This window comes from Bacteroides sp. f07 (assembly GCF_042854785.1).
In the GTDB taxonomy this organism is placed as follows: domain Bacteria; phylum Bacteroidota; class Bacteroidia; order Bacteroidales; family Bacteroidaceae; genus Bacteroides.
In genome coordinates, this window is sequence record NZ_BAABXI010000001.1 from 1,845,487 (window position 1) to 1,903,157 (window position 57,671).

The window sequence follows — 57,671 nt, forward strand, 5'->3', positions numbered from 1 at the left end:
TCCCCCAACAAGTCCAAGTACTTTACAACAGAACTTGGGAATATCAAAATTAAAGCCGAAAAGTGCACTGAGTAAATTAAATTCCGGTAACACTGTCAGTAACAACAGCAGCATGCAAAATTGTAGCTGCAAGAATTTATTAATACGTTTCATGTCTATATATTTTTATATTATCGTTTATATTCTATTTCCACTCGTAAAAGTCCCACGCATCCTATGATACCATTCTGCAAATAACAGTCATTTATGTCGGGACATTCACTTTCTAATTTTATCATCTTCGCTTGAGTAACCTTATATTCTGTTTTTTGAGGATTATATACCAAAACTGCTGTATAAACATTCCCCGTTCTGCCGCACTTGTATTTTATTCTGATATTTTTCTTATCAACACCGTATATGTCAGGATGAGCTTCCAAAATAATATCTTCATCCGTGCGCCTTCCCATATTAAAGGAAGTAAATACCATTCCATAACATAATACTCCTTCACCTTCTCTGTTATTATAGTGTCCCTTCTGATAAAAGTCTAAAGGGAAATTTTTCACTTCTTTTCCTGTTGAACACATGGGAATAAAATGCGGCAACGGCGGCATACAATATATCGATACCGGAGTAGGTGCCGGACGCCCCATTACATTTTTTGCCGAAGTTGCCGAAGTCGGAAAAAATAGTATATTTTTCAGATAACCAGCTACAACGGAATAATGAATATCAGATACATCTGTATTTAAAGAACGAGTGTATAGTCCATACATAGCATCTCCTATTTTCTGAACAGCAACTACACCTTCCTCTATGAAAGTCGGTCCATCCATTCTAATAAGACCATAGTATTTATGTCCATAATAGCTAATACTTTTAGCAGCAGAATTCAATTTGATGGAAATAACGCTTCCATCGGCAAGTTTTCCTACCCATATACCTTTAATATAGCCCGAATTCGTTGCCGGAACTTTTATAGTTGGCGGAACGGAAGGTTTATACTTCCGTAATACTTCAGGTACATTATCGGGTATTTGAGAAGATGGCTTGGAAGAATTAGAAGCCTCAAGGGGATTAGAGGAATTACCGGATTCTTCCTCCTTTTGAGGACGAGGTTTGCGAGTGAGATATGGCTGCTTATCAGCTACCGAAGTCCTCTCTTTATTGAGAGCAAACAGTAAACTGTCAGGACCTATCGACTTACTAAATGAACCTAATCCAATAAACAACAACGTAGAATCAGTAGGAGCATATAAAGTACATTTTCCTTTTTGTCCCATTTCGTTTTCCCAATCCAATGTCCAACAGTTATCACCTTCAGAAGGATTACTTAATTTACAAATCTCAGTATTGACAAGTAACATTCTATTCTGAAATTTTACAAACCCTGTAGCCTTTTGCCCTTTGAAATGAGTAGAAGGCTTTTTTTGAAAATTATCAGGAAGAAGCATGAACTTATGATTCTGCCCTTTCACAAATTGTTGTGAAAAGTCTGGTACTAAAAGTTCATCAAGATTAATCTCAAGATATCCCAAGCGAGTCATTCCTGACACTTTATCTTTCCCTTCATAGACCCCTATGGGAGAAATACCTTGCGCTTGTACTTTCATCATAGTAAGTATTACCAGAGATAGAAAGAATATTTTCTTCATATCATTCAGTTTTTTATTTTTCACTTTTTCTCTTTAGGAGCTTTCCAAGACGGCCATTTTGCTTGCCATACCCCATCAATCTTTTCTACTCTCTCCTCCATTTTTTTGTCACATACATCACCGGGCTTTACTCCTTTTAGAATTTTTCCAAAAGGAGTAACTTTGTCATATACAGTAGAATAACTACATTTCCCTTTGCCATATTCTTCCATAAATTCCTTTTCTAAAATTTTTCCTACTTTGCAAGTGTATAAAGTTACTATATACACGTTGTCATCTGTTTTATCTGCATACTTTAATCCTTCTTCCGTCATCTTTACATCCACCTCATGGATTGAACCTTGGTTTTCTAAAACAGTATATGTTATAAGTCCTTCATCCTGTAATTGCCCCAATAGTTCAATTGTAATCTTACCAAAACCCGCATCTATGACATTCTCATCAAAAACAAATTTCCCGGTAGGGAAAAGCTGGTGTGTGCTTACATTGACATATTCATTTAAACTTTCTCGCAGCTTCGTGTCCGAACTACAACTGACAGTAAGAAAAACTGCTAATAGCAGCATCGCATTACATAAAATCTTTTTCATTGTTTTTCTTTTTAATATTATTAATTTATGCCTTTAAAATTCCCCGGTATAGTTGTCACTCTTTTCTTTTTTATCATAAACCAATACAACAGGGTTGGAACCACCGTTGGTTATTTTAAAACATTCCTCTGAATGTTCAAGAACCTTATATTCAAACGGTTTGGATTCTTGTGATATTTCACCATCATTATAGAAGAATTGCATTGTAACGATTGAACCATCTTCATTTACTTTATACGTACCCGTTGAATGGAAATCAATATAATCAATTAGAGTACCGTCCTTTTTAAACACAATTTCAATTTTGTTCTGTGGGTCGGATTCAGCATAGTAGTCCCATATACCTACCATATCTTCTGCAGAAAACTTAGACTCTTCTTCTCCGTAATAGCTATACTTACGAGACACTACTTCTTGTTTTCTTCCCTTATATTTTGTCTCGCGTGAAGTCCAGTTACCATGTTTATCGTATGTATACACATAAGTCGTAATTGCTGGAGCCCCGGGTTCCTGCTCTTTTCCATCTCTATATCCATACGTGAGGCACGACATTTCTACAACATTATCTTGTTCGTCGTACTTGTATGTATAAGATTGCTTTTGGCTGATTTCATTTTCTTTTTTTCCGCTATTATACCGATAAGTGATATTATTGCGCTCCAACACACGGCTATCATTATCGTATTTATACTCTTCAACATAATTAAGCATGCCATCTTTTGTTCCCGGATCATCTTTCCTTTCCCGATAATATATCTCATGTTTTGTTATATTTCCACGATTATCGTATTCATAGCCTGTTTTACAAGTTTCGTACACTTTATCCATTGAATAACCAATAAGTTTTGTAATATTTCCTGCCCCATCACATTCATACTCCGCACGATTTTGCTCATTTTGGTCTGTCCAGCTTTTAGTGAGTAAACCATCTTTGTCATAAGCATAATATTTTATACTGCTAAGTTTACTTTCCGGATAAGCGGCAGCATATTTTTGCTCTTCTGCAAGTACCCCATCTTTGTAGATCTGTTTACTCTGTAAATCACCGGATATGTTGCTAAAGAAACTAATGCAAGAAAGTTTGCCATCAGCATCATACTCATACCGTTCTGTTATTATAGTTTTATTGGTCGGCCAACTTGAGATTTGTCCCTTCTCTTTAAAGTAGCCTTTTTCATTAAAAGTATAAAGCAAAGAAATATCAGAAGGTGATTTCTTTACTACCATTTTTTTTACCCGACCTTTCAACTCCATTGTTACCCAGTCATTACCTTTTTCCTTTTTAATCATTCCTCCACCACAAGAAGTAATTAATAAGGTTCCACACGCAACTCCCAAAAGAAGCCTTGCTTTCTTAAAACAGATTCTGTTCTTAATAGACAGTTCGTTCAATGTTTTCATTATTATTATTTTTTAGTGCAACATTTAGTTTATTGCTCATCATATATCATTGCTCATGTCAAAGATCTCCTTCAGTTTTTCATTTTCCACTTTTATTAATAAGCGATCAATTCCAATCTGATGCTTTTCCCCTCGTTTTCCCGTGATACAATATATTTCCATCAATACTTCGGGAACAACCATTGAAAGGCTTCGACGAATAATGGAGCATGTCTCGTAGATTCTATTATTGACAGGTTCCACCAAATTTTCAAGACTGCGCCTTATCTTACTGGCTTCCGTATTTTTCTCCAGCGCTACAATTTGATATATTTCATACAACTCATGCATATAGTTGTACATACTTTTAAATTCAACACCTTCTTTATGTATTAAGAAAAAAAGGAATACTGTTTTCGGTAGATATGGCATTTTCACTTCCATAGGAGAGTAATCAGGCAAAAATATGCGACCGTTCTTGTCTATAATAATCCGGCTCATTTCTTCCTTATCATTGTTTGTTTCATTATTAATCTCTTTTTGTATAACTGAACCTAAAATCTTCAAAATATCCTCATCTGTTGAAAAATCATTGTTTTCCAATAGCTCCAATAAAATTCTTTTTGCTGTATGATAAGATATACTTAGTTTATCATTCATGTTTTATGTACTTATGTTGGACAAAAATAAGTTAAATAACAGTTGTTCGCTATCCGGCACAAGGTTGTTGGCGAAAATCAATGAACCTTGTTTTGGAACATCGTCACAACTATTAATTACGCACCCCGTCAAAACAAGGTTTGTTCTTTTCTCTTTATACAAGAAAAAGGGAAAAGGTAACAGGCAGGAATTAAAAAAAATAGTCTATTTTTGCATAGATATTGCAAAAAAACATGAAATATAGACTGCTTTTATATTGTTTGACTATATCTGCCTTCGCATTGGCACAAACAAACAGAGCATTGATAATAAGTATAGGAACATATCCGATTATCAGTGGTTGGGAGAAAATACACGCTGGCAATGACATGAAGTTAGTGACTGAACTGCTATCGAATAATCAATATCAATCCCATAATATTAAAGTATTATCAGACGCACAAGCTACCAAGAAAGCTGTAACCGCTGCTTTTCAACAATGCTGGGAGCAGACTGCTTACGGCGACTTTATTTATTTGCACTTTTCTTGCCATGGACAACAAATGATGGATGATAACGGAGATGAAGAAGATGGATTAGACGAATCACTCGTTTTATATGATGCCGGTTATTGGTATATTCCGGGAAAATATGAAGGAGAGAATCACCTGCGAGACGACGAATTGGGTATGTGGATAAACAAACTAAGAAAAAAAGCAGGCAGCAAAGGACAGGTAACAGTTGTACTGGATGCCTGCCACAGCGGAACGGGGAACCGTGACAACGGAGTAAATGATTATATCCGTGGAGCATCCGCAATTTTTGCCCCCGAAGGATATATCCCCAAGCCCGGCATTCATCAGGAATTGAGCCTGAAACTAAAACCGGTTAAAGATCTTTCTCCCGCTTTTGTTTTTAGTGCTTGTCTGGCAAATGAAATAAATTACGAATATTATAGCCAAACAAAAAAGCAGTTTTACGGTATGCTGACATATGCTTTCTATACCTTACTCCATTCTTCCGAAAACTTTAATTCTGTTGCAAGATTTATGGAAGCGTTACAAAAGGAAGTGAATCAACTGACCGGATTCCGTAAAAGCAGAAAACAAACCATATATATGGAGTGTAGCGATGAAAATATTCCGTTTCAAATATACCGATAAAATAGAAGGCGAAAAATGAAGAAAATATATTGGCTAACCGGACTATTCAAACATAACAAGGAGATAGATTACCTATATAATTTATATAAGCCGTCTTTCATCTCATTTGCTTTGAAGAATTATCCTATTGAAGAAGAAACGGTTGCTGATATATATCAGGAAAGTTTCATGAGCATGTGCCAAAATGTTCAAGATGGAAAATATGTGGAGAAAGGAAGTTCTTTAAAAACTTATCTATTCGAAATCGGAAAACATCAAATATGCAAATATCTGAATAAGCACCACATTGAATATATGCCTATCGAAAATCTATCTTCCGAGTGGTTCGAGCAAAATGATTATATGGAAGAGTGGACAGAAGCACAAGATGTAGTCAGTCAACTGATTGAAAAAGCGGAAGATGACTGTGGACAAGTATTAAAACTTTATTATTGGGAACGACTGAAAATGGTGGATATCGCCAAACAAATGAACTATAAAACCGAACAGGTTGCCAAGAATAAGAAAAGCTCTTGTTTGCGTCGATTCGCTTTTGAACTTAAAAGAAGATTAGCGGAAAAAGGAATTAATTGGAAACGTTAAAAGAAAAAGTAATGGACAGAACAATATCAGAACAACAGATAGACCGTTTCGTACAGAATGAAATGACACCTGACGAACGGGAACAATTCGTCCTTTCCATGAGAAATGACAAAGAATTGAAAGAACAAGTTGCCATCCGGTACTTGTTGTTAGAAGGCACATTAATGAAAAATGAAGAAAAAGCCCGGATGGCGCTTACAAACACTGTGCATGCAGACAGTAGAAAAAGAATTCGTTGGGTTGCGGCAGCCTGTATCATTCTTTTGTTGGGAACAGTGGGATGGTTTGGTAACCAGCCTTTGCATAATCCGCAAGAACTATACCCGATCTATCATTCTATACCGGTAATCGAACGTGCACGTGGTGGACATGACTTGGCCGAAAAGTATGCTGTCGTGAATGCCCAGTTGGCAGAATGGTATGAACAAGGTAAATATAAAGATATAGTCGACTGGTATAATCGTAACCGACAAGAAAATACTATTGACGCGCTACCCGATTACACCTCATTATTTATAGCCGTTTCCTTGTTGGAACAAGAGAAAGCAGGGGACGCAACGACCATTCTTCTGCGGACAGAAAGCACCGATTATCGAGAAGAAACGGAATGGTTATTACTTTGCTGTTATTTGAAAACCAATCAACGGGAAGAAGCTGAGGAACTTGCAAATAAAATACAAACAGAAAAAGGCATATTTGCCAATGCAGCCGGGCAAATAAAAACTGACTTGAAAAAGAAGAGATGGTTTTAATCAAACGTTTTGTCGGAAGCTTATGCTTCCTGGCAATTGCTTACAATGCAACTGCTCAAAAGTCTATATGGAGCGAACCTCTAATACAAGAAGGACTGGAATGTATCCAACGATTGGAAAAATCATCCAATGACAGCTTATTGTATGCGCGCGAGTTATTCTCGCTTGCTCAATATTGTCAACGTAGAAATATGTATAAGCAAGGAGAAGAGTTATCTCAATTATCCATTCAGATATTAGAAGCTAAATTGGCAACAACACAACAGGAAACTGAGGACATACATTTATATAAAGATTTAATAAATATATATACATTTGTAGGAAATAACAAACTAGGGCATAAGGGAAGTGTAATCCCCAGTGGAATGATTGAATCAATTTCAGCAGTGAACTATACTCAATCAATAGTCATAAGAGCCTTAGAATTAACACAAAAAGGTATCCAGACCGGAAACAAGGCTTTTCTAAAAGAAGCTGAAGATTTGTATGCAGATATATCTGATAACTGGGACAGGGCAAGTATCTACTGCTGGGAAGCCGGGAATTTCAAGGAAGCCATTTATTATCTAACCCAGGCACTGAAATCTAAAAGAAACGAAAAAGAGCGTACTTTGATTGAAAACAGGTTAAAAGCGTTGACCTTATTAACAGATTCTTCTTCCACAGGAGATCAGTATCTGAAAGTTGCCGAGCAAATGTATCACCCGATATCTCTTGCTGAAATCTTATATAGCCAAAGGTTACCGGATTATTTTAAGATGTTCAGGAGTTCTGCACGGAAATATGAAATGGAAGGAAATCTCCAGAAAACGTCTGATGTTTATCATCGAATACTGGAATTGCTTACATCGAATATAGAAAAGGATTTGCCCTATTTACTGCCGGCTGAACGTAGTAATTTATGGGATATTTTAAACCCCTGCTACGAAGAAATGGAATTCTTTATGTGTGACAATATGATATGCGGGACATGGGAAGAAATATCGGAACTGCTTTATGAAAGCCAACTATTGAAAAAGGAACTATTTACAACCGTATCCTATAAGCTTCAAGAAACAATATCCACAGCACAGGATAGTTATGCGTTTCAACTGCAACAGCAGATAGAAAAATTACGTTTCAGTGAAAAGGCTTTCAGAAATCCTTCGCAGAGCAATTATATTCAAAAATTAGAAAACGAAATCACGGTGCGTAATATGGAATATGTATTAACTGATTATCTGAAAAAGAAATATCCGGCTAAATATTCATGGCACCACGAATGGAAAGAAATAGCAGCTTCACTTTCACCAAAAGAAGCGGTAGTCGACATTGTCAGTTTACCTGTATCCTATAATTTTATTGATAGAATATATATAGCTATTGCATTTACCGCCAAAGATACACTGCCTCAGTTAATCCCTCTGACCACAAAATCAAGTTTGCACCAATTGTTTGTTCATAATAAACTGTATTCCCGATTATGGCAACCGATTGAAAAAGTAATATCAGGATGCGAACATATTTATCTGTCATTAGATGGTGATTTAAGTCAAATACCTTTTGCAGACTTACATAATGGGCTACAGTATATCTCCGAAAAATACATTCTTCATCATTTATTATACACCGGAGATATTCCTTTCATAAAATCGCAGAGAGATAATTCGGGGCATACACACAGAGATATTTTCTTTTTTGGAGGAGCAAAATTCAATATACAGCCCGAAGATGATAACCAGGAAAAACTGCGTGGACAAGGATTTGCCTATTTGCCAGGTACAGTAGAAGAAATCAATAGTATAAGCCAACTTCTTTCCAACCAATGGAGAATCCACAAATATATTGGAGAAAAGGCCAATGAATCTTCATTCAAGCAACTCTCCAATCAATCTTTGTCGGGAGCCGTCCTACATGTGGCAACTCATGGTTTCCACCTAGAATATAATGATTCGATACAAAGTACTGCCATACATCATAATGGAAAAAGCGGATATGAAGATCCTCTTATGCGCACAGGCTTTATTTTAACCGGTGCTAATAAGAACTGGATTGAAGAGCTTCCCTTAAATGACGAAAATGACGGAATACTTACAGCACTGGAAATCTCATCTATGAATCTGACAGGTATTGATCTTGCTGTTCTCTCTACTTGCCATTCCGCACAAGGAGAAATTCGCGATGGAGAGGGGACTTTTGGGTTGCAACGCGCTTTCCGCTTGGCAGGGGTACGTTCTATGATTATTAGTCTGTCAGAAATACCGGATAAAGAAACAGTAGAGTTTATGACCGGATTTTATCGGTATTGGCAGCAAGGGATGAGCAAATCAAAGGCTTTCACGAAAATACAACGAGAAATGATTAGCAAATACAGGTATGAACCCCAAAAATGGGCTGGCTTTATACTAGTTGAATAAGACTAATATTAAAAAAGCCCTTTTATCGATGATGATATCAAGGACTATTTAAATACTTATAGATTTTTATCTATATCTGTCGAGCAGTAGAGCAGAATATGTCACCTCATTATGCCATACACCATCTACATATTCTCTAATACCACTTATCGGACTGCATGAAGAATAGTAAAAATTTACCGAATTTCAGGGAAAACAGTGAGAATGCTCTTGTTTATCATTGCACACGCTGCCTTTTTAATTCTGACTTTGCCGCATTATCATTTCCGATACTATCTGTCTGTTGCTTGATCTTTTCTTCCCGTTTCCGTTTATTGCGCAACTTCCACTTATTCCAAAAGAACAAGTCACTCCATTTATTGAAATCTTTCTTATACATAATACCTACGCCTTGCGTAGTCAAGTTAGTTTTCGTATAATAACGGTCATTCGTTTCATTATACGCTTTTAAACGAATATCCCCCGAGCGGTTTATCAGCCATTCTGCTTCAAAGTCCCCTACAAAGTTCGTATTCGCCATTGGATTGTCCCGGTAGCCGAAGTTTCCATTAATCAACAATCTGTTATTCAATAGTTGACCGGACAAAATACCTTCCACTTCCATATCCGTCCAACCTTTATCTCCAGTACTCAGATTTGTTCCGATATTCCAGTTATTCGTTTCAAAAACCTGTGATAAGGCATTGTTTAACTGACCGGACAGAGTAGAAGAGAGCACCGATGACATCACATTGGAATTCTGATTATTATTCCGGGCATCTTCTGTATAGAACTTGCCGATACCCAACAAATAAAGAATCTGCATATTCATTTGCTCTTCCGTACTGATATAGTTGCGTACCAATGTCTGCACTTCATCTCTTTCATTCGGAAGCTCGATACCCAGTTTTATAGTCGGGCGTACCAGCATTCCACTCAAATTCATGATACAATTCACCCGCACATTAGGTTGCTGTATAATGGTCGAAGCATCAGGTATCAAATCATTCAAAGAAGCAGAATTCACAGTATATGAAGCCTGTATGTCCATATTAGCATCTAAAGGAGCGCCGTTGAAAGTTATCGTACTTCCATCTTTAATTACGAAATCCTTGCGAATGACTTCCTGCAAACTGAACTTATACACCCCCTGAGTGATTCTATAATTGCCGAACATCTTCACATCGCCTTTATTATAGAACTCCGTCCTGATATTTCCCGTACCTTTTCCGCTGATATAATCTCCGGCAACCGGATCCATGATAATCCGCATCGTAGCATCCGGTGTTGCATCCACCAGAATATTCAGGCGGATATCTGTCTTTTGCTCCTCTGTCTCTGCCTGGCGCTTCTGTTGCATCTGGTCATAGTAAGAAATGATTTGAACAGAATCCTGAATAGTGCGACGGGGTGTCTTATCCACAAACTTAATAAACTGATTACTGGTAGCTGACGCCACACTACCATTAATATAGGTAAAGGTAGTATTCCGATTCGTCGTCATAGCAGCATTTACTTCCAATCCTTGAGCTGCGTTCCCGGAAAGCAGCACATTTCCGGTGCCATATACCGTACCATAGAAAGGCATATCTGCCGACTCCTTCGTATTCATAACAAGCATATTATCAGCTTGTATCTCAAAACGATAATTCAAGTTCTTAAAATGCAGGAAATGCAAATATCCGTTTATTCTTCCGGAATGCCCTTCCATATCGGAAATATACATATTATTGAATGTCAATCCGGTAGGAGCAAGGTGAATCGTATCCTTAACGGCAAAATGGGTATTCAATATATCAAATTTCATGGAAGCATCTGTCATAACTGCACCATCCAAGTTCAACCCCTTGAATTTTCCATAAAAATGGACTTTACCTGTTCCTCGTCCTTTTATATCAGTGGCAATAGACTTCATATAATGCTCAAGGAATTTCAGATTCAGTTCGTTTGCTTCGATATTCAAGTCAAGTCCACTTTCAGGTTTTAATGGGTAGATAATACCGGTGACACGTGATGGAGCAGGAGTTATATCCTGAATAGATGCATCCAGGCGGATACCTCTGTTTTCATTATCCCATTCACCATATATATCCAAGTCACCCAGACGTCCTTCGTTAAGAGAGAAATTCTTTACAAATAAGCGAGTATTCATTACAGGCTTCTTTAGCACACCGCTTGCGTAAGCTGTTCCCGTAGCGTCACCTTCAAAGTTTACGTCATCAGAGATACTTGCAATATCGAATACATATCCCATATTAATATCCTTCAAATCGACTTTAACCGTGTCTTCGGGATTGTCGGAGAGGCGTCCGTTAATACGTACATAACGATCCTGGTGACTAAAGTAGAAATTATTCACATCTACCTTACCCGAATCCACCACTACTTGCGAAGGATGTATCTTCCAAAGAGTATCATTCAAAATAATATCCGTTGGATTCACATCTACCATTGCCTTCAACAAAGGCTTTTCTCCCTCAGTTCGTAAAAACTTGGCTACGGCTGCCAGTTGTCCGCTATATGTTACTGCTGCGCTATTTCCCCAGTTCAAAGTCGTACTGACATTATCGTCTTTCGCTTGTGCGTCCAATGAAAGATTAACCGCGCCTTTTTTCTTCAAATTAGTCAAACGAATCCGTGCACGAATATGATCCGCCGGATTCTCACACAGAATCATGCCGGACTCTATATAGTTATTCTTATACTGCAAACGAGGGAAATAGCCTTCCACACGCAAACGCTGCATAGGATCATTAAAATATCCCTTTAAAGTAGAATGAGTATATACAGCCAGCGGAATATCAAAAACCGTAGATAAGATATCCGTATTATATATATGTATATCAAACAGAAAGTTATTGTGCGTTTCAACCGGCTTTTTAGGCGGCAATATTAGAGAGGGAACATACTTTCTCATGATATTTAGAATACTGGCAGGCAACGTGTGATACTGGAATTTTCCCTCTATGCTTGCTGTCAAGAACTCGGAAGTCAGTCTCAGTTGATTCTCGTCATTTTGCTTTGTTGCCCGGATATTCATGTTTTTCATAAAATACTCTTTATCCGGAGCTGCAAACTTCAAACTATCTACATTGATTTCTCCAATCATCTCGTCCACAGAACCGCCCGTAAAGTTGGCTTTCAGTTTCAAAGAAAACTCCGAATCCGGATACTTGGCAGTGAGATTCAAATCATTTGGCCGTACTTTATCCACTACTGCAAGAAAATTAAAAGTCGGAACCTTGGAAGTGACATTGACATCCCCATTCAAATAGATGGAACCATTTGGATCGTCCAAGGCGACCTTGCCATTAAAGCCCCCCCGTTTATATTCCCCGTCCAACGTAATATTCTCATATCTATATCTGCTATAATCTATGGAGGCAATCAAGCCTTTTAGTTCAACAACAGGAAGCTGGTTTGCCATGTGCCGGCCATGCACATCGAGATTGAAAGTAATTTCTCCCAGCTTTTCATTAGCCAATAGGTCACCGAGCCTAAAATCTTCTGTTTTCACTGCACCGGAATAAGCAAATAGTCCCTTACTCTTATCCGAACTTAACTTCAAGTCAGTCTTTACGCTACCCAGACTGGTACGTAATTGCCCATAAGTAACCAGATCTGTGAAATACCCGGAGATTTCTCCCCGGAAGCTAACATCACCCAAACGTTCAAGGACAGGAGGAACCCCATTATAATTGTGATTCAGATTACGTACTAAAAAGCCGACGCCGCGAGTATTTGCCGAAAGTTCGGAAAGAGTGCCATATACATATGCATCTTGCGGGCGCGACAAATCCTGTAGCGACACATCTCCTCTGAGACGGAACTGCCGGTCGTCCGCTGTAATCTCCAAATGCGAACAAGTCAATTGATCGACCGTACCTTTTATTTCCATATCCAACGTGACCGGTTCCTTAAAATGCGACAAAACAGGTACAAAAGGTGAAATGTCTTTTAATGTAACTTGCGACGGTAGCGTACGGAAAGAAAAACGAACTTGTTCTGTAAAATGATTGAAAGATTCCAGGCTATCATATAGCAGATGTATGGTATCCATTTTCAAGGAAGTTTCAGGAAGTTCGATAGCAAAGTTATCAATATTCGTCTGTTTACTATTAGCAATCAATTTCAGGCTCAACTTCTTTAAAGAAAATCCCGATGCCTTTTCATCAAGACTTAATCGTTTGATTCCTAGATTCACAGAGTCCTTGCTCAATGCTTTCAAGGAGATGTTAGCAATGATATTCTGGAGCTGGACATGCTTTGCATTAAACTTTCCTGGTGTTTCTTCTTCCGAAAGCACATGATAGGTCATCCGCCCACGACGAATCAAAATGGAATTGATACGCAAATCAAGCGAACTCTCTTTTTTCACCGTATCCTTAGAGGCGAAAGCATCCAGGACAAACTTAAAATTAGGCGGAGAAGCCGGCGTCTCTTTCTGAAGATTGATATTGAAACCAAAAAGCTGCACACTGCTAATGGAAATCTTTCCTTTGAAGAAAGGCATTATGTCAAATTTGGCAGACAGACGGGTTACTTTGAGCATTTCCTGCCCGCTTTGATCGTCAAGTAATACATCGTCAATAATAATACGGTTCAACAATCCGATATTAATTCTGCCGATCACGACTTTTGTTCTCAATACTTCGGAAAGTTCTTCAGCCACAAATGAACTCATAGCTTGCTGAACATTTGGTATATTCAGCAAGATAATAGCCCCTATATATACTCCCAGTACAATACCGACTACCCAGCGTACAGTCTTTTTCAGCGTTCTGATAAGCGATTACTTTTATTTTGCGAACAAAAGTAATATAAAAAAGTGAGATAGAGAAAAAGAAAGCAATCAGATAAGCCCATGTTTCCGACAAGACCTATTACTTGAAACTCTCTTTTTTATATTCTACAAACAAAAATATAAAATAGTTCGTATGAATCGTAGTTTTATGATTACTTTTGCACCGTTTAATATAAATACTTATGAGTGCAATAATATTAGGAATTGAATCCTCTTGTGATGATACATCGGCAGCCGTTATCAAGGATGGTTATCTGCTGTCAAATGTGGTATCAAGTCAAGCCGTACACGAAGCATACGGTGGAGTAGTACCTGAACTCGCTTCACGGGCACACCAGCAAAATATCGTACCAGTAGTACATGAAGCATTAAAACGTGCCGGTGTCACTAAAGAAGAATTGAGTGCAATAGCTTTCACTCGTGGTCCGGGCTTGATGGGCTCCTTGCTTGTCGGTGTTTCTTTCGCCAAAGGATTCGCTCGTTCTTTAAATATTCCTATGATTGATGTTAATCATCTAACAGGACACGTTTTAGCGCATTTTATTAAAGTGGAAGGAGAAGAGAGTAAACAACCTCAATTCCCGTTCCTTTGCTTGCTTGTGTCCGGAGGAAATTCACAAATTATATTGGTGAAAGCATATAATGACATGGAAATTCTCGGTCAGACGATTGATGATGCCGCAGGCGAGGCAATAGATAAATGTTCAAAAGTTATGGGATTAGGTTATCCTGGCGGTCCGATTATTGACAAACTGGCACGCCAGGGAAATCCGAAAGCATTCACGTTCAGTAAACCGCATATTCCAGGCTTGGATTACAGTTTTAGCGGGCTGAAAACCTCATTTCTGTATTCATTGCGCGATTGGATGAAAGAAGATCCTGATTTTATCGAACATCATAAAGTGGATCTGGCGGCATCGCTGGAAGCGACGGTTGTAGACATACTGATGGATAAATTGCGGAAAGCAGCCAAAGAATATAAAATTAAAGAAGTGGCCGTAGCAGGTGGGGTTTCTGCAAATAACGGGTTGCGTAATTCGTTCCGGGAACATGCGGAGAAATATGGCTGGAACATATTTATTCCTAAATTTAGCTACACGACTGACAATGCGGCTATGATTGCCATTACCGGATATTTTAAATATTTGGATAAAGACTTCTGCTCCATTGATCTTCCGGCCTATTCGCGCGTCACATTATAAGTCGTTTTTGCATACCTATATAATATTAGGAGTATATATAATTAAAATAGGAAAATATGTTTGCCGAGATTATAACCATTGGCGATGAATTGCTGATAGGGCAGGTCGTTGATACTAATTCCGCCTGGATGGGGCAGGAGTTAAACAAAATAGGTATTGAAGTCCTTCGTATTATTTCAATTCGCGACCGGGAAGAAGAGATCCTGGAAGCGATTGATAATGCGATGAAAAGGGTGAATATTGTTTTAGTAACCGGAGGACTTGGTCCTACTAAAGATGACATAACCAAACAAACTCTTTGTAAGTACTTCCATACGGAACTGATATTCAGCGAGGAAGTATTTGAAAATGTAAAGCGGGTGTTGGCGGGAAAAATCCCAATGAATGCACTCAATAAAAGCCAAGCGATGGTTCCTAAGGATTGTACGGTAATCAATAATCCGGTAGGAAGTGCTTCTGTCAGTTGGTTTGAAAAAGATGGAAAGGTACTTGTTTCTATGCCCGGAGTTCCGCAGGAAATGACTGCCGTAATGACCGAAAGCGTATTGCCGAGGTTGCAAGAAAGGTTTCAAACGGATGTAATCATTCACCAGACCTTCCTCGTGCAGCATTATCCGGAATCGGTACTGGCAGAAAAATTGGAGTCTTGGGAAAATGCTTTGCCGGAATGTATCAAATTGGCATATCTGCCTAAACTCGGAATAATTCGCCTGAGACTAACCGGGCGCGGACAAAAAAAGGAAAAGGTAAAAGCCCTTCTTGACCGCGAAAAAGTAAAACTGGAGGAAATATTAGGTGAAGACATTTTTAGTGAGGAAGATACGCCACTGGAAATTATCGTGGGCGAACTATTGAAAAAGAAGAAATTAACCGTTTCCACCGCAGAAAGTTGTACCGGTGGAAGTATTGCCGCACGATTGACATCCATCGCCGGGAGCTCGGAATATTTTAATGGCAGTGTAGTAGCTTATTCTAATGACGTAAAAATGAGACTCTTGGGTGTTTCCTCCGAGACTCTGGAATGCTATGGCGCTGTAAGCGAGGAAACTGTAATTGAAATGGTGAAAGGTGCGATGAAAGCATTAAAAACTGACTGCGCCGTTGCGACATCAGGAATAGCCGGTCCGGGGGGCGGCACTCCGGAGAAACCTGTGGGAACTGTTTGGATAGCTGCTGGTTATAAAAACGAAATTCGTACTTACAGACAGGAAACGAATCGTGGAAGAGCCATGAACATCGAAAGAGCAGGCAATAATGCACTACTAATGCTCCGGGATTTACTCAAATAAAGAAAAATAGCCGCCTATAAGTGAATTATTTTAAGAAATCCTTGTTTTATACGGATAAAAGTGCTTACTTTGCGTCCTGTTTGAAATAAGTATAGATATAAAACTATAAAAATAAGATAGAAATGTCGAAGATTTGTCAAATTACCGGAAAGAAAGCCATGATTGGCAACAATGTTTCACACTCAAAGAGAAGAACTAAAAGAACCTTTGATTTGAACTTGTTTAACAAAAAGTTCTATTATGTAGAACAGGATTGTTGGATCAGCCTTAGTATTTGTGCTAACGGGCTGCGTATTATCAACAAAAAAGGACTGGACGCTGCGCTGACTGAAGCTGTGGCTAAAGGTTTTTGTGATTGGAAAAGCATTAAAGTAATCGGCTAAACGTAGAGGAGAAAACTTACAATGGCAAAGAAAGCAAAAGGTAACAGAGTACAGGTGATTCTGGAATGTACAGAACACAAAGACAGTGGAATGCCGGGAACATCTCGTTATATCACAACTAAGAACAGAAAGAATACTACAGAAAGACTTGAGTTGAAAAAATACAACCCGATTCTAAAGAGAGTAACAGTACACAAGGAAATTAAATAATAAAAGAAGTATAACCCATGGCAAAGAAAACAGTAGCAAGTTTGCACGATGGCACCAAAGAAGGTCGTGCTTATACCAAGGTTATCAAAATGGTAAAATCTCCGAAAACCGGAGCATACGTTTTTGATGAACAAATGGTTCCGAACGAAAAAGTACAAGACTTTTTCAAAAAGTAATTGAAATAGCATACACGCTATAAAGCCAAAATCCTCTCATTGTTTATCAGTGAGAGGATTTTTTATTGCTTCTTTTTTTACTTTTTCAATCCTTTGTTATATCTTTGTAGCATAATGTATTATACAAACAACCGTAAATATGGGATTTTTCAGTTTTTTTTCAAAGGAGAAGAAGGAAACTTTAGATAAAGGATTATCTAAAACCAAAGAGAGCGTATTTAGTAAAATAGCTCGTGCTGTGGCTGGTAAGTCAAAGGTAGATGATGAAGTATTGGATAATCTGGAAGAAGTGCTGATCACATCCGATGTGGGTGTGGAAACCACTTTGAATATTATCAAGCGCATAGAAAAACGTGCTGCTGCAGATAAATATGTCAATACCCAGGAACTGAATCATATATTGCGTGACGAAATAGCCGCCCTGTTAACCGAAAATAATTCGGATGATGTAGCTGATTTTGACGTGCCTATCGAAAGAAAGCCTTATGTGATTATGGTGGTGGGAGTAAATGGGGTAGGCAAGACTACGACTATCGGAAAACTGGCTTATCAGTTTAAAAAGGCGGGCAAATCCGTTTATTTGGGAGCTGCCGATACATTCCGTGCTGCCGCTGTGGAACAGCTCATGATTTGGGGAGAACGGGTAGGGGTACCGGTTATCAAACAGAAAATGGGAGCTGACCCGGCATCTGTTGCATACGACACCCTCAGTTCCGCTGTTGCTAACAATGCTGATGTTGTCATCATTGACACGGCCGGACGTCTTCACAATAAAGTCGGCTTGATGAATGAGCTGACGAAGATAAAGAACGTTATGAAAAAAGTGGTGCCTGATGCACCGGATGAAGTTTTGCTGGTATTGGATGGTTCAACCGGACAAAATGCTTTCGAACAGGCAAAGCAATTCACTTTGGCAACTGAAGTGACTGCTATGGCTATCACAAAACTGGATGGTACGGCTAAAGGCGGTGTTGTAATTGGCATTTCCGATCAGTTCAAGATTCCTGTAAAATACATCGGATTAGGCGAAGGTATGGAGGACTTACAAGTATTCCGTAAAAACGAATTTGTAGATTCCTTGTTTGGAGAGAATGCATGAAAAGAAAAAGAATTGATATAATTACCTTAGGGTGCTCCAAAAATCTGGTAGATTCAGAGCAATTGATGCGTCAATTGGAGGAGGCGGGATACAGCGTAACCCATGATACGGAAAATCCCCAAGGAGAAATAGCCGTTATCAACACATGTGGTTTTATCGGCGATGCCAAAGAGGAGTCTATCAATATGATTCTAGAATTTGCCGAAAGGAAGGAAGAAGGTGATTTAAAGAAGCTTTTCGTAATGGGATGCCTTTCCGAACGCTACCTTAAGGAACTGGCGGTTGAAATACCTCAAGTGGATAAATTTTATGGGAAATTCAACTGGAAAGAATTATTGCAGGATTTAGGGAAGGCTTATCATGACGAATTGTATATTGAGCGAACGTTGACTACTCCCAAGCATTATGCTTATCTGAAAATATCAGAAGGATGTGACCGTAAATGCTCTTATTGCGCTATTCCGATTATTACAGGACGCCATATTTCCAAATCCATAGAAGAAATACTGGACGAAGTTCGATATTTGGTTTCACAAGGTGTGAAAGAGTTTCAAGTTATTGCTCAGGAATTGACTTATTATGGTATTGACCGATATAAGAAGCAGATGCTTCCTGAACTAATAGAACGCATTTCGGATATACCAGGAGTGGAATGGATTCGCTTGCATTACGCATATCCAGCACACTTTCCCACTGATTTATTCCGGGTTATGCGTGAACGCGATAATGTATGCAAATATATGGATATCGCTCTTCAACATATCAGTGATAATATGTTGAAACTGATGCGTCGACAGGTTACTAAGGAAGATACTTACAGACTGATTGAACAATTTCGTAAAGAAGTGCCGGGTATTCACCTACGGACGACTTTAATGGTAGGACATCCTGGGGAAACAGAGGAAGACTTTGAAGAATTAAAGGAGTTTGTGCGCAAGGTACGCTTCGATAGAATGGGGGCTTTTGCTTATTCCGAAGAGGAGGGTACATATGCCGCAGAAGCCTATGAGGATATTATTCCGCAAGAAGTGAAACAAGCCCGGCTTGATGAATTAATGGATATACAACAGGGAATTTCGGCTGAGTTGAGCGCCGGAAAAATCGGTAAACAGATGAAAATTATCATCGATCGGCTGGAAGGGGATTTTTATATCGGAAGAACAGAATTTGATTCACCGGAAGTGGATCCGGAGGTGTTGATTAATCATGCTGAAAAGGAGCTTGAAATCGGAAAGTTTTATCAGGTAGAAGTGATAGACGCAGACGATTTTGATTTATATGCAAAGATAATAAATGACTATGAATAATAAGGAGTTTACATCTGAACTGGCTGAAAGATTGGGGTACACCATCAAGGATACTTCTGAATTGATAGCATCTTTGTTGTCTGAAATGACAAAGGAACTGGAGGAAGGTAATATGATTGGAATACAAGGATTCGGTTCTTTTGAAGTAAAAAAGAAAGCGGAACGTATTTCAATCAATCCAGCAAGTAAACAGCGTATGCTGGTGCCTCCCAAGCTGGTGCTGTCTTACAAACCCAGTAATACACTGAAAGATAAGTTTAAATAAATATTTCCCGTTATGAATGAAAGACTAACAATTCAAGACCTTACCGACTTATTGGCCGCTAAACATAGCATGACCAAGAAGGATGCCGAGGCGTTCGTAAAAGAGTTTTTCCTCCTGATAGAGCAAGCCTTGGAGAGCGAGAAGACTGTAAAAATCAAAGGATTGGGAACTTTCAAACTTATTGATGTAGATAGCCGGGAAAGTGTCAATGTCAACACAGGTGAACGTTTTCAGATAAAGGGACATACGAAGGTGTCGTTTTCTCCGGACGCGAATCTGAGGGATACGATAAACAAACCTTTTGCGCATTTCGAGACTGTTTTGTTGAACGAAAACACAATATTGGAGGATACCCCGATAGAGGAACCGGAAGAGGAAGAGGTAAATATAGTTCAGGAAGAACAAATAACCGAACAACCGATTGAAACAGAGACAGTGGTTGAAGAGCCGATTGTTGTTGAAGCTATAAACATAGAAGTAATGGTTGAACAGCAGCCGGAAGAATTGCCATTAACTGAAGCCGATAGCGAAAAAGGAGTAGAACAAGAACCGATTGAAGAAGAAATTCCTATTGTTGAACAGCGTCAACTGCCGGAACAGCCGATAAAAGAGACAGAAAGGATTACAGCTGAGCAAATTATCGAGCAGGAACTTCTGAAAGCAAATCTAAAACCTGAAACTCCTGTAGTATTGCCTGAAAAGGAGAATGTAAATCTTTCAGAGTCAGCACAGACTACTACCGCTCCAGACTCTAAGAAAAAGACTCCTGCGAAGGAAAAATCACCGGTCCCTTACTTAATTACTATCATCATTCTTGTTTTGTTGCTATGTGGAGGTGTTATTCTATTCATTTATTATCCGGATATGTTCTCTTCTTCACCCGATAAAAATATGCTTGAGATGCCACCTGTAACAACCCAACCAGTTCATCCGGAAGCACAACCCGCTGACACAATCGAGCATAAAGATACAATTAAAGAAGCTACGCCCGATATGTCTAAAACTGTTGTTACTCCACAACCGGTCGCTAAAAAGGAAGAAATGGCAGCCCCTGCAAAAACAGGAAATAAGGTTGCGCAACAACAACCTGCCGCTTATTTGGATTCGGCGTCATATAAGATTACAGGAACCAAAACTAAGTATACAATCAAAGAGGGGGAAACTTTAACAAGGGTTTCTTTGCGGTTTTATGGCACAAAAGCAATGTGGCCGTACATTGTGAAGCACAATCCGAAGGTTATTAAGAACCCTGACAATGTACCTTATGGTACAACAATTGAAATACCGGAACTTACGAAAGAATAAACAGTAATAATCCATATTCACCCGGCCATACAAATCTTGTATTGACCGGGTGATATGTTATGGATGTGCAAAAGCGTATGAAAGTACCTTAATCTAAAGATTTCGCATTGTTTTTTAATAAAAATTAGTTGCAATCGTTAATTATATGGCGTACTTTTGGGGGCTGAATAATAAGCCTTATGACACAGGCAAGGCTTACATTAAATAATGGGATATAAATAATAAAATATTAAGTATTTATGGCTGAATCAATAGATATCCGCGAGCTAAATGAGCGGATTGAAAGACAAAGTGCTTTCGTTACCAATCTTACGACAGGTATGGACCAAATTATTGTTGGTCAGAAACATTTGGTTGAATCACTGCTTATCGGATTACTCTCCGATGGTCACGTTCTGTTGGAAGGTGTACCCGGTCTGGCAAAAACTTTGGCTATTAAGACACTCGCGTCTCTGATTGATGCGAAATATAGCCGTATCCAGTTCACACCGGACTTACTGCCTGCCGATGTTATCGGTACAATGGTTTACAGTCAGAAAGATGAATCTTTTAAAGTGCAAAGAGGACCGGTTTTCGCTAACTTTGTATTAGCTGATGAAATAAACCGTGCTCCGGCCAAAGTACAGAGTGCTTTGCTGGAAGCAATGCAGGAACGGCAGGTTACTATTGGTAAGGAAACATTTGTTTTACCGGAACCTTTTCTTGTATTGGCTACTCAAAACCCTATTGAACAAGAAGGTACTTATCCGCTTCCTGAAGCACAGGTCGACCGTTTCATGCTGAAGGTTGTTATCGACTATCCGAAGTTGGAAGAAGAAAAGCTGATTATTCGCCAGAATATTAACGGAGAGAAATTCAATGTGAAACCTATTCTGAAAGCTGACGAGATTATTGAAGCACGAAAAGTTGTTCGTCAGGTATATCTGGATGAGAAAATCGAACGTTATATAGTAGATATCGTATTTGCTACTCGTTTCCCGGAAAAATATGATCTCAAAGAATTGAAAGATATGATCGGATTCGGTGGTTCACCCCGTGCTTCTATCAACTTGGCTTTGGCTGCCCGGACATATGCTTTCATTAAACGTCGTGGTTATGTAATTCCGGAAGATGTACGTGCCGTGGCGCATGATGTTCTTCGTCATCGTATCGGATTGACATATGAAGCGGAAGCCAACAATATGACTTCGGACGAAATCATCAGCAAGATTCTGAATAAGGTTGAAGTACCCTAATTCGTAGTTATAATACAGTCTATAAGTAGTCATTGTGTGGTACACTTGACTACTTTAGCTACTTACTACTTAACTACTGTATAAATGGAAACAAGTGAAATACTAAAGAAAGTTCGTCAGATTGAAATTAAGACACGGGGATTGTCTAACAATATCTTTGCAGGCCAGTATCACTCGGCTTTCAAAGGTAGGGGTATGTCGTTCTCGGAAGTCAGGGAATATCAGTTTGGCGATGATATACGTGACATAGACTGGAATGTGACTGCGCGTTTTAACAAACCCTACGTAAAAGTGTTTGAGGAAGAACGTGAGCTGACAGTTATGTTGATGGTTGATGTTTCCGGAAGTTTGGAATTTGGTACTGTCAAGCAGTTAAAGAAGGATATGGTAACAGAGATTGCTGCCACGCTCGCTTTTTCTGCTATACAGAATAATGATAAAATCGGTGTGATTTTCTTTTCAGACCGGATAGAGAAGTTTATTCCTCCCAAAAAGGGACGTAAACATATTCTATATATAATCCGTGAACTGATTGATTTTCAACCGGAAAGCCGTCACACGAATATACGTCTTGCATTGGAGTACTTGACTAACGTAATGAAAAGGCGTTGTACGGCATTCATTCTATCGGATTTCATTGACCAGGAAAGTTTCAAAAACGCATTAACTATAGCTAACCGGAAGCATGATGTAGTAGCATTACAAGTTTATGACCGGAGAATCTGCGACCTTCCTCCTATAGGATTAATGCGGGTAAAAGATGCGGAAACCGGTCATGAACAATGGATAGATACTTCTTCTAAAGCTGTGCGCCGGGCACATCGCGACTGGTGGATACAGAAGCAGGCTGAACTGAACGATACATTTACCAAAAGTAATGTAGATTCTGTATCTGTCAGAACTGACCAAGATTACGTAAAGGCATTGTTGAACTTATTTGCCAAACGAAATTAATGAAATCAAATATGAATAGAAATATTATTCTGATAGCATTATTAGGTTTACTATCTATCGGCAAAGTAACTGCGCAATCTGTCACAGTGGAAGCTAAGATAGATTCGCTGCAAATACTGATTGGCGAACAGGCGAAAGTGCAATTGCAAGTAGCTATGGATGCCAAGCAGCGTGCTGTTTTTCCTGCTTATACCGACACGTTAGTAAAGGGGGTGGAAATTATAGAAACTGTCAAAACGGATACGCAATTCCTGAATGATCGTCAGCGAATGCTGATTACTCAGGAATATGTTATCACTTCTTTTGACTCGGCTTTATATTATCTGCCGCCAATGCCTGTTACTGTAGACGGTAAAGAGTATAAATCTAAAGCTTTGGCACTGAAAGTATATTCCATGCCGGTCGATACATTACATCCTGACCAATTCTTTGGACAGAAACCTGTAATGAAAGCACCTTTCGCGTGGGAAGACTGGTATGGCTTGATTGCTTGTTCATTTCTAGCTTTGCCGCTACTTGGTTTGCTGATTTATCTTATTATCCGTATCCGTGATAATAAACCGATTATCCGCAAGATAAAAGTTGAACCTAAGTTGCCGCCACATCAGGCTGCAATGAAGGAGATAGAACGTATCAAAACCGAAAAGGTATGGCAGAAAGGACAGCCGAAGGAATATTATACGGAACTAACTGATATTCTTCGTACTTATATCAAAGACCGTTTCGGATTTAATGCTCTAGAAATGACTTCTTCTGAAATTATTGATAAATTGTTGGAAATGAATGATAAGGAGGCTATATCTGATTTGAAGGTTCTCTTCCAGACTGCCGATTTAGTGAAGTTTGCCAAACATGATCCTCAGATGAATGAGAATGACGCAAACTTAATCAATGCTATCGACTTTATCAACGAAACGAAACAATTGGAAGAGGAAAACCAGAAACCGCAGCCAACAGAAATTACCATCATTGAAAAGCGCTCTTTACGCGTCAAAGTAATGCTGATTTGCGGAATTACACTTTTATCAGTAGCATTGATTGGTACCTTTATATATATAGGTATGCAGATATACAATCTTTTTGTATAAAGAATGTGTAACTTGAATACTAAATAGTAAACTGTTAAATCATAAATAAAATGGTTTTTGCCAATATTGAATATCTGTTTTTGCTATTATTACTTATACCTTATATAGTATGGTATATTCTGAAGCAAAGAAAAAGTGAAGCAACTCTTCAAATTTCGGATGCTAGAGTATATGCACATACTCCGAAAAGTTATAAGAATTATTTGTTGCATGCTCCATTTCTACTACGCATCATAGCGTTGGTATTGGTTATTTTGGTTCTTGCACGCCCACAAACGACTAATAAGTGGCAAAACAGCGAGATAGAAGGTATTGATATCATGCTGGCTATCGATGTTTCCACTAGTATGTTGGCCGAAGACTTGAAGCCTAATAGACTGGAAGCTGCTAAGGATGTAGCCGCAGAGTTTATTAATGGACGTCCGAATGATAATATCGGTATCACATTATTTGCCGGTGAGACTTTCACTCAGTGTCCATTGACTGTAGATCATGCTGTATTGCTGGATATGATTCATAATATCAAATGTGGTCTTATCGAGGATGGTACAGCAGTAGGTATGGGAATAGCGAATGCTGTAACCCGCCTGAAAGACAGCAAAGCTAAATCGAAAGTTATCATTTTGCTGACGGATGGTACCAATAACAAAGGAGATATTTCTCCGATGACGGCCGCTGAAATAGCTAAAAGTTTTGGTATTCGTGTATATACCATTGGAGTAGGAACGAATGGAATGGCGCCTTATCCTTATCCGGTCGGAAATACTGTGCAATATGTAAATATGCCGGTAGAAATTGATGAAAAGACATTGACGCAGATAGCTGGAACAACAGATGGCAACTATTTCCGGGCTACCAGTAATTCGAAACTGAAAGAAGTGTATGAAGAAATTGATAAACTGGAGAAAACTAAACTGAATGTAAAAGAGTATAGCAAGCGGGATGAAGACTATCACTGGTTTGCATTAGCTGCTTTTCTCTGTGTTTTACTGGAAGTACTGCTACGTAATTCAATACTCAAAAAGATTCCGTAAAGGTGGTTTGTCAATTGTAATTTGTCAATCGTAAAATAGTAAAGAAGATGTTTCGATTTGGAGAACCTACATATTTATATTTATTGCTGCTATTACCATTTTTAGCAGCTTTCTACCTGTATTCTAACTACAAAAGAAGGAAGAATATCCGCCGTTTTGGAGATCCGGCTTTGTTGGCTCAACTAATGCCTGATGTATCTAAATATCGTCCGGATGTGAAATTTTGGATACTTTTTGCTGCTATCGGTTTATTTTCAGTACTATTAGCACGTCCTCAATTTGGTGCTAAACTGGAAACGGTGAAACGTAAGGGAGTCGAAGTGATTATTGCATTAGATATTTCAAACTCCATGCTTGCCCAGGATGTACAGCCAAGCCGTTTGGAGAAAGCCAAAAGACTAATATCCAGATTGGTAGATGAGCTTGATAATGATAAAGTCGGTATGATTGTTTTCGCCGGTGATGCTTTTACGCAATTGCCAATTACTAGCGACTACATTTCCGCTAAGATGTTTCTGGAATCTATAAATCCTTCATTAATATCCAAACAAGGTACAGCTATTGGAGAAGCTATTAATTTAGCGACTCGTAGCTTCACTCCCCAAGAAGGAGTAGGACGTGCCATCATCGTCATTACTGACGGTGAGAATCACGAAGGTGGCGCAGTCGAAGCTGCTAAGGCTGCCGCTGAAAAAGGTATCCAGGTAAATGTGTTGGGAGTAGGTATGCCTGATGGGGCTCCCATACCAGCTGAAGGTACAAATGATTATCGACGTGACCGGGAAGGTAATGTAATCGTTACCCGTTTGAATGAGACTATGTGTCAGGAGATTGCCAAAGAGGGAAAAGGTATATATGTACGGGTTGATAACTCTAATTCTGCACAGAAAGCTATTAATCAGGAAGTGAACAAAATGGCAAAATCTGACGTGGAATCAAAAGTCTACACGGAATTTAACGAACAATTCCAAGCAATTGCCTGGATTATTCTACTATTGCTATTGGCAGAAATATTAATTTTGGACCGCAAGAATCCTTTATTTAAGAACGTTCATCTGTTTTCTAATAAGAAATAGTTATATAGTTATGCACATGTTAAAAAGTAAATATATTCTATCTGTTGTGTTTCTGTTGGCAACAACCACTGTCTCAGCTCAGAAAGCAGAACGCGACTATATCCGTAAAGGAAACCGGCTGTTTAATGATAGTGTATTTGTAGATGCAGAGGTGAACTACCGAAAAGCCCTGGAAATAAACCCCAAATCTACAGTATCCATGTATAATTTGGGAAACACGCTTTCACAACAGCAAAAGTTTCAGGATGCCATGGAACAATATGTGTCGGCTAGTAATATAGAAAAGGATAAAATGAAACTGGCTCATATTTACCACAACATGGGAGTGCTTTTCCAAGCCGGCAAAGATTACGCTAAAGCTGTAGATGCGTATAAAATGTCATTACGCAATAACCCTACAGACCATGAAACGAGATATAATCTGGCTCTTGCACAAAAAATGCTGAAAGATCAGCAACAGAACCAACAGAATCAAGACCAAAATCAGGACCAAAACAAAGATCAACAAAAGCAGGATCAAAAACAAGACCAGAATAAAGATAAACAGAACGATCAGAAGCAAGATGAAAAGAAAGATCAGCAGCAACCGCCGAAATCTGAGAAACAAAATAATCAGATGTCAAAGGAGAACGCTGAGCAACTACTGAATTCTGTGATGCAGGATGAAAAAAACGTGCAGGATAAAGTAAAAAAACAACGGAAAGTTATGCAAGGTGGTCGTTTAGAAAAGGATTGGTAATATAAAGTTGACGATATAAATTTCATAAGCAATGAGAAAACTGATTATTATATTGATGGCATTGATAGCATATAGCACTCAGGCGTTGGCCGACAAAGTGTCTTTTACTGCTTCTGCTCCTGACGCGGTAGTAGTAGGCGATCAATTCAGGCTGTCTTACACCGTAACCACACAGAAAGTAAAGGATTTCCAGGTACCCTCAATTAAGGGGTTTGACGTACTGATGGGGCCAAGCCGCTCGCAACAAAGTAGTACTCAAATTATAAATGGTAGTGTTACATCTACCAGCAGCATTACGTTTACATATATATTGATGGCTAACACTGCTGGTGAATACACAATTGGTGGTGCTTCAATAGTAGCAGATGGTAACCAAATGGTGTCAAACTCTGTAAAAATTAAAGTATTACCACAGGACCAGAGTAGTAATAGCGGACAAAATAGTAATAATAACTCTTCCGTACATTCCTCGTCCGCCACGAGTGTATCTAATCAAGACCTGTTTATCACGGCAACTGCCAGCAAGACCAATGTGTTTGAGCAGGAAGCATTTGTTCTGACATATAAAATATATACCAGAGAATCTAATTTGCAGCTAAATAATGCTAAACTCCCTGATTTTAAAGGTTTCCATTCACAGGAAATCGAAATGACTACAAATGCCAAGTGGACTCCAGAACATTATCAGGGACGCAACTACTATACAACAGTTTATCGTCAGTTTGTGCTTTTTCCACAGCAATCTGGTAAACTCTATATAGATCCGGCTCAATTTCAAATGACAGTAGGCAAACCTGTACAATCGGCCGATCCTTTTGATGCATTCTTTAACGGTGGAAGTAGTGTGATCGAGATAAAAAAATCTATCGCTACGCCTAAGATAGCAATAAACGTCAATCCGCTTCCAGCCGGTAAGCCTTCCGACTTCTCAGGCGGAGTGGGAGAGTTTACTATTTCGTCTTCTATCAATAGCAAAGAATTGAAAACCAATGATGCTATTACAATTAAACTAGTTATTTCAGGTACAGGAAACTTGAAGTTGATTTCTAATCCAGAAATCAACTTCCCAGATGATTTCGAAGTATATGATCCTAAAGTAGATAATCAAGTCAGATTGACTCGAGAAGGACTTACTGGCAACAAAGTAATCGAGTACTTGGCAATTCCCAGACATGCTGGGACATATAAGATTCCGGGAGTGTCTTTCAGTTACTTCGATATCCGTTCCAAATCATACAAAACTTTGAAAACGGAAGAGTATGTCGTGAATATTGAGAAGGGTGCGGGAAATGCAGATCAAGTGATTGCAAACTTTACTAATAAAGAGGACTTGAAAGTATTAGGAGAAGACATACGTTATATCAAGCAGAATGAGGTAGCTCTTCAGCCTAGAGGAAGCTTTTTCTATGGTTCAATGACTTATTGGTTATTCTACATTATTCCGGCTCTTGCCTTTATTATCTTCTTTATCGTTTATCGTAAACAAGCTACCGAGAATGCCAATGTTGCTAAAGTACGAACAAAGAAAGCTAATAAAGTCGCTACAAAACGAATGAAATTAGCAGGCAAGTTACTTTCCGAAAATAAGAAGGATGCTTTTTATGATGAGGTTTTAAAGGCATTATGGGGATATATTAGTGATAAATTAAATATTCCGGTATCTCGTTTATCCAAAGATAATATCGAAGAGAAACTGAGAAATCACGGAGTGAATGAAGAACTGATCAAAGAGTTCTTGAATGCACTGAATGACTGTGAATTTGCCCGTTTCGCCCCAGGTGATGAAAATCAAGCTATGGATAAGGTTTATTCATCTTCAATAGAAGTAATAAGCAAAATGGAGAATTCAATAAAACATTAACCCAGAAGAGATTGTGTTATGAAAAAAATATTATTTTTTATATTAATAGCAATATCGATGACTTGTTTTGGACAAGATGTCCAAAACATTGATTCTATACAAATAAACGATTCTATACAATCAAGTTCCACTATATTCTCCAACAATACATCAGGAGGTGTCACAAAAGCTGAAGGAGATTCCGCATATATAAAAGAAGATTATGCAACAGCTATCCAAGTATACGAAAGTCTTCTTAAAAACGGAGAGGCCGCTGAGATTTATTACAACTTAGGAAATAGTTATTATAAAATAGGAGAAATAGCAAAAGCAGTCCTTAACTATGAACGTGCCTTATTATTACAACCAGGGAATAATGACATTCGTGCTAATCTTGAAGTGGCACGCGCTAAAACAATAGACAAAGTAGAACCTGTTCCAGAGGTATTCTTTGTTTCCTGGACTAGGTCTTTGATAAATAGTATGAGCGTTGATGCATGGGCAATATGGGGAATTATTTCTTTCATTTTATTGATTGTTGCTCTTTACCTCTTCATATTCTCCAAACAAGTTACATGCAAGAAAGCAGGTTTCATATCAGGAATCATCTTTTTAATTATTACCATATGCGCAAATCTTTTTGCTTCAGAACAAAAGGAACATTTGGTCAACCGGAATGAAGCGATAGTAATGAATCCAAGTATCACAGTCAGAAGTACACCTAGAGAAAGTGGTACTAGCTTATTTATTCTTCATGAAGGAAGAAAGGTAAGCGTCAAGGATAATTCAATGAAAGAATGGAAAGAAATCCGTTTAGAAGACGGAAAAGTAGGATGGGTACCAGCTTCCGCTATTGAAGTGATATAAAGCTTAATAATAGATTTTATAAATTCGATAAAAAAAGATAAGCAAATAATTTGTTTTATCTTTTTTTTTGCTTAAGTTTATAGCGTGATAAAGAAATCACATAGTATTAACCATTAAATTTACGAGACATGAGAACAATAACATTTAATGAACTTCGTAAGATTAAAGATTCATTGCCTAGCGGTAGCATGCATAGAATAGCAGACGAACTTGGTTTACACGTAGATACTGTGCGGAACTTCTTCGGAGGCCACAATTTCAAAGAAGGAAAAAGTGTCGGAATACATCTTGAGCCTGGTCCAGACGGTGGACTGGTAATGCTGGATGATACGACCGTTCTTGATCGGGCTTTAAAAATATTGGATGAATTGAATATGAGTATGCAAAAAGAACAGGCTACCGAATCTGTGCAAGTTTAAAATATAGCAAGCAGAATCCCAATTGAGCAAACAATTGGGATTTCTTATTTGTTCTCACCTTACAAAAATATACACTTATGGAAGACAAATTAGTAACCCTAGCTATTCTGACATATACCAAAGCTCAGATATTAAAGAATGTCCTTGAAAATGAAGGTATAGAAACATACATTCATAATGTAAACCAAATACAACCAGTCGTTTCTTCAGGTGTCCGTTTGCGAATTAAGGAAAGTGATTTACCACGTGCACTGAAGATAACAGAAAGTTCTACTTGGTTATCAGAGAGTATAGTGGGAGAGAAGGAACCCAAAATTGAAAAGTCAAATAAGATTTTAATTCCTGTCGACTTTTCCAATTACTCGATGAAAGCGTGTGAATTTGCTTTTAATTTAGCAAAAACAGAGAACGCAGAAGTTGTCTTATTGCATGTTTATTTCACTCCTATATATGCATCTTCATTGCCATATGGAGATGTTTTCAATTACCAAGTTGGCGATGAAGAGACTGTAAAGACTATTATTCACAAAGCACATTCTGATCTCAATGCTCTGTCAACCAAGATAAAAGAAAAAGTTGCCTCAGGAGAATTTCCGGATGTCAAATATAGTTGTATTCTACGGGAAGGCATTCCTGAGGAAGAAATCCTCAGATATTCCAAAGAGCAGCCTCCCGTTGTGATTATCATGGGAACTCGAGGAAAGAATCAAAAGGATATTGATTTGATCGGTAGTGTAACTGCTGAAGTTATTGACAGAAGCCGTACTGCTGTGTTGGCCATTCCTGAAAATACACCATTCAAACAGTTCAGTGAGGCCAAGCGTATTGCTTTCATAACCAATTTCGATCAAAGGGATTTAATTGCATTTGAGGAATTCTTCAATACTTGGAAATCATTTTATTTTTCTGTATCCTTGATACACCTTACCGAGTCCAAAGATGCCTGGAATGAAATAAAACTTGCAGGAATAAAAGAATATTTCCATAAACAATACCCAGGGCTCGAAATTCATTATGATGTAGTAATGAATGACAATCTACTAAAAGGACTTGAGCAATATATCAAAGATAATCAAATAGATATAATCACACTTACTTCATATAAAAGAAGTATATTTGCTAGATTATTTAATCCAAGTATTGCCAGAAAGATGATATTTCATTCCGATACACCATTACTTGTTATTAACGGAGGGGGGGGGATGATCAAATGATATATAAAAAAGGCACTCAGGATTAGGGAATAATCATTATAATGTGCAAATAATTTAGCATAAAAAATCTTAAATAATTTCTTTATTTTCTTGTATTTTTCTACGATAGATTAAGTTATATTTTATATCCTGTATATTCATAGGCGGCAATGAGTCATATAATAGTGACATTTTTTGCTGCCTTTTTTCAGCAAGTTCTAGGCGTTGTTTTAGATATTTTTCGTCATATGTTTCGAGGTATAAGTAACGGCACAGTTCATTAGCACGAAGACAGTTGTCTATATATTCATGTTGTAAGCGGGTAGTATCCATACTTTTATAATACTCATTGGGGACAGATTTAAGACAGATTTGAGTGGGAAGAAACCAATACTTTTTAAGGATAGTTTTTTCATTATCTTCAATATGGAATTTATATGTAGGGTCAAGAAGTTCTACAATAGTTTTACGTTTAGAGATAAGTCTACATAATTCAGTATGAGCATCACGAATTTGTTTAGGCAGGACAACGGAAAGAGTAGGGAAGTAGATACGACGGAAGTATCCGGGCATAGTCACAGTTTGAGTATATCCAGTAAAAGGGTCAGTAGCAGTTATTTTTGTATCATCAGGGTGTGAACGGTAGTGTTCTAGGAATTTACGGGCATATTCAGCGCCAAGTCCACCATTTTTGCGGGAAGTAAGGAAGAATAAAGGATTTTTACCTTTTGGCGGTTCAAATTGTTTTTTCATATATTTCATGACATAAGAGATAGCACCTTGTTTACAGGGGAGACAATAGGCAAAGCCAAGAGATTCCATAACGGGAGAACCGTCTTCTTTATACTCACCAGTGAAGCAAGTCCAGCAGGACTCAATGAAATGTAAGACAGAGGTAATATTAGGGAAATGTACAGAATCATTTGGGAAGTTCCAAAGTATCATATGATAATGCGGGCGTTTAGAAGTTTTTCCATATTCGCCGACAGCAACATAACGAAGGTTATGAGAGACTTTTAAGCGGTCTAGTTTGATACGTAGACGTTTAAGAAAGAGTTGTATTTCCTCTTTAAAGATACCACATTTAGGCAAATGTTTAGGATTATAGGTAAGCGTAAGAAAGTAGGGCATAGACGTAGAAGTAGCATTTTCACAGATGGCACGAAAAGACCATTCACGGGACTTTTTATCACGACACAATTCACATTTACCACAGGGAACAAGTATAAACATTGGAAAAGTTTCACCAGTATGTTTATTAATGATATAGAAATCATCTATATTATCAGGAGTAACACCAAAACGAAAGGGGTTAAAATACTTTTCGGGAAAGGAGTATTTATAATACTCCGCAATCGAGTTACTTATAGTTATTTCCTGATTAGGAGTATGATATGTCTTATAAGTAGTAAGTAAATACTTAAGTTGAGAGTTCCGTATAATAACGGGATTCTCACAATAGATTTGTTTCATAAATTCACGGGAGGAATACTTAGGGCAATTCGTAACTGAAAGCTAGATTTAAAACGCTCATTTACAAAGGCGTGTCAGTTACTCTATATATATCAAGTTATAGCAGACGATTTTACAAGAAATCGTAAAAAAGCCGGATAACAATCCGGCTCACTTAGATTTAAAAGGCGAAAGCGCCTTAATAACATTAGAAAGACCATAGAAGCAACGACCAACAAAGGAAATATTTCCGTCATCATCACGCCAAATATCCGAACCAATAGAACCAGTTTCAAAAGCAGCATTCAAATCACGAATAATAGCTTCTTTTTGCTTTCCATCAAATCGCAAATTTTGCTGAATAATCATTTCCGTCCCTTGTTTAAGAAATCCAAGAGCAGCAGAGGCGGAAAGATTATCCGCAGAAGCGATTGCATTAGAAATCTCATAAGGTAATAAAGAAACGATACGATTAACCGAAGCGTTATTAAGACCAATACGAGATAAAATTTCACGTACTTCATAATTTTGCCTATCTTTTCTTAAATTATATTCAAGCATTGCTTGAACCTGTTGAAAAGTACGATTTTCCATTTGACTCTGCAAATCATTTATCTTTTGTTGAGATTCTTTAACCGACTGTTGCATCACTTTTATTTGTTCAGCAGCAACCTCAAGTTGTTTGCCTTTCAATCCAGCAGATGCAAGCTTATCTTTAACGTCAGCTTCATTTATCTCTGTTTGACCTTTCAAGAGTTTAGGAAGCCATTCATTATTGATAGTTTGTCCAACAGATTCATTTTCAACTTTATTAGCTTGAGCATTAACCAAACGGGTCTGAGCGGCTTGCATTGCCATGTCACCAATAGTACGTTTATTAGCAAGATTAGATACATCAGTAGGCTGAGAACCTTCTCCGGCAGTCATTTCAGGAGATGCAGCAGCAAGATTTTGTTGACCGTACATCAAATCAGGATTCAATCCGGCAGATTTATAACGTGCCATTTGGGCAGCAGGAGAATTGTATGCGTTTTCACGATTCCATTGCTCAATGTTCCAGTTATTTTGCATCTTTGCAAGATTCAAATTCCAATCTCTATTAGCTTGATTTTCTTTGCGTTGATTTGAAACCTGATTATTAATAGCGGCATTGCTGGCAATATTACCAGCAATGGAAGCAATAGCAGACCACATAATTAACCAAATTTACGTTTGTCAACTTTATGTGCTTTAAGCACTTTATTTTTGGAAACTTGCTCAAGTTCCCAAAGTTCACACATATCTGAGGAACGTTTGAAAACGGGTTCAACATCCCAAGATTTGGCATTGGAAATAGAATCACCTTGTAAGAAGGTTTTCTCATTCGGAAGGTTTACAGCAATTCCTCTATCGGTCAAATCCTTGATATTCTGAGGGGTAAGTGCCAAATTTGGTTTTGTAATCTCGTAGTCAATACCTGTACAAAGTTTACAGGTACAGGGCTTCAATTGAGCCTTCATAATTCTTTTTGCCATATATTTTTAAAGTTTAAGGTGAATACACGCAACAGAGTTGCTCATTATTTGCGTTTCACGCAGAGGGAAAATACTTTTCCCTTTTAATCTTACGAAATTGCAAAGGTAGGTATCTTTGCCTGACAAGACCAATGAACATTGTACCAAAAATGGATTAAATATACGCGCGCGAAACGCGCACGCACATTTAACAATTTTTACTACAATAACCCTTGGTCTAGTCATTCAAAGAGCCAATTGATTGCAATGTCGGAAGAAAAAAAGAAAAAATTATTTTCTTACACCGACTAATCAAGGCGCGGTATAGCGACACGAGCAATCGGCAATTTACAAGTAATGTCCAACCATATCTGACCGTATATCTTATCAGTCGTTTCAGTGACGGCAAACACATCAGTAACCTGTTCAGGGTCAACAAGCAAGAAACTTTGAGCTAGTTCCGGTTTTTGGTCAAAAACTCTATGCATTAAAAAATTTGACAAGTTAGTACGGAACAAGCCGTGAGCTACATCATACTTTTGGGCGAACTCATACCACGGGCGATTATAACCGAAGGTTTCAGTAAGAGAGTTCGGATTAGCGTTATACGCTTGGATTGGGCACACTTCGTTATACTTAATCGGTTGAAATCCGATAAGATTAAACTCAGGTTGGTAATGTTCCATCAAGCCACGATAAGTAAAGTGTTTAGGCAACAACTGAGTATAAACGGGCAGGGGAGTGACAATAAGCAAACCCATAATAATAGATTCTTCGTCACAGAAGCATTCTATATTGGCATTGGCTTCACCACGGACACCAGCAAGACCGGACTGAGAACCAAGAGCAGTAGCATAATCACTTGCACCAGAAGAAGCATTTAGGTCTACTGTTTGGGTAACACTATTAACATCAATATCACGGGAAACACCACCAAAGAACTCAGGCATAAGCAAGTCGGCATAACGAACCTTGACATCAAAACGACCTTCAACAATATCTTTATAGGAATATCCTTTGCGCATGTTAAGTTCTAGGAACTTTTGGTAACAATTCACCATACGTAAATCAGGAATAGAAATACCTGAAGTAGCAAGGTCATAGAGCGAACGGGCTTGGCGTACTTGCGTACCGTTATCAAGTTCTACATACTCAACACCTTCAAGACCTTCGTCAGAAGATTTGAAAGAGATACCATACTTTTTACCGTCTTCATCAACAAGAGAAGTCTTGATAAGTTCAGTAGTTGTTCCATCCGCATTTGCGACAGTTTGAGTATAGGTAGTGATACCTACAAGCGGGGCATTACCTTGCTGAGGAGATTGAACAGCAGTAGTAAGGAAATCCTTTTCCCAATTAGCATAACGGAGTTCATATAAATTATTGTCAACACCGCCTTCATCGCTAGGAATCCATTTGTTATACTGAACTTGTCCGTTCAGATAGTAGGGATTGTTACGGTTGTCACGGATAAAGGAATTATAGATACCTTCATAAGCACGGAAACCATAGGCAAGGATTTTCTGTTGTTTATCCTTATTGGCTGAGTCACTATTATACCACGGAGAAGTATTAACAGTAATATCAACAGGATTACCATCAGTAACATACAAATAAGCATTAAAAGGAACACCTAATAATGAATCACTATAAGAAACAGAAGTTTTTACAATACCACCAGCAAAACCAAGAGCAAGTTTACCATAATCAGTTAACTGAATATCCCAAGCAGTATCATTACCAGCAATACGGCGACCTATCATCTGAATATAGTTAAAATAGACATGAACAGTACCAGTATTCTTACCATAAGACAAGTCAGAAAAAGACATTTGAATGACAATCTTACCTGAAGAATAAGAAACCGAAAGAACATTCATCAAAGTTTGAGAATCGAAAACAGCAGTAATGCAGGAACGTAACGCAGACAAAACAGTAACCGACGGCTCAGAATCACCAAGCCAAGGAATCTCTAAAGATACACGAGAATCAGCAGAAATTACAAAAGGCGAATCAGGATCAAGAGAAATTGTACACCTACGACCAATAGACTCGTTAGTAGAAGAAGAAGCGGAAGCAGGAGCAGTAAGAGACAAAAGAAAACCGGAAGCAACGGGAAAAGTAGGCAAATTATTATTAAAATTAGCTAAATCCTGTAAGGAAAATATACCAAAACCAGGAAGATATGAAAAATCAGGCTGACCGCCAAATTTATTACCTTTGACAATAACAGAATCAACAGAAACGGAAAGAGATTCTTTATTACCATAATCACCGATAAGAGTAGTAGGCAAACCAAGATAATCACCAAGAGAACCAGTAGAAGCCATTTTTCTCAAACGGGCATCAGTATTGAAGTTAATATAAGGCTCTTCGAGACCTTCACGGAAGTTACCTACAAAGTCTTTATAGTCTTTCCAAAGAGCACGGAGAGGATAGCGAAACCACATAATGCGGGCTTTCATACGTGTCTGAATAGGGAATACCATAGGCATAAACTGCAAGCCAAAGCGAGGGTTTACACGAAAGGAAGTTTTTGCAGGCACCATATCACAGAAGATAGGAGTGATACGACCGATTTGGGTAGTAAGGTTATTAGCATGAGACCAGTCAAAGTTATTTACTTTAACATCATTGTTAGGGTCTAAAGTAGCGTCAAAAATGTTTTGAGACATAAATAACTATTTTATAGGGTTAATATTGATATGAGTTGAATCAACACTTGAGGTACTAGTTTGCTCAGTACGTTGAGTACTGTTAGAATTATTCTTGCTCACAGAAAGGGAAATCGTGCAAGCAGTAGAAAGGACAATTGCGGAAATCGTCGTAACCGCAGTGCACACCGCAGTTATAATGCGATGAATCTGTTCATTTGTTAATCTCATTCGGAATAATTTTAAATTTAGGATTCGTAATTTGTTCATATTTAGCTAAAAACAGCTTATCAGGGTTATAACGGGATAATGTATCTCGTAATTTTTCAGCAGCGCGGACAGTAAGAAATTCACCAAGCAAGAAGTTAGTTACAAAAGCTTGGTCAGCACGAAGCAACACATTAATAGTTACTTTTAGTAAGTATTCGGGTTCTTGTTTCATAAATTAATACGGTAATTCATCATACTTTAATACCTCACAAATGTAATGTGGGAGAACATTAATAGATTTGGCAATTTTACGAGCCTCAATAACAGTCAAACTAAAAAGGGAAAATGTATCAACCTCAGTAAGAACAGTTATACGTCTATAATTTTCAACACGAGAAGAACATTTATAAAGATGAAATGTCCAATCATGCTTTTCTTCAAAAGCAACCTTCATATTATAACGAGGATTTTTACAATTTTTCATATTAAACATCACTTATAAGGATTATCGCAATAAATCCATTCAACATTAGAATATTTTCTCTCAAATTGAGAAAGACGCTTTTCAAACTCTTTAAAAGTACATTCAAGATAAGCGTATAAACCTTGACCTTTATAGTCATAAGTAATACAAAACCATTGTTTTTTTTGTTGATTTTTTGTAGCCATAATATTAAGTGGTTTTAATTATCACACTACAAAGATGGGAATAATCATTATTATGTTTAATAGAAAAAGAGAGAAATTATTTGAGATACATCACACACATCTTTCTTTGAAATAAAAAAAGAAGGCTACACAAAGTAACCTTCTTTTTTTATTTCAAAGAAAATGATTATTTCATCATCTTATCAATTTCTTCAAATTCCGGACCCATATTCAAGTTATAATAAACTCGGTAAAGTCCTTGCAACCACAAGTCCTGCTGGTCAGGTTTCAAAGTTCTAGCTTTTTCATAGAAAGGCTTAGCTTCTTCATAGAATTTCTTCACTACAGCTTGTGCTTCAGCGTACTTAGGATCATTGATATCTGTTGTAGCCTTATCAGCATAATCCTGTGCTTTCATTAAATATACCAAACCAACGTTAGAGTATGCTTCTGCATATTCAGGATCAGCAGCAATAGCCTTTTTATAGTACTCGATTGCATTATCATACTCTTTCATATTATGATAAAGATATGCTTTTACATACAAATACAGTTTGTTATTAGGATCATTAGACAACATTCTATCAGCAAATTCCATTGCTTTAGAAGCTTGATTAGAACTATTATAATAGTCAACCAAATTTGCAAAGAAATAGTCGTTTCCCGGAAACTTAAGGATACCCTCTTCCAACGCCTTAATCCATGCTACAGTATCACCTTTAGCCTTATAAGCATCAGCCATCAACTGCATTGCAAATTTACCACCGTCTTTATCAGCCAAAGCTGTAGGAGCATATTTAATGATAGCATCCTTGTCACCTACTCTATCAGCAGCTAATGTTGCATAATAAGCAATCTGTGGAAGAAGAGTGTCAGTTTTAGCAATTTCTTTATCTGCCAACATCGGATAAGAAGCTGACTCTACGTATGTTGCGAAGAATTTCAGTGCTTCCTTATTCTTATCTAAATTGAAATACTGGATACCACCATTAATCAAGTTAGGACGTTCAGCTAACATACTAGAAGCGTTTGCCTTACGATATTTATTTTTTATTTTTCCCTTCTCATTAGGAACTTGTGCCAAATCATCACATTTTGTATAGTACTCATACATTTTCAAAATACTATTGTATACTTTCAATGTATCATACGGTTTTCTCAAAAAAGCATTTTTCATTTGCTCTTCGTTGATACGCTTCTGAATAAATCCAGCAACGTCCCATGTGTCAGCAAGATCCTTTGTTTCAGGATTCTTCATAGCCTCCTTAATAAGCTGTTCAGCCTGCTTAAAATTAGGTTTTACATCATTGGCAATACTCTTTGCTTCTTTCACATTCTTCATCTGAGCGAATGAGAAGCTAACAGCCATTAATAAAACCATCGAAAATAATACTCTTTTCATGATTGTTGTTTGATTAATTATTAATATTATGTCTATTCCTCAATTTTATTACTTTCGTTTTCGTTAACGTCCACTGAAGAATCTTCAACATCAGGAGAATCTGCATTTGGATCACTCACAATAGTTCCTTCCGCTTCTTCTGCCGGTATTTCATCTTCAAGACTTTCGGTCATAACCTTACATACCGAACCAATCTGGTCGTTACGTTTTTCAAGATTAATCAGACGAACCCCTTGAGTGGCACGTCCCATGATACGAACATCTTCCACTTTCAAACGAATGGTGATACCAGACTTATTGATAATCATTAAGTCGTTTTCATCTGTTACGGACTTGATTGTTACCAACTTACCTGTTTTCTCAGTAATATTCATGGTCTTAACACCCTTACCGCCACGGTTAGTCTTACGGTAATCTTCGATTTCAGAACGTTTACCATATCCCTGTTCAGAAACAACCATCACAGATTCTGTTTCCAAATCCTTGATACAAATCATTCCAACAACTTCATCCTGACCATCGTTATCCAAAGTGATACCACGCACACCTGTTGCAGTACGTCCCATTACGCGGACTGCTGCCTCGTGGAAACGAATCGCACGTCCATTACGATTAGCAATGATAATCTCGTTATTGCCATTCGTCATACGAACTTCAATTACACTATCATCTTCACGAATAGTAATAGCATTTACACCATTCTGACGAGGACGAGAGTATTGTTCAAGCAGTGTTTTCTTTATCACCCCTTTCTTAGTACAGAACAATACATAATGGCTATTAATAAATTCAGAATCTTCCAGACTCTTCACACGCAAATATGCTGTTACATTATCGTCAGAATCGATATTCAGCAAGTTTTGGATAGCACGTCCCTTAGAGTTCTTCGTTCCTTCGGGTATTTCATATACTTTCAACCAATAGCACTTTCCTTTTTGTGTAAAGAACATCATAGTATTGTGCATGGTAGCCGGATAAATATGCTCTACAAAGTCTTCATCACGGGTTTCTGTCCCCTTTGAACCCACTCCACCACGATTCTGCGCGCGGAATTCAGTCAATGGCGTACGTTTGATATATCCCATATGAGAAATTGTGATAATCATCTGATCATCTGCATAGAAGTCTTCCGGGTTAAATTCTTCTGAAGAATAGACGATTTCCGAACGACGTTCATCCCCGTATTTCGCTTTTACTTCTAATAATTCTTCTTTCATCACCTTGCGGCATACTTCATCATCAGCCAGAATACTTTCCAAATAAGCAATTTGCTTCATTATTTCTTCATATTCTGCATGAAGTTGATCTTGCATCAGACCAGTCAACTGACGCAAACGCATTTCTACAATAGCACGAGACTGAATTTCTGTCAGGTTGAAGCGTTCTATCAAGCCCGCTATAGCATCATTAGGAGTTTTAGCAGCACGGATAATACGGATTACTTCGTCAATATTATCCGAAGCAATAATTAGACCTTCGAGAATATGCGCACGTTCTTTTGCCTTGCGAAGTTCAAATTGAGTACGACGAATAACAACCTCATGTCTATGCTCAATGAAATATTTAATCAAATCTCTCAAGTTCAATGTCTTCGGACGCCCGTGAACCAAAGCGACATTGTTTACACCGAATGATGTCTGCAAAGCTGTCATCTTATAGAGTTTATTCAGCACTACACTAGCATTTGCATCACGTTTCACGTCAATAACAATACGCATACCATCACGGTCAGACTCATCATTCGCATTCGAGATACCCTCTATTTTCTTATCGTTCACAAGGTCAGCAATGTATTTAATCAATTCTGCCTTATTCACATTATACGGGATCTCAGTTACTACAATCTTATCATGTGTCTGTCCAGTTTCTATTTCTGCTTTCGCACGCATAACCACACGTCCACGACCTGTCAGATATGCTTCACGAACACCGCTTACACCATATATATATCCACCTGTAGGAAAGTCCGGAGCTTTGACAAATTCCATCAACTCTTCAACTGTAATCTCCGGATTATTGATATATGCGTCACAGGCATCAATTACCTCCGAAAGATTATGAGGTGGCATATTGGTAGCCATACCAACGGCAATACCGGATGCACCATTTACTAAAAGATTAGGAATACGGGTCGGCATCACCTTGGGTTCAACCAACGTATTGTCAAAGTTAGGTTCGAAATCAACAGTTTCCTTATACAGGTCATCCATCATTGCTTCACCCAACTTATTAAGACGAGCCTCGGTATAACGCATGGCAGCAGGACTATCACCGTCTACCGAACCAAAGTTACCCTGTCCGTCTACCAAAGGATAACGCATTGCCCACTCCTGAGCCATACGCACCATTGCAAGATAAACAGAAGAATCTCCATGAGGGTGATACTTACCAAGCACCTCGCCTACGATTCTGGCTGATTTCTTATAAGGTTTGTCTGAAGTATTACCCAATTCCATCATTCCGTATAAAATTCTACGGTGAACGGGCTTAAATCCATCTCTAACATCAGGAAGAGCACGTGAAACTATGACCGACATGGAGTAGTCAATGTACGATGACTTCATTTCCTCCTCGATGTTAATCTTTATAATTCTGTCTTGTTCAAGCATTTAAAATGATTATTAATTATACATTCTATGGTTTGTGAAAAACCACGCTAAAGTACTACTTTTCCCGGATATACGAAAGTTTTTAGGAAGAAAGTTTTATTATGGATAGAACGACATCCGACTAAGTTTTAAAATACGAAAACAAAAGGAGAAAAATAATAAATGTAAGGTATAAAGATAGTGCAACATCAGTAAAAAAGACCTGGATATTTGTTATACCTTATATATATAATGCAAATACACCGTTTTTATGGCACGCCATTTGTAGATATAAGAAATAAAGCAAATATTGCAATACAAACCTGATTTAATGCGTATATTTGCCAGTGAATAACCCTTAGAAGAAAAGGAAAAAGTATGAATAATCAATTCTCACAAAGAGTTTCCGACATTATCGTCTATAGTAAGGAAGAAGCGAATCGGCTGAGAAGTAGGTACATAGCCCCCGAACACCTGCTTCTGGGAATGCTCCGTGACGGTGAAGGGAAAGCTATCGAGATATTGTCTAAACTCAACACCAATCTGGCTATAATCAAACAGCAGATTGAAGCTCAACTGAAGGCAGAAGCTGATGATATGCTACTGCCTGATGCAGAGGTACCGTTATCTAATGATGCGGCAAAAATATTAAAAATGTGTATTTTAGAAGCACGTGGAATGAAAAGTAACATCGCTGATACAGAACATGTTCTGTTAGCAATCTTAAGAGAGAAAAACAATATGGCAGCTTCCGTACTTGAAGCTAATGATATAAATTACGCAAAAGTGTTGGAGCAAGCCACGTTGCAACCTGATATTAACTCAGGTATGGGATTTCCTGAAGACGATGATGATGAAGAAGAAATGTCTTCTCCCCGTTCAAGTGGCAGAGGTGGTGACGAACGCCAGCAGGCACAAACTGCTTCCAAAAAGCCGTCTAATGATACACCAGTACTCGATAATTTCGGTACAGATATGACAAAAGCGGCAGAAGAAGGGAAATTAGACCCTGTAGTCGGTCGGGAAAAAGAAATCGAACGTCTGGCCCAAATCCTGAGCCGTCGCAAAAAGAATAATCCGATCTTGATCGGCGAACCGGGTGTAGGAAAATCAGCAATCGTTGAAGGACTAGCGTTAAGAATCATTCAGAAAAAGGTTTCCCGAATTCTGTTTGACAAACGAGTAGTAGCCCTTGATATGACAGCCGTGGTAGCCGGAACTAAATATCGCGGACAGTTCGAAGAACGTATTCGTTCCATTCTCAATGAGTTACAGAAGAATCCGAATGTCATTTTGTTTATTGACGAAATTCATACGATTGTAGGTGCAGGTTCCGCAGCAGGTTCTATGGATGCTGCAAATATGCTGAAACCGGCATTGGCAAGAGGAGAAATACAATGTATTGGTGCCACTACCTTGGATGAGTATCGTAAAAATATCGAAAAGGATGGCGCTTTGGAACGTCGTTTCCAGAAAGTAATAGTGGAACCCACAACTGCAGAAGAAACGCTTCAGATTCTGCGTAATATTAAGGACAAATATGAGGATCATCATAATGTATATTATACAGACGAAGCATTAGAAGCATGTGTCAAGCTGACAGATCGCTATATCACAGATCGCAATTTCCCAGACAAGGCCATTGACGCTTTAGATGAAGCCGGTTCACGTGTACATCTAACTAATGTCAATGTCCCCAAAGAGATAGAAGAACAGGAAAAACTGATTGAAGAAGCTAAGAATAAGAAAAATGAAGCTGTAAAATCGCAGAACTTCGAACTTGCAGCTAGTTTCCGAGATAAGGAAAAAGAACTCTCCCTCCAACTGGATGAGATGAAAAAAGAATGGGAAGCTAGTCTGAAGGAAAACAGGCAAACTGTTGATGCAGAAGAAATCGCCAATGTGATATCCATGATGTCAGGCATCCCTGTGCAGCGTATGGCGCAAGCTGAAGGCATAAAACTGGCAGGAATGAAAGAAGACTTGCAGTCTAAAGTCATTGCGCAAGATACAGCAATAGAGAAGCTCGTCAAAGCTATTTTGCGAAGCCGTGTAGGACTGAAAGATCCCAATAAACCGATTGGCACATTTATGTTCTTAGGCCCGACAGGAGTTGGTAAGACTCACTTGGCAAAAGAGTTGGCCAAATACATGTTTGGCTCTGCCGATGCACTGATCCGTATAGACATGAGTGAATATATGGAGAAATTTACGGTCTCACGGTTAGTCGGAGCACCTCCGGGATATGTAGGATATGAGGAAGGTGGTCAGTTGACAGAAAAAGTACGTCGCAAACCATATTCTATCGTATTGCTTGATGAGATAGAAAAAGCACATCCGGATGTATTCAATATCCTGCTTCAAGTAATGGACGAAGGTCGTTTGACTGACAGTTATGGCAGAATGGTAGACTTCAAAAATACCGTTATTATCATGACTTCCAATATTGGAACCCGTCAGTTAAAAGACTTTGGACGAGGGGTCGGATTTGCGACACAAAGTCGCCTGGATGATAAAGAATTCTCGCGAAGCGTAATACAAAAGGCTTTGAATAAATCATTCGCACCCGAATTCATTAATCGTGTAGATGAAATCATAACATTTGACCAACTCTCTTTGGAAGCAATTACAAAGATTATAGACATAGAGTTGAAAGGATTGTATAACAGAATTGAATCTATTGGATATAAGCTTGTTATTGAAGATAAAGCAAAAGAATTCATTGCAAGCAAAGGATATGACGTACAATATGGTGCCCGTCCTTTAAAGCGCGCCATTCAAGCTTATTTAGAAGATGGGCTATCCGAACTTATCATTTCCTCCTCCTTGAAGGAAGGCGACAGCATCCAAGTCATTCTTAACAAAGAAAAAGGCGAATTGGAGATGAAAGTAGTTCCTGTGGAATAGAATTATTTTCAATATAACAGAATCTTAAATATGCCATAATGTCAGACCTTTGGGTCTGGCATTTTTTTTGTCTCTATCTATGCAAATACAATTAAAATCAATAAATAGATAAACTAAAAAATATACGTATTATGCAAAAAGGTAATATTGGGGTTACAACAGAAAACATTTTCCCTATCATCAAGAAGTTTTTGTACAGTGACCATGAAATTTTTCTTCGTGAGTTAGTATCCAATGCAGTTGACGCTACTCAGAAACTGAACACATTGGCTTCTATCGGCGAATTTAAAGGTGAATTAGGTGATCTAACCGTTCATGTTGAATTAGGCAAAGACACTATTACCATCTCTGACCGTGGTATCGGTCTGACAGCTGAAGAAATTGAGAAGTATATCAATCAGATTGCATTCTCAGGAGCTAATGATTTTCTAGAGAAATACAAAAATGATGCAAATGCTATTATCGGCCACTTCGGACTTGGGTTCTACTCTGCCTTTATGGTTGCGAAAAAAGTAGAAATAATCACCAAATCATATAGAGACGGTGCACAAGCTGTAAAATGGACTTGTGATGGTAGTCCTGAATTCACTATTGAAGAAGTAGAAAAAGCTGATCGCGGCTCGGATATCATTTTATACATTGATGATGACTGCAAAGAATTCCTTGAAGAAGCACGTATTTCCGGACTTCTGAAGAAATATTGTAGCTTTCTTCCCGTTCCTATCGCATTTGGAAAGAAGAAAGAATGGAAAGATGGCAAACAAGTAGAAACGTCCGAAGATAATATCATTAATGATACAACTCCTTTATGGACTCGTAAACCTAGTGAATTGTCAGACGAGGATTATAAATCATTCTATAGCAAGTTGTATCCGATGTCTGATGAACCGTTATTCTGGATTCACCTAAATGTAGATTACCCGTTCCATCTGACCGGTATCCTCTATTTCCCGAAAGTAAAGAGCAACATTGAATTAAATAAAAATAAGATTCAATTATACTGCAATCAGGTATATGTTACAGATTCAGTAGAAGGTATTGTACCGGACTTCCTGACTTTATTACATGGAGTAATCGATTCACCGGATATCCCGTTGAACGTTTCCCGTTCGTATTTGCAAAGCGATTCGAACGTGAAGAAGATTTCAACTTACATTACGAAGAAAGTTTCCGATCGTTTACAATCCATTTTCAAGAATGACCGTAAACAATTCGAAGAAAAGTGGAATGATTTAAAAATATTTATCAATTATGGAATGCTCACACAAGAGGATTTCTATGATAAAGCGCAAAAATTCGCCCTTTTCACCGATACAAATGACAAACATTACACATTCGAAGAATACCAGACACTTATTAAAGATAATCAGACAGACAAAGATGGAAACTTAATCTATCTGTATACCAATAATAAGGACGAACAATATAGCTACATTGAAGCTGCCACCAATAAAGGATACAATGTTCTGCTTATGGATGGACAATTAGACGTAGCTATGGTAAGCATGTTGGAGCAAAAGCTGGAAAAATCCCGCTTTACCCGTGTCGATAGTGATGTTGTCGATAATCTTATCGTCAAAGAAGACAAAAAAGGCGAAGTATTGGAAGCCGATAAGCAAGATGCTATCACGACAGCCTTCAAGAGCCAGCTCCCTAAAATGGATAAAGTCGAGTTCAATGTCATGACGCAAGCATTAGGAGAAAACTCCGCTCCAGTGATGATTACTCAAAGTGAATATATGCGCCGTATGAAAGAAATGGCAAATATTCAAGCCGGAATGAGCTTCTATGGCGAAATGCCTGATATGTTCAACTTAATATTGAACTCAGATCACAAGTTGATAAAGCAGGTATTGAGCGAAGAAGAAGATGTTTGTCATGCTGAAGTAGCTCCGATACAGTCTGAGATGGACAGCGTAAACAAGCAGCGTAATGAGCTGAAGGATAAGCAAAAGGATAAAAAAGATGAAGATATCCCAACAGCAGAAAAAGACGAACTGAATGAGCTGGATAAGAAATGGGATGATCTGAAAAGCAAGAAAGAAGCAATCTTTATTGGTTACGCCAGCAACAACAAAGTAATTCGCCAACTTATTGATTTAGCTTTATTGCAAAACAATATGTTGAGAGGTGAAGCATTGAATAACTTTGTAAAACGTAGCATCGAACTGATTTAAATATCGCCCCTTTAAACACAATTACATAACTCAAAAAGAGCATTCAACGTTAAATACACGTTGCAATGCTCTTTTTCATTTTAAAACGATAGGCAAAATATCGATAAATTGAAAAGTATTGTATATATTTGAACACTTAATAGACAGAAATACCAATTGCTTGATTCGGGTTATGAGAAAAATTCTTTTAGTGTTAATTACTTTATGGCTGACTATTTCGGCTGTTCACGCCCAAAAAGTAGGACTTGTACTCAGCGGCGGTGGTGCAAAAGGATTAACGCACATCGGTATTATTCGTGCTTTGGAAGAAAATAATATCCCCATTGACTATATTGCAGGCACCTCTATGGGAGCTATTGTCGGTTCCCTGTACGCTATGGGATACTCTCCTGATGACATGGTAGAGTTGCTTAAATCCGAAGATTTCAAACGATGGTATTCCGGGGAAGTGGAAGAAAAGTATGTATATCATTTCAAAAAGAATCTTCCCACTCCCGAATTCTTCAATATTCGTTTTTCGTTCAAAGATTCACTAAAAAATCTGAAGCCTCAATTCCTGCCCACCAGTGTAGTAAATCCAATTCAGATGAATCTTGTTTTTGTAGACCTGTATGCACGTGCCACAGCTGCTTGTAAAGGAGATTTCGATAAACTTTTCATCCCTTTCCGTTGTATTGCGTCTGATGTATATAACAAAAAACAATTAATAATGAAAGACGGAGATTTAGGAGACGCCGTCAGAGCTTCAATGAGTTTCCCATTCATGTTTAAGCCTATTGAGATAGACAATGTATTAGCCTATGACGGCGGTATATATAATAATTTTCCCACAGACGTCATGAGAGATGACTTTCATCCGGACATTATAATAGGAAGCGTAGTGTCAACCAACCCTACCAAGCCCAAAGAAGACGACCTTATGAGTCAAATAGAAAATATGGTGATGCAAAAAACTGATTATTCTATTCCTGATTCAATCGGAATTTCAATGACATTCAAATACGACAATGTTAATCTTATGGATTTCCAGCGTATTGATGAATTGCATGATATAGGATATAATCGAACCATCAGCATGATGGATTCTATAAAAAGTCGTATTCGCCGGCGTATAAACTTTGATAATATACGCTTAAGAAGAATGGTGTACCGGAGCAATCTTCCGGAACTGCGCTTTAAGAATATCATCATTGACGGAGCCAATCCCCAGCAACAAGTTTATATTAAAAAAGAATTTCATAAATCAGACAACAAAGAATTTACCTACGAGGATTTAAAACAAGGCTATTTCAGACTACTTTCAGACAAAATGATTTCTGAAATCATTCCTCATGCGATTTATAATCCCGAAGATGATACATATGATCTGCATTTAAAGGTCAAATTAGAAAATAATTTTGCTGTAAGATTGGGTGGCAATATATCCACCTCCAATTCCAATCAGATTTATCTGGGGCTGAGTTACCAGGACTTGAACTACTACGCTAAGGAGTTTATTCTTGACGGGCAACTTGGAAAAGTCTACAATAATGTCCAGTTTATGGCAAAGATAGACTTTGCCACAGCTATTCCGACATCCTATCGTCTTATAGGTTCGATCAGCACATTCGACTATTTTAAAAAGGACAAGCTCTTCTCGAGAAATAACAAACCTGCCTTTAATCAAAAAGACGAACGATTTTTAAAATTACAGGTAGGCCTGCCTTTTCTTTCGAGCAAACGGGCTGAATTTGGAATAGGAATTGCCAAAATAGAGGACAAATATTTCCAAAAAAGCGTTATTGACTTTGGAAATGACAAATTCGATAAAAGCCGCTATGATTTATTTGGCGGCTCGATTAGTTTTAACGGAAGTACACTTAATTCCCGACAGTATCCGACACGCGGTTATAGAGAAGCACTTGTTGCGCAGATTTTCGTAGGAAGAGAGCGGTTCTATCCAGGCGAAGGAACCACAGGAAGCAACAACAAAGAACATCATTCCTGGCTGCAATTATCTTACATGAAAGAGAAATATCACAATATGAGTGAACATTGGGTATTGGGATGGTATCTAAAAGCATTATATGCCTCCAAGAACTTCTCGGAGAACTATACAGCAACAATGATGCAAGCCGGAGAGTTTTCTCCTACACTACACAGCAAAATGACTTATAATGAAGCCTTCCGGGCCAATCAATTTGTAAGTGCAGGAATCCGGCCTGTTTATCGTTTGAATCAAATGTTTCATCTACGAGGAGAACTTTATGGTTTTATGCCTATTTATCCAATCGAAAGAAACTCGCTGAACAAAGCATATTATGGAAAAGCGTTCTCTAAATTCGAATATTTAGGAGAAATTTCTATTGTATGCCAATTACCATTCGGAGACATCTCTGCATATGTAAATCATTATAGCTCACCGAAAAGAGAGTGGAATGTCGGATTGAGCATAGGTTGGCAACTGTTCAATTATCGGTTCATTGAATAATTTTTCTACAAAAAAAACGTTGAAATGCTTGCTAATTCGAGAAAAGTCCGTATCTTTGCACCCGTTAAAACAAAATAACGGTCGCGTAGCTCAACTGAATAGAGTAGCTGACTACGGATCAGCCGGTTACAGGTTTGAATCCTGTCGCGATCACTTTTTTGAATTAACAAAATGGCCGCGTAGCTCAACTGAATAGAGTAGCTGACTACGGATCAGCCGGTTACAGGTTTGAATCCTGTCGCGGTCACTGAAAAAGAAGTTATTATTGGGTCGCGTAGCTCAACTGAATAGAGTAGCTGACTACGGATCAGCCGGTTACAGGTTTGAATCCTGTCGCGATCACAAAATCCTCTGCATTATATGCAGGGGATTTCTTTTTTTACCCCATTTCATCGAAGAAATCGAGGCTGGCTCAGGCTCAGTTGTAATGGCTCAGTCTGAAAACTTGGGGGATTGCGTTAAAATTCTTATTTTTGCATCATGAAAACAGGCGCATGGTAATAAACCTGTGTTTATGCGTATAGATTGCAAAGGCGGAAGATAAAGAATTTAGTATCGTTGACACCGTGTAGTTTGGCTCTGAATGCCTTTATTTTAGAGTTGATGGACTCGGCGGATGCGTTTGTAGATCGGTTATCAAAGAAAGTTTATTATTTCATCGGAGTGTTCGTAAAAGGTAGCAGCGATGGTGTTGAAAGACTTAAAACCTGATTCAGCCACCTTATTATACCAACGAGCAAGATTGAGCCGGGCGGTATCGGGAGTGGATTTCTTGCTAGAAAATATTGCTCTGAGATGCTGAGATAACCAGTATGCCTCTTTAAGATCAGGATAGAGCGAGAACATCAGATCAATGCGCTGCCGTTGGGATTCAGTCCATTTATCAGGGGATTTAAACAATGCATAACGTCCACGGGCAAGTAGCTCCTTGAGAGTGTCGCCATTTGGAAGCCGTTCAGGAACATACTTCTCGCCTGATAATTTTGCTTGTTCACGCGCTTCGGTATCAGCATTTACGGCGTCCCAGCGATGCTTGATGCGTATCTCCTGCACGGCTTCCAGCGCCAGCTTCTGAACATGAAAGCGGTCAATAACGCGCTTTGCCCTGGGGAAAGCATAGCGGCATATACGGTGCATGCTGTCGGCCAGATCAAGAGTTATCTCAATCACCTTGTTGCGCAGACGACTGTTAATCTGTCTTAATGCGTGCAGTGCCGTATCAGAGTCAGTTCCAAGTACTATGGCTACTATGGAATGTTTTCGCCCGTGAGCTGCTTTGTTGGTAACAATCGTATATAGTTCGCCATTACTCAATGATGTCTCATCAATACTCAGGTGTTCTCCGATGTTTTCAGGGAAGACACGCCATTGCTCGGCATGTAGTCCCTCTGCGGTGTCTTTCCATTGCCAGTAACCGCTCAGATGGCGTTTGTACTGACGCTCGAACAGGTCTCCGTCAATATCGAAGAACCACTCAAGAGAGCGGCCCGTAATCGGGTATCTGTCCAAGCATACCTTTTAAAAAAGCCGCGAACTCTTTCGAGAAGCGGGTGCCTTCAGCTACTATGTCCCAGCGTTTTGAAACGCTCTTACCTGTCTCAATCTCAACCCAACGGCGACGCTTGACGTGAAAGGTCATCTTCCGGCCTCTGACCGGGTAGTCCCGCACTGTGCTTTCCTCGTAGAACCCGTTGGGACGTAGCTGTCCGGCCTCATAGCCGTCAACTCCAGTGTCACGTTCTTCCAGTGTCACATCAAGTGTTTCTTTGTTTTTTTCAACCTTGACCACTTCAAAGTATTCAACCATTTCCTCGGACAGCAGGCACTCGGCCAGTTCTATATACGGATTCTTTTCCATTGCAGTTCTTTTTACTTCTGCAAAGGTGAAAATTTCATCTCACATACACAGGTTTATTACCATGCGCCAGAAAATTTGAGCTCAATTTATACAAACCACCCTCCACCTTGAACCTCTCTATTAGCTAGAAATCATTTCAAGATGAAGGGTGAATCCTTGTTTTTATGAAATATATCAAGAATTTATAGCTTTTCCTGTAATCAGCATTTAATATTTAATTCATTCAAGACCTTACGTATTGCTTCAAATGTAGTAATACGGGTAGGAACCAATGGTAATCGAAGTTTATTTTCAATCATCCCCATAGCATTCAGCATTGATTTCACTCCTGCAGGATTCCCATCTACAAATAGCAGATTGAATAACTCAGTAAATCTGTGGTGAATAGTCAGTGCATTAGCAAAGTCTCCTTGGAGCGCCAGACGCGTCATACGGCTAAATTCACGAGGAAAAGCATTGCCGATAACTGAAATAACCCCAACAGCTCCCAAGGTGATAAGAGGGAAAGTGATACCATCATCACCAGAGATTACATTAAAGTTCTCCGGCTTATTCTTGATAATATCATCCATTTGAGTGATATTACCAGATGCTTCTTTTATGGCAACCACATTACTGAAATCACGAGCAATACGCAAAGTAGTCTCAGCAGTCATATTTACGCCCGTACGCCCCGGAACATTATACAACACGATAGGAAGCTCTGTCGCTTCGGCAATCGCCTTATAATGTTGGTAAATGCCTTCCTGAGAAGGCTTATTGTAATACGGCACAACAGACAATATAGCGTCAACTCCTGTGAAATCATCGTTTTTCAATGTTTCTACAATAGCACGAGTATTATTACCACCTACACCCAACAGAATAGGAATTCTTCCGTTAACGCGGTCAATTACCATCTTTTTTATGGTTTTCTTTTCTTCCTCGGTAAGAGTCGGGGTTTCGGCTGTAGTTCCCAGCACACATAAGAAATCCGCATTATTCTGTAATAGATAGTCCACCATGCGCATCAATGCGTCATAGTCAACGCTCTCATCCTCTTTGAAAGGAGTAATCAGTGCTACCCCCATTCCTTTCAATTTAGTCTGTATCATGAGTTTTAATTATAATCTCTAATTTATTTAGCCGCAAAAGTACGAATATTTTTCTTATCTTACGATATAAGTTTCAGAAATTCGTCTTCGCTCAGTATGGTTATTCCAAGTTTTTTTGCTTTTTCCAGTTTCGCAGGCCCCATATTATCTCCGGCAAGGATGAAACTTGTTTTCGCAGAAATACTTCCTACATTTTTGCCACCGTTTTTCTCGATAAGCTCCTTGTACTCGTCGCGCGAATAATGAGTAAATACACCACTGATAACGACAGACTGTCCTGCCAACTTATCCGTATATCCACTTAAATCTTCTTCAGTGCGGTAAAGCTGCAATCCGGCATCTTTCAATCGGCCAACTAACTCACAATTAGCCTCGTTTGCAAAATACAGCAAGATGCTTTGAGCTATTTTTTCTCCGATTTCATCGATACTAATCAACTTCTCAAGATCCGCCTGCTGCAATTCATCTATATTTTCAAACGATTTTGCAATCTTCTTCGCTACAGTTTCACCAACAAAGCGAATTCCTAAAGCAAAAATCACACGCTCGAAAGGAACTGTTTTACTTTGCGCAATTCCTGTTATGATATTCTCCGCCGACTTTTCCCCCATACGTTCCAATCCCTTGATATCATCAGTTGTGAGGTCATACAAATCAGCCGTATTTTTGATTAATCCCAACCGATAAAACATATCTACCGTTTCGGGACCTAACCCGTCAATATTCATAGCCTTACGACTAATGAAATGTTCAATTTTACCCTTAATCTGAGGAGGACACGCTGTTTCGTTCGGACAATAGTGAGCAGCTTCTCCCTCATACCTGACTAATTTACTGCCACATTCAGGACAAGCAGTAATGAACCTAACTTTCTCGCCAAGCATAAAACTACGCACATCCTTGTCCACACCCGTAATTTTAGGAATGATTTCACCCCCTTTTTCCACATAAACCATATCCCCAATGTGCAAATCAAGCCCTTCGATAATATCAGCATTGTGCAAAGACGCACGTTTTACGACTGTTCCCGAAAGCTGCACAGGATCCAGATTCGCTACAGGAGTGACAGCACCTGTTCTACCTACCTGATATGTCACTTTATTCAAACGTGTCAAAGCACGTTCTGCCTGAAACTTATATGCAATAGCCCATCGGGGAGATTTGGCTGTGAATCCCAGATTTTTCTGTTGCCGCAGACTATTTACCTTCAAAACAATTCCATCTGTGGCAACCGGCAGGTTCTTACGCTCTACATCCCAATAATTGATAAATTCAAAAACATCCTCCAATGTCTGGCATTTGCGTGTCAAATCAGATATTTTAAAGCCCCATTTTGCCGCTTCCTGAAGATTTTCATAATGTCCGTCACAAGGTAAATTATCTCCCAGCAGATAATATAAATATGCATCCAGCTTACGGGAAGCCACAATAGAAGAATTCTGCAACTTCAAAGTACCAGAGGCTGCGTTTCTCGGATTAGCAAAAAGCGGCTCTTCTCGTGCCTCTTTCTCACGATTCAATTCTTCAAACACTTCCCATGGCATAAGAATTTCCCCGCGAATTTCAAAAGCGGTGGGATAATCATCACCATGGAGTACAAGCGGGATAGAACGGATTGTTTTTACATTATCCGTCACATCATCTCCTTTTTCACCATCACCACGGGTTACGGCGCGAATCAATTTTCCATTTTCGTAAGTCAATGAAATTGAAGTACCGTCATATTTCATTTCACAACAAATCTCAAAATCTTCATTGAGCGCCTTGCGGACACGTTCATAAAAGTCCGTCACTTCCACTTCCGAGTATGTATTTGCTAATGACAGCATGGGATATTTGTGCGCCACCTGGGTAAAATTCTTATTAAGGTCACTTCCCACACGCATAGTGGGCGAGTTTTCATCTTTATACTCCGGATGCGCCTGTTCCAAATCCTGAAGTTCACGCATCTTGTCGTCAAACTCCTTATCCGATATTTCGGGAGCATTCAACACATAATAATTATAATTGTGCCGATGAAGTTCGGCACGCAATTCCTCTATTTTTTCCTTTATATCCATATTTCTTCGATTGTTTAAGGCAAAAATACAGGTTTATCTTTGAATATTTGTACTTTTGCGAAAAATTAAAGATTATGCGTATTGATATTATAACAGTTTTACCCGAAATGATTGAAGGTTTCTTCAATTGTTCCATTATGAAACGGGCTCAGAATAAAGGACTTGCAGAAATACATATTCACAATCTGCGTGACTATACTGAAGATAAATACCGCCGTGTCGATGATTATCCCTTCGGTGGTTTCGCCGGAATGGTTATGAAAATAGAACCTATCGAGCGTTGCATCAATGCCCTTAAGGCAGAACGGGAGTATGATGAAGTAATCTTCACAACCCCCGATGGAGAACAATTCAACCAACCAATGGCCAACAGCCTTTCTTTGGCACAGAACCTTATTATTCTTTGCGGACACTTCAAAGGAATTGATTATCGTATCCGCGAACATCTGATTACTAAAGAAATCAGCATCGGAGATTACGTCCTGACAGGTGGCGAACTGGCCGCAGCAGTCATGGCAGATGCTATTGTACGTATCATTCCCGGAGTTATCTCTGACGAACAATCCGCACTTTCCGATTCTTTCCAGGACAACTTGTTGGCCGCACCTGTATATACCCGTCCTGCCGATTATAAAGGTTGGAAGGTCCCTGATATTTTATTATCCGGACATGAAGCGAAGATTAAAGAATGGGAGTTGCAACAATCTCTCGAACGCACCAAAAGACTTCGTCCTGACCTATTAGAAGAATAGAATAAGATGTAAATAAAAACGACGGTAAAGAATTGTCTATTCTTCACCGTCGTTTTCTATTATACCCATCGCCTGAGAATTCCACTTTCTGCTCTTCCCCTAAACACCGATTTCTTTTTTAGCCATTATCTTTAGCCTGACGCTTGTCTCAAAACCCCGGAGAGAAAATAGCATTTTTCCAGCTTATCCTGTGCGAATGGTTATTGTATGTTTGCCGTTATACCTCAAGCGCACCAATAATTTCTCTCACAGACTTATATCCGTGTCTATCCAAGTAATTATTTATACCATCTTCTACCTTGATGGTAACGGCTGGATCTATGAAATTTGCTGTACCAATCTGGATAGCAGATGCACCTGCAAGCATGAATTCAACCGCATCTTTCCAGTCCATTATCCCCCCTAAACCGATGACAGGAATCTTTACCGATTTAGCAACCTGCCATACCATACGCAATGCGATAGGTTTTACGGCAGCTCCGGACATTCCGCCTGTTATAGTAGACAAAATAGGACGTCTACGTTCCGCATCAATCGCCATTCCCAGCAATGTATTGATTAATGACACACTATCCGCACCACTTTCTTCTGCTGCTCGAGCTATTTCAGTGATGTCAGTGACATTCGGGGAGAGTTTTACGATAAGTGTCTTTTTGTAAGCAGAACGCACAGCTTTTACTACTTCTGACGCACCTTTTGCTGACACACCAAAAGCCATACCACCTTGCTTTACATTAGGGCAAGAGATGTTTAATTCTATAGCAGGAATTTTGTCAAGTTCATTAATAATTTCGGCCGTTTTCACATAATCCTCGATAGCGGAACCCGAAACGTTTACAATCATATTCGTTTGTATGTCCTTTATGCGGGGATATATATGTTCTACGAAGTAGTCAACACCCTTATTTTGCAGTCCTACAGCGTTTAACATACCCGAAGGAGTTTCGGCCATACGTGGATATGGGTTTCCTTCACGTTTGTGAAGAGTAGTTCCTTTTACAATGATACCGCCTATTCGCGCTATATCAATGAAATCCGAGAACTCTTCACCGTATCCAAATGTACCGGATGCCGTCATCACCGGATTCTTCATTTGTAATTCACCAATATTTACACTTAAATCTGCCATAGTAGTTTATTTATATTAAAAACAGGACCTTCTTTACATACACACAAGTGACCTTCTGTCGTATTTTCCACACAACATAAGCATGCTCCGATACCACAAGCCATTGTGTTTTCCAAAGATACTTCACATTCTATCTGATTACTTTTGGCATATTTTGCCACCGCCATCATCATAGGTTTAGGACCACAAGTGTAAATTTGCTCAAATCGCACCTTATTTAATATAGAATGTTGGGTGACATATCCTTTCTCTCCATGACTGCCATCCTCCGTCGTAGTGTACACTTCACCATATTTAGCAAATTCCTCTAGTTGCAACAAGTCTTTATCACTACGCGCCCCTAAAAGGAATATAGGTTTATGGCCATTTTTGACCAATTGTTCACCCAAATACAACATAGGAGCCGTACCGACACCACCACCAACTAACAGGAGCTTATCAGAAGGCATCTGCGGCATTGTGTAGCCATTCCCCAACGGAAGTATCGTATTGATTATATCGCCTGGATTTATTTCTGCCAAGCGTCTTGTTCCGTCTCCAACCAGTTGGATCAGAAACCATACTTCATTTCGTTGTTTATCTACAAAATTAATAGAAATAGGGCGACGCAGGAATGTGGTAAGCGAACCGTCCACCCGAAGTTCAGCGAACTGCCCCGGCAACATTTCGGGCAGTAACGATTGAGAAGTCAGTTTTAGCAATACATAATTAGCATGCAGTCTGATATTCTCAGTAACCGTCAGATCTAAAATAAATTTCTTCATGTATGGATATAAAAAGTATAAATTCGTATTCCGAGTGCAAAGATACAGGAATTTGCTCAAACCTGCGATTTTACCACTTATTTTTCAGGCCTAAACGTTTCATAAGTATTATCATCAAAGAAAATCCTTATTTCGGTGATTTTTCTAGCAGGCTTTTCTATATATCTAATCTCCTGTTTTACAATTTCTTTAGGCGCATTTTCAGTACTTCTTAACGCCATTTCCTTGCGATTTTCCAAAGCAATCGTCTCTTTGGACGAATTTACGGGATTCTCATCAAACAAGGAAGGTTGATAATCACCATTAGAAGAAACTAGTGAAGACTCTTCCACAGAAGCTAACATTTCACCTTTTCCATATAGTAACCATTCAAGATTAACGTAACTATAAGTTTGATGAACTTTCATCAC

At 38.6% G+C, this 57,671-nt stretch carries 48 protein-coding genes, 3 tRNA genes and 1 pseudogene (2 of these 52 only partly in view); 30 read left to right on the top strand and 22 right to left on the bottom strand.

Translation table 11 applies throughout. The annotated features are described in order from the left end of the window. The 5 genes in view from ACGHVY_RS07290 to ACGHVY_RS07310 are tightly spaced (at most 39 nt apart) and all read right to left on the bottom strand, a layout consistent with a single transcriptional unit that may run on beyond the window. A protein-coding gene (locus ACGHVY_RS07290; protein ID WP_390598116.1) for a hypothetical protein crosses the window boundary here: on the bottom strand, positions 1-153 show its beginning. It extends 747 nt beyond the left edge of the window; 153 of the gene's 900 nt are visible here — the first part of the coding sequence; it begins with the start codon at positions 151-153; its stop codon lies beyond the left edge, outside the window. 17 nt (positions 154-170) lie between these two features. After that, positions 171-1,637: a hypothetical protein gene (locus ACGHVY_RS07295; protein WP_390598118.1), complete on the bottom strand. Its 1,467-nt coding sequence runs from the start codon at positions 1,635-1,637 to the stop codon at positions 171-173. 20 nt (positions 1,638-1,657) lie between these two features. Further along, positions 1,658-2,227, bottom strand: coding sequence for a hypothetical protein (locus tag ACGHVY_RS07300; protein ID WP_390598120.1), 570 nt, complete (start codon positions 2,225-2,227; stop codon positions 1,658-1,660). Between the two features lie 33 nt (positions 2,228-2,260). Next, positions 2,261-3,628, bottom strand: a complete 1,368-nt coding sequence (locus ACGHVY_RS07305; protein WP_390598122.1) for a hypothetical protein — start codon at positions 3,626-3,628, stop codon at positions 2,261-2,263. A 39-nt stretch (positions 3,629-3,667) separates the two neighbouring features. After that, entirely contained in the window at positions 3,668-4,267 is a 600-nt protein-coding gene (locus ACGHVY_RS07310; RefSeq protein WP_308746426.1) for a hypothetical protein, read from the bottom strand. Between the two features lie 233 nt (positions 4,268-4,500). On the opposite strand from ACGHVY_RS07310, the gene ACGHVY_RS07315 reads away from it, so the two are divergent. The 4 genes from ACGHVY_RS07315 to ACGHVY_RS07330 are packed head-to-tail and all read left to right on the top strand — an operon-like array spanning position 4,501 to position 9,139. Next, a complete protein-coding gene (locus ACGHVY_RS07315) occupies positions 4,501-5,409 on the top strand; it encodes a caspase family protein (protein WP_390598124.1) in 909 nt (302 codons plus the stop codon). Positions 5,410-5,424: 15 nt separating this feature from the next. Beyond that, complete coding sequence (locus ACGHVY_RS07320; protein WP_308746424.1) at positions 5,425-5,991, top strand: sigma-70 family RNA polymerase sigma factor; 567 nt, start codon at positions 5,425-5,427, stop codon at positions 5,989-5,991. An 11-nt stretch (positions 5,992-6,002) separates the two neighbouring features. Further along, complete coding sequence (locus ACGHVY_RS07325; RefSeq protein ID WP_390598126.1) at positions 6,003-6,743, top strand: hypothetical protein; 741 nt, start codon at positions 6,003-6,005, stop codon at positions 6,741-6,743. Then, entirely contained in the window at positions 6,734-9,139 is a 2,406-nt protein-coding gene (locus tag ACGHVY_RS07330; RefSeq protein ID WP_390598127.1) for a CHAT domain-containing protein, read from the top strand. Before ACGHVY_RS07325 ends, ACGHVY_RS07330 begins: the two co-directional genes overlap by 10 nt. Positions 9,140-9,356: 217 nt before the next feature. On the opposite strand, the gene ACGHVY_RS07335 is transcribed toward ACGHVY_RS07330, so the two are convergent. Further along, entirely contained in the window at positions 9,357-13,802 is a 4,446-nt protein-coding gene (locus ACGHVY_RS07335; RefSeq protein WP_390598129.1) for a translocation/assembly module TamB domain-containing protein, read from the bottom strand. 302 nt (positions 13,803-14,104) lie between these two features. Here ACGHVY_RS07335 and tsaD point away from each other — a divergent pair, with 302 nt between their 5' ends. From tsaD to ACGHVY_RS07430, 19 genes are all read left to right on the top strand, one after another. Next, the gene (gene tsaD, locus ACGHVY_RS07340) at positions 14,105-15,124 is read left to right on the top strand and encodes a tRNA (adenosine(37)-N6)-threonylcarbamoyltransferase complex transferase subunit TsaD (protein ID WP_390598131.1); all 1,020 of its coding nucleotides are present in this window, start codon (positions 14,105-14,107) and stop codon (positions 15,122-15,124) included. Positions 15,125-15,180: 56 nt separating this feature from the next. Continuing rightward, on the top strand, positions 15,181-16,413 hold the full coding sequence (locus tag ACGHVY_RS07345) for a competence/damage-inducible protein A (protein ID WP_390598132.1): 1,233 nt from the start codon (positions 15,181-15,183) through the stop codon (positions 16,411-16,413). A gap of 122 nt (positions 16,414-16,535) precedes the next feature. After that, positions 16,536-16,796 carry a 50S ribosomal protein L28 gene (gene rpmB, locus ACGHVY_RS07350; protein ID WP_024987718.1) on the top strand — a complete coding sequence of 87 codons (261 nt, stop codon included), beginning with the start codon at positions 16,536-16,538 and terminating at the stop codon, positions 16,794-16,796. Between the two features lie 21 nt (positions 16,797-16,817). Further along, complete coding sequence (gene rpmG / locus ACGHVY_RS07355) at positions 16,818-17,006, top strand: 50S ribosomal protein L33 (protein ID WP_002560155.1); 189 nt, start codon at positions 16,818-16,820, stop codon at positions 17,004-17,006. A gap of 17 nt (positions 17,007-17,023) precedes the next feature. Beyond that, positions 17,024-17,182: a DUF4295 domain-containing protein gene (locus tag ACGHVY_RS07360; RefSeq protein ID WP_308746418.1), complete on the top strand. Its 159-nt coding sequence runs from the start codon at positions 17,024-17,026 to the stop codon at positions 17,180-17,182. Positions 17,183-17,321: 139 nt separating this feature from the next. Then, a complete protein-coding gene (gene ftsY, locus ACGHVY_RS07365; protein WP_390598134.1) occupies positions 17,322-18,281 on the top strand; it encodes a signal recognition particle-docking protein FtsY in 960 nt (319 codons plus the stop codon). After that, positions 18,278-19,588, top strand: a complete 1,311-nt coding sequence (gene rimO / locus ACGHVY_RS07370; RefSeq protein WP_390598136.1) for a 30S ribosomal protein S12 methylthiotransferase RimO — start codon at positions 18,278-18,280, stop codon at positions 19,586-19,588. Before ftsY ends, rimO begins: the two co-directional genes overlap by 4 nt. Further along, a complete protein-coding gene (locus ACGHVY_RS07375; RefSeq protein ID WP_308746440.1) occupies positions 19,581-19,853 on the top strand; it encodes an HU family DNA-binding protein in 273 nt (90 codons plus the stop codon). Before rimO ends, ACGHVY_RS07375 begins: the two co-directional genes overlap by 8 nt. A 12-nt stretch (positions 19,854-19,865) precedes the next feature. Beyond that, positions 19,866-21,158, top strand: coding sequence for an HU family DNA-binding protein (locus ACGHVY_RS07380; protein WP_390598138.1), 1,293 nt, complete (start codon positions 19,866-19,868; stop codon positions 21,156-21,158). A gap of 239 nt (positions 21,159-21,397) precedes the next feature. Next, positions 21,398-22,393, top strand: a complete 996-nt coding sequence (locus ACGHVY_RS07385) for an AAA family ATPase (RefSeq protein ID WP_390598139.1) — start codon at positions 21,398-21,400, stop codon at positions 22,391-22,393. Between the two features lie 84 nt (positions 22,394-22,477). Continuing rightward, complete coding sequence (locus tag ACGHVY_RS07390) at positions 22,478-23,347, top strand: DUF58 domain-containing protein (RefSeq protein WP_308746962.1); 870 nt, start codon at positions 22,478-22,480, stop codon at positions 23,345-23,347. Next, positions 23,347-24,435 (top strand): hypothetical protein, encoded by a 1,089-nt coding sequence (locus ACGHVY_RS07395; protein ID WP_390598142.1) that lies wholly within the window; start codon positions 23,347-23,349, stop codon positions 24,433-24,435. Before ACGHVY_RS07390 ends, ACGHVY_RS07395 begins: the two co-directional genes overlap by 1 nt. A gap of 50 nt (positions 24,436-24,485) precedes the next feature. Beyond that, positions 24,486-25,469 carry a VWA domain-containing protein gene (locus ACGHVY_RS07400; protein ID WP_308746964.1) on the top strand — a complete coding sequence of 328 codons (984 nt, stop codon included), beginning with the start codon at positions 24,486-24,488 and terminating at the stop codon, positions 25,467-25,469. Between the two features lie 47 nt (positions 25,470-25,516). Next, entirely contained in the window at positions 25,517-26,545 is a 1,029-nt protein-coding gene (locus ACGHVY_RS07405) for a VWA domain-containing protein (RefSeq protein WP_308746965.1), read from the top strand. Between the two features lie 16 nt (positions 26,546-26,561). Next, on the top strand, positions 26,562-27,284 hold the full coding sequence (locus tag ACGHVY_RS07410) for a tetratricopeptide repeat protein (protein ID WP_390598144.1): 723 nt from the start codon (positions 26,562-26,564) through the stop codon (positions 27,282-27,284). 31 nt (positions 27,285-27,315) lie between these two features. Then, on the top strand, positions 27,316-29,145 hold the full coding sequence (locus tag ACGHVY_RS07415) for a BatD family protein (RefSeq protein WP_308746967.1): 1,830 nt from the start codon (positions 27,316-27,318) through the stop codon (positions 29,143-29,145). A gap of 18 nt (positions 29,146-29,163) precedes the next feature. Further along, positions 29,164-29,991: a tetratricopeptide repeat protein gene (locus ACGHVY_RS07420; RefSeq protein WP_390598146.1), complete on the top strand. Its 828-nt coding sequence runs from the start codon at positions 29,164-29,166 to the stop codon at positions 29,989-29,991. Between the two features lie 128 nt (positions 29,992-30,119). Beyond that, positions 30,120-30,410 (top strand): hypothetical protein, encoded by a 291-nt coding sequence (locus ACGHVY_RS07425; protein ID WP_004295969.1) that lies wholly within the window; start codon positions 30,120-30,122, stop codon positions 30,408-30,410. Positions 30,411-30,487: 77 nt separating this feature from the next. Beyond that, the gene (locus ACGHVY_RS07430) at positions 30,488-31,624 is read left to right on the top strand and encodes a universal stress protein (RefSeq protein ID WP_390598148.1); all 1,137 of its coding nucleotides are present in this window, start codon (positions 30,488-30,490) and stop codon (positions 31,622-31,624) included. Between the two features lie 69 nt (positions 31,625-31,693). Here the strand turns inward: ACGHVY_RS07430 and ACGHVY_RS07435 are convergent, their stop codons facing one another. The 9 genes from ACGHVY_RS07435 to gyrA all read right to left on the bottom strand — a co-directional run bounded on the left by ACGHVY_RS07435 (position 31,694) and on the right by gyrA (position 42,071). Next, the gene (locus ACGHVY_RS07435) at positions 31,694-33,076 is read right to left on the bottom strand and encodes a hypothetical protein (RefSeq protein WP_390598150.1); all 1,383 of its coding nucleotides are present in this window, start codon (positions 33,074-33,076) and stop codon (positions 31,694-31,696) included. A 150-nt stretch (positions 33,077-33,226) separates the two neighbouring features. Further along, positions 33,227-34,249, bottom strand: coding sequence for a hypothetical protein (locus ACGHVY_RS07440; protein ID WP_390598152.1), 1,023 nt, complete (start codon positions 34,247-34,249; stop codon positions 33,227-33,229). A 2-nt stretch (positions 34,250-34,251) separates the two neighbouring features. Beyond that, positions 34,252-34,569 carry a hypothetical protein gene (locus tag ACGHVY_RS07445; RefSeq protein WP_390598154.1) on the bottom strand — a complete coding sequence of 106 codons (318 nt, stop codon included), beginning with the start codon at positions 34,567-34,569 and terminating at the stop codon, positions 34,252-34,254. Positions 34,570-34,856: 287 nt separating this feature from the next. Beyond that, a complete protein-coding gene (locus tag ACGHVY_RS07450) occupies positions 34,857-37,223 on the bottom strand; it encodes a major capsid protein (protein WP_390598156.1) in 2,367 nt (788 codons plus the stop codon). 193 nt (positions 37,224-37,416) lie between these two features. After that, on the bottom strand, positions 37,417-37,644 hold the full coding sequence (locus tag ACGHVY_RS07455) for a hypothetical protein (RefSeq protein WP_390598158.1): 228 nt from the start codon (positions 37,642-37,644) through the stop codon (positions 37,417-37,419). 3 nt (positions 37,645-37,647) lie between these two features. Continuing rightward, a complete protein-coding gene (locus ACGHVY_RS07460) occupies positions 37,648-37,896 on the bottom strand; it encodes a hypothetical protein (protein ID WP_390598160.1) in 249 nt (82 codons plus the stop codon). A gap of 8 nt (positions 37,897-37,904) precedes the next feature. After that, the gene (locus tag ACGHVY_RS07465; protein ID WP_390598162.1) at positions 37,905-38,081 is read right to left on the bottom strand and encodes a hypothetical protein; all 177 of its coding nucleotides are present in this window, start codon (positions 38,079-38,081) and stop codon (positions 37,905-37,907) included. Positions 38,082-38,247: 166 nt separating this feature from the next. After that, complete coding sequence (locus ACGHVY_RS07470) at positions 38,248-39,462, bottom strand: tetratricopeptide repeat protein (RefSeq protein ID WP_390598163.1); 1,215 nt, start codon at positions 39,460-39,462, stop codon at positions 38,248-38,250. 32 nt (positions 39,463-39,494) lie between these two features. Further along, the gene (gene gyrA / locus ACGHVY_RS07475) at positions 39,495-42,071 is read right to left on the bottom strand and encodes a DNA gyrase subunit A (RefSeq protein WP_308746971.1); all 2,577 of its coding nucleotides are present in this window, start codon (positions 42,069-42,071) and stop codon (positions 39,495-39,497) included. 357 nt (positions 42,072-42,428) lie between these two features. Between gyrA and ACGHVY_RS07480 the strand changes: the two genes are divergently transcribed. From ACGHVY_RS07480 to ACGHVY_RS07505, 6 genes are all read left to right on the top strand, one after another. Then, positions 42,429-44,957: an ATP-dependent Clp protease ATP-binding subunit gene (locus ACGHVY_RS07480; RefSeq protein WP_390598165.1), complete on the top strand. Its 2,529-nt coding sequence runs from the start codon at positions 42,429-42,431 to the stop codon at positions 44,955-44,957. Between the two features lie 131 nt (positions 44,958-45,088). Continuing rightward, complete coding sequence (htpG, locus tag ACGHVY_RS07485; RefSeq protein ID WP_390598167.1) at positions 45,089-47,134, top strand: molecular chaperone HtpG; 2,046 nt, start codon at positions 45,089-45,091, stop codon at positions 47,132-47,134. A gap of 172 nt (positions 47,135-47,306) precedes the next feature. Continuing rightward, positions 47,307-49,604, top strand: a complete 2,298-nt coding sequence (locus tag ACGHVY_RS07490; RefSeq protein WP_390598169.1) for a patatin-like phospholipase family protein — start codon at positions 47,307-47,309, stop codon at positions 49,602-49,604. Positions 49,605-49,683: 79 nt separating this feature from the next. Continuing rightward, positions 49,684-49,757, top strand: a tRNA-Arg gene (locus ACGHVY_RS07495). Between the two features lie 20 nt (positions 49,758-49,777). Beyond that, positions 49,778-49,851 (top strand) — tRNA-Arg (locus tag ACGHVY_RS07500). Positions 49,852-49,872: 21 nt separating this feature from the next. Then, positions 49,873-49,946 (top strand) — tRNA-Arg (locus ACGHVY_RS07505). A 170-nt stretch (positions 49,947-50,116) separates the two neighbouring features. Here the strand turns inward: ACGHVY_RS07505 and ACGHVY_RS07510 are convergent. The 4 genes and pseudogenes from ACGHVY_RS07510 to ligA form a co-directional block, all read right to left on the bottom strand. Beyond that, a pseudogene (locus ACGHVY_RS07510) lies at positions 50,117-51,113 on the bottom strand (transposase). After that, a complete protein-coding gene (locus ACGHVY_RS07515) occupies positions 51,079-51,462 on the bottom strand; it encodes a hypothetical protein (protein ID WP_390598171.1) in 384 nt (127 codons plus the stop codon). Before ACGHVY_RS07515 ends, ACGHVY_RS07510 begins: the two are co-directional and overlap by 35 nt. 200 nt (positions 51,463-51,662) lie before the next feature. Continuing rightward, complete coding sequence (gene dapA / locus ACGHVY_RS07520) at positions 51,663-52,556, bottom strand: 4-hydroxy-tetrahydrodipicolinate synthase (protein ID WP_308747030.1); 894 nt, start codon at positions 52,554-52,556, stop codon at positions 51,663-51,665. Positions 52,557-52,615: 59 nt separating this feature from the next. Continuing rightward, positions 52,616-54,616, bottom strand: a complete 2,001-nt coding sequence (ligA, locus tag ACGHVY_RS07525; protein WP_390598173.1) for an NAD-dependent DNA ligase LigA — start codon at positions 54,614-54,616, stop codon at positions 52,616-52,618. 74 nt (positions 54,617-54,690) lie between these two features. On the opposite strand from ligA, the gene trmD reads away from it, so the two are divergent. Continuing rightward, positions 54,691-55,368 carry a tRNA (guanosine(37)-N1)-methyltransferase TrmD gene (gene trmD, locus ACGHVY_RS07530; protein WP_390598175.1) on the top strand — a complete coding sequence of 226 codons (678 nt, stop codon included), beginning with the start codon at positions 54,691-54,693 and terminating at the stop codon, positions 55,366-55,368. Positions 55,369-55,585: 217 nt separating this feature from the next. On the opposite strand, the gene ACGHVY_RS07535 is transcribed toward trmD, so the two are convergent. From ACGHVY_RS07535 to ACGHVY_RS07545, 3 genes are all read right to left on the bottom strand, one after another. Continuing rightward, positions 55,586-56,497 carry a dihydroorotate dehydrogenase gene (locus ACGHVY_RS07535; protein ID WP_308747027.1) on the bottom strand — a complete coding sequence of 304 codons (912 nt, stop codon included), beginning with the start codon at positions 56,495-56,497 and terminating at the stop codon, positions 55,586-55,588. Further along, positions 56,485-57,261 carry a dihydroorotate dehydrogenase electron transfer subunit gene (locus ACGHVY_RS07540; RefSeq protein WP_390598178.1) on the bottom strand — a complete coding sequence of 259 codons (777 nt, stop codon included), beginning with the start codon at positions 57,259-57,261 and terminating at the stop codon, positions 56,485-56,487. Before ACGHVY_RS07540 ends, ACGHVY_RS07535 begins: the two co-directional genes overlap by 13 nt. A gap of 77 nt (positions 57,262-57,338) precedes the next feature. Further along, positions 57,339-57,671, bottom strand: partial view of a helix-turn-helix transcriptional regulator gene (locus ACGHVY_RS07545; RefSeq protein WP_308747026.1) — the 3' portion only. Its footprint extends 138 nt past the window's final position; the window shows 333 of its 471 coding nt (coding positions 139-471); the start codon falls outside the window, past its right edge — the gene reads right to left on this strand; its stop codon occupies positions 57,339-57,341.

What these genes read in the sequence shown, in the direction of transcription:
- ACGHVY_RS07295 (WP_390598118.1), bottom strand. Translation starts at nt 1,637, where the DNA reads ATGAAGAAAATATTCTTTCTATCTCTGGTAATACTTACTATGATGAAA.
- ACGHVY_RS07300 (WP_390598120.1), bottom strand. Translation starts at nt 2,227, where the DNA reads ATGAAAAAGATTTTATGTAATGCGATGCTGCTATTAGCAGTTTTTCTT.
- ACGHVY_RS07305 (WP_390598122.1), bottom strand. Translation starts at nt 3,628, where the DNA reads ATGAAAACATTGAACGAACTGTCTATTAAGAACAGAATCTGTTTTAAG.
- ACGHVY_RS07310 (WP_308746426.1), bottom strand. Translation starts at nt 4,267, where the DNA reads ATGAATGATAAACTAAGTATATCTTATCATACAGCAAAAAGAATTTTA.
- ACGHVY_RS07315 (WP_390598124.1), top strand. Translation starts at nt 4,501, where the DNA reads ATGAAATATAGACTGCTTTTATATTGTTTGACTATATCTGCCTTCGCA.
- ACGHVY_RS07320 (WP_308746424.1), top strand. Translation starts at nt 5,425, where the DNA reads ATGAAGAAAATATATTGGCTAACCGGACTATTCAAACATAACAAGGAG.
- ACGHVY_RS07325 (WP_390598126.1), top strand. Translation starts at nt 6,003, where the DNA reads ATGGACAGAACAATATCAGAACAACAGATAGACCGTTTCGTACAGAAT.
- ACGHVY_RS07330 (WP_390598127.1), top strand. Translation starts at nt 6,734, where the DNA reads ATGGTTTTAATCAAACGTTTTGTCGGAAGCTTATGCTTCCTGGCAATT.
- ACGHVY_RS07335 (WP_390598129.1), bottom strand. Translation starts at nt 13,802, where the DNA reads ATGAGTTCATTTGTGGCTGAAGAACTTTCCGAAGTATTGAGAACAAAA.
- tsaD (WP_390598131.1), top strand. Translation starts at nt 14,105, where the DNA reads ATGAGTGCAATAATATTAGGAATTGAATCCTCTTGTGATGATACATCG.
- ACGHVY_RS07345 (WP_390598132.1), top strand. Translation starts at nt 15,181, where the DNA reads ATGTTTGCCGAGATTATAACCATTGGCGATGAATTGCTGATAGGGCAG.
- rpmB (WP_024987718.1), top strand. Translation starts at nt 16,536, where the DNA reads ATGTCGAAGATTTGTCAAATTACCGGAAAGAAAGCCATGATTGGCAAC.
- rpmG (WP_002560155.1), top strand. Translation starts at nt 16,818, where the DNA reads ATGGCAAAGAAAGCAAAAGGTAACAGAGTACAGGTGATTCTGGAATGT.
- ACGHVY_RS07360 (WP_308746418.1), top strand. Translation starts at nt 17,024, where the DNA reads ATGGCAAAGAAAACAGTAGCAAGTTTGCACGATGGCACCAAAGAAGGT.
- ftsY (WP_390598134.1), top strand. Translation starts at nt 17,322, where the DNA reads ATGGGATTTTTCAGTTTTTTTTCAAAGGAGAAGAAGGAAACTTTAGAT.
- rimO (WP_390598136.1), top strand. Translation starts at nt 18,278, where the DNA reads ATGAAAAGAAAAAGAATTGATATAATTACCTTAGGGTGCTCCAAAAAT.
- ACGHVY_RS07375 (WP_308746440.1), top strand. Translation starts at nt 19,581, where the DNA reads ATGAATAATAAGGAGTTTACATCTGAACTGGCTGAAAGATTGGGGTAC.
- ACGHVY_RS07380 (WP_390598138.1), top strand. Translation starts at nt 19,866, where the DNA reads ATGAATGAAAGACTAACAATTCAAGACCTTACCGACTTATTGGCCGCT.
- ACGHVY_RS07385 (WP_390598139.1), top strand. Translation starts at nt 21,398, where the DNA reads ATGGCTGAATCAATAGATATCCGCGAGCTAAATGAGCGGATTGAAAGA.
- ACGHVY_RS07390 (WP_308746962.1), top strand. Translation starts at nt 22,478, where the DNA reads ATGGAAACAAGTGAAATACTAAAGAAAGTTCGTCAGATTGAAATTAAG.
- ACGHVY_RS07395 (WP_390598142.1), top strand. Translation starts at nt 23,347, where the DNA reads ATGAAATCAAATATGAATAGAAATATTATTCTGATAGCATTATTAGGT.
- ACGHVY_RS07400 (WP_308746964.1), top strand. Translation starts at nt 24,486, where the DNA reads ATGGTTTTTGCCAATATTGAATATCTGTTTTTGCTATTATTACTTATA.
- ACGHVY_RS07405 (WP_308746965.1), top strand. Translation starts at nt 25,517, where the DNA reads ATGTTTCGATTTGGAGAACCTACATATTTATATTTATTGCTGCTATTA.
- ACGHVY_RS07410 (WP_390598144.1), top strand. Translation starts at nt 26,562, where the DNA reads ATGTTAAAAAGTAAATATATTCTATCTGTTGTGTTTCTGTTGGCAACA.
- ACGHVY_RS07415 (WP_308746967.1), top strand. Translation starts at nt 27,316, where the DNA reads ATGAGAAAACTGATTATTATATTGATGGCATTGATAGCATATAGCACT.
- ACGHVY_RS07420 (WP_390598146.1), top strand. Translation starts at nt 29,164, where the DNA reads ATGAAAAAAATATTATTTTTTATATTAATAGCAATATCGATGACTTGT.
- ACGHVY_RS07425 (WP_004295969.1), top strand. Translation starts at nt 30,120, where the DNA reads ATGAGAACAATAACATTTAATGAACTTCGTAAGATTAAAGATTCATTG.
- ACGHVY_RS07430 (WP_390598148.1), top strand. Translation starts at nt 30,488, where the DNA reads ATGGAAGACAAATTAGTAACCCTAGCTATTCTGACATATACCAAAGCT.
- ACGHVY_RS07435 (WP_390598150.1), bottom strand. Translation starts at nt 33,076, where the DNA reads ATGAAACAAATCTATTGTGAGAATCCCGTTATTATACGGAACTCTCAA.
- ACGHVY_RS07440 (WP_390598152.1), bottom strand. Translation starts at nt 34,249, where the DNA reads ATGTGGTCTGCTATTGCTTCCATTGCTGGTAATATTGCCAGCAATGCC.
- ACGHVY_RS07445 (WP_390598154.1), bottom strand. Translation starts at nt 34,569, where the DNA reads ATGGCAAAAAGAATTATGAAGGCTCAATTGAAGCCCTGTACCTGTAAA.
- ACGHVY_RS07450 (WP_390598156.1), bottom strand. Translation starts at nt 37,223, where the DNA reads ATGTCTCAAAACATTTTTGACGCTACTTTAGACCCTAACAATGATGTT.
- ACGHVY_RS07455 (WP_390598158.1), bottom strand. Translation starts at nt 37,644, where the DNA reads ATGAAACAAGAACCCGAATACTTACTAAAAGTAACTATTAATGTGTTG.
- ACGHVY_RS07460 (WP_390598160.1), bottom strand. Translation starts at nt 37,896, where the DNA reads ATGAAAAATTGTAAAAATCCTCGTTATAATATGAAGGTTGCTTTTGAA.
- ACGHVY_RS07465 (WP_390598162.1), bottom strand. Translation starts at nt 38,081, where the DNA reads ATGGCTACAAAAAATCAACAAAAAAAACAATGGTTTTGTATTACTTAT.
- ACGHVY_RS07470 (WP_390598163.1), bottom strand. Translation starts at nt 39,462, where the DNA reads ATGAAAAGAGTATTATTTTCGATGGTTTTATTAATGGCTGTTAGCTTC.
- gyrA (WP_308746971.1), bottom strand. Translation starts at nt 42,071, where the DNA reads ATGCTTGAACAAGACAGAATTATAAAGATTAACATCGAGGAGGAAATG.
- ACGHVY_RS07480 (WP_390598165.1), top strand. Translation starts at nt 42,429, where the DNA reads ATGAATAATCAATTCTCACAAAGAGTTTCCGACATTATCGTCTATAGT.
- htpG (WP_390598167.1), top strand. Translation starts at nt 45,089, where the DNA reads ATGCAAAAAGGTAATATTGGGGTTACAACAGAAAACATTTTCCCTATC.
- ACGHVY_RS07490 (WP_390598169.1), top strand. Translation starts at nt 47,307, where the DNA reads ATGAGAAAAATTCTTTTAGTGTTAATTACTTTATGGCTGACTATTTCG.
- ACGHVY_RS07515 (WP_390598171.1), bottom strand. Translation starts at nt 51,462, where the DNA reads ATGGAAAAGAATCCGTATATAGAACTGGCCGAGTGCCTGCTGTCCGAG.
- dapA (WP_308747030.1), bottom strand. Translation starts at nt 52,556, where the DNA reads ATGATACAGACTAAATTGAAAGGAATGGGGGTAGCACTGATTACTCCT.
- ligA (WP_390598173.1), bottom strand. Translation starts at nt 54,616, where the DNA reads ATGGATATAAAGGAAAAAATAGAGGAATTGCGTGCCGAACTTCATCGG.
- trmD (WP_390598175.1), top strand. Translation starts at nt 54,691, where the DNA reads ATGCGTATTGATATTATAACAGTTTTACCCGAAATGATTGAAGGTTTC.
- ACGHVY_RS07535 (WP_308747027.1), bottom strand. Translation starts at nt 56,497, where the DNA reads ATGGCAGATTTAAGTGTAAATATTGGTGAATTACAAATGAAGAATCCG.
- ACGHVY_RS07540 (WP_390598178.1), bottom strand. Translation starts at nt 57,261, where the DNA reads ATGAAGAAATTTATTTTAGATCTGACGGTTACTGAGAATATCAGACTG.